The sequence below is a fragment of the Pseudophaeobacter leonis genome (assembly GCF_002087335.1).
Classification (GTDB): Bacteria; Pseudomonadota; Alphaproteobacteria; order Rhodobacterales; family Rhodobacteraceae; genus Pseudophaeobacter; species Pseudophaeobacter leonis.
On sequence record NZ_MWVJ01000096.1, the window covers coordinates 1 to 50,796 of the forward strand.

Here is a 50,796-nt window from a genome sequence, read left to right on the forward strand (position 1 = left end):
CCATCCCGAACGGGCCAGTAAATGGCTCACATCTTTACTGGAACGAAAACCAGCACGCGTCGCAACAGTCGCAATCCTTGCCTGGCAGGGCATTAAAAATGCCCGAGAGGGGCCAACAAAACCGCTCGGATCGTCTGGGCCGTTCTGACCCGTAACCAACCTTACAACCGGCACTCCGCATAAGAGGAACAGAAACATCGAGTTAGCAAGACCCGCGAGATGATGGTGCATAAGTCTGCCGCCAAGGTTCAGACATTCTCAACTCCGTCATGGCAACACCCTGTGGCAACACTAAGGGCGGCGTATGGCCCTGACACCAATGTCTCTTTTCAATATCAACAGGTTGGAATGGTGGGTGATGAGATGCTCGAACTCCCGACATCTTCGGTGTAAACGAAGCGCTCTACCAACTGAGCTAATCACCCGACACGCTGGGATTTAGCCAAAGACCGGGTCGGGCGCAAGAGGGGCACAGAAGAAATTTACTCTGCCGCGTCAGTTTCTTGCCGCGCGGCATTTCCCACATGGGGCTGGCGTAATCTGCACATATGCACAGTGCCGTTCGTCTTGGCTACGCTACGGTTAAGATGCAACTTCCCAAAGGGCCTGAGGTTGAGATCCCGCCCCGAAGCAACCGCTTCTCCGAGGATCGCCAAAAGCGCTTCGACAACGGGCTTGGCCTCCTTTTTCTGAATGCCCGACCGTAAAACAGCCTCATCAATCAGCTCTTTCTTATTCAACGCAGGCGCTTTGCTCTCGGGCTCTTGTGCGGCATCCAATGCGATCGGCGGAGAGACGGTTTTATCTGAAGGGGCTGACACGAGAGATCCTTTCGTGATCCGTTGATTGCATGCTGCGTCGGGCTGAAGGCAGAGCGCCAGCCTTGTTTGCTAAAAAATACTAACCTGTGGCTTTGTCCAAATGTCGCCTTTGGCTAAGGAGAAAGCAAAGCCAAACGGTGCAGACCCTCTGTTTGTTGATTTTAAAATCAGAATTGCGGCAAAGAATTGCGCGCGATCATTGTGCGCAGGGTAAAACTGGAACGCGTGTTGCGAATGCCGGGAACCCGCATCAGGCGCGCCTCCAGAAAGCGGTCGAAATCAGTGAGATCCTGCGCCACGACCCGCAGCACAATATCGCGGCTTCCGGTCATCAGATAGCATTCCATCACTTCTTCAAACTTGCTCACCGCGCGTTCAAAGGCCTGCAACGCATCTGTCGACTGATGTTCAAGCTCCACCGCGACAAAAATCGTCACCGGCAAGCCCAGTTTTGCCTGATCCACCCGCGCAGAGTAGCCCGTGATCACCCCGGCATCCTCCAGCATTGCAACCCGGCGCGCGCAGGGGGTTGGCGAAAGACCAACCCGCTCTGACAACTCAGCCATTTTGATCCGCCCCTCGGTTTGCAAAATGGCGACAATCTTGCGATCTATTGCATCCATAGGGGTACCCTCCAACTGATCCCTCCAAAATAGTGAAAAGCTCCACAAAAGAAAGGCCATCCCCGATATTTTGGTGAAAATCTGCTTTACCACTTCGCTAGATTGGCGCTCAGTGCCTTAGGAGCCGTAAAATGAACATCACAGCCGTCGCATCCAAAACTCATGAAGAAATTTACCGCGTAGAAGACGCAGGCCTTGGGCTGGTCGGCTTTATCGCGCTGCATTCGACCCAGCTGGGGCCTGCGGCAGGTGGGCTGCGGATGCGCCCCTACATCAGCGAAGACGAGGCGCTGGTGGATGTGACGCGGCTCAGCGAGGGGATGACCTATAAAAACGCGGCTGCAGGCCTTGCGCTTGGGGGGCGGTAAGGCGGTGATCATCGGCGAGCCTGCCACCGACAAGAGCCCTGCCCTGCTGCGCGCCTTTGCCCGTGCCATTCACAGCCTTGAAGGGCGCTATTATACCGCCGAAGACATGGGCATGAGCCCGGCTGACATGGCCATTTTGGCCGAAGAGACCCCCTATGTTGCAGGCCTTGCAGAGGGAGAGTTTGCCAGTGGTGACCCCTCACCGATCACCGCCCAGGGCATTTTCAATGCAATCCAAACCGCCAAGGCACACAAGACGGGCAGCAGAGACCTCAGCACTGTCACGGTCTCGGTGCAGGGGCTCGGTCATGTGGGCTGGTGTCTCTGCGCATTGCTGACACAGGCCGGCGCGACCCTGGTGGTCACAGATGTGAACCCTGCACAGCTGCAAAAGGCTATCACGGTATTTGGCGCCACAGCAGTCTCGCCAGATGAGATCTACGGCGTCGCGGCTGATATTTTTGCTCCCTGCGCCATTGGCGGCATCCTCAATGCCAGGACCATCCCACAGCTGAAGGTGTCCATCGTCGCGGGCGGCGCCAATAACCAGCTGGCCACAGCAGAAGATGGCGCAGCCTTGCACAAAGCGGGGATCCTGTATGCGCCCGATTTCGTCGCCAACGGCGGCGGCATCATCAATGTCGCGACCGAAATCGAACAAATTGCAAACCGCACCGCTTATGTGGCAGAAAAGCTGGCAGCGCTGGATCGCAGCATGGAATTGATCCTCAATCAGGCCAAATTTGAGGATCAAAGCCCCGATGCAGTGGCTGTCTCAACAGTGCTGGCAAAAATGGCAAGGCAAACTGCCGCCTAAACCAGCGAGTTCTCAAACGAGAACCCGGATCAAGCGGGCCAGAACGGTCAGGACGGAAAGAGTGCACTATAGAAAAGGGGGCGGCCCATATGAGCCGCCCCCTTTTGTTTACGTATTTTACTGCACGACGCAGGGGCTCCTTTTTGGGAGGCCTCCAGGCATTTTAGTGAGTAGGAGCACCAGAGCTGCGCGCCTGGCTTTCAAGCGCGGCCTTGGCGGCTGCAGCTTCTTCTGCGGCCTCATCCCACTCAATCGCATCGGGCTGGCGCACGAGCGCAAGCTTCAGCACTTCCGACACGTGGCTCACGGGGATGATTGTCAGCCCTTCCTTCACATTGTCAGGAATTTCCGGCAGATCCTTTGCGTTTTCCTCGGGGATCAAAACCGTCTTGATCCCACCGCGCAGAGCCGCCAGCAGCTTTTCTTTCAGGCCACCAATCGCCAGCGCATTACCCCGCAGCGTGACTTCGCCGGTCATGGCGATGTCCTTGCGGACAGGGATCTGCGTCAACACCGACACAATCGACGTCACCATCGCCAGACCAGCCGAGGGGCCGTCCTTGGGCGTGGCGCCTTCGGGCACATGGACGTGGATATCCAGCTTGTCGAACTTTGTGGGCTTCACCCCGATTTGGGGGGAAATCGATCGCACATAGCTCGATGCCGCCTCGATGGACTCCTTCATCACATCGCCCAGCTTGCCGGTGGTCTTCATCCGACCCTTACCCGGCAGGCGCAGCGCCTCAATGGACAAAAGCTCACCGCCGACCGAGGTATAGGCAAGCCCGGTCACAACACCGACCTGATCCTCTTGTTCTGCCAAACCATAGCGGTATTTAGCAACACCAAGGAACTCATCGAGATTGTCGGACGTCACCGAAACGGTTTTGGCTTCCTTCTTGACGATCTTGGTCAGCGATTTACGCGCCACTTTGGCGATTTCACGCTCCAGATTCCGCACGCCCGCCTCGCGGGTGTAGAGCCGAATGATATCATTCAGCGCATCGTCGCCCAGTTCAAACTCCTTGGCTTTCAAGCCGTGGTTTTTCACCTGCTTGGAAATCAGGTGCTGCTTGGCGATCTCGCGTTTTTCGTCCTCGGTGTAGCCCGAGAGCGGAATGATTTCCATCCGGTCCAGCAGCGGACCTGGCATGTTGTAGCTGTTCGAGGTGGTCAGGAACATCACATTGGAGAGATCATATTCGACCTCCATATAGTGATCCACAAAGGTGGAGTTCTGTTCCGGATCAAGCACTTCCAGCATGGCCGAGGCCGGGTCACCCCGGAAATCCTGCCCCATCTTGTCGATCTCGTCGAGCAGGATCAGCGGATTTGTCGTCTTGGCCTTTTTCAGCGCCTGGATGATCTTGCCGGGCATCGAGCCGATATAGGTCCGGCGGTGACCACGGATCTCGCTCTCGTCGCGCACACCGCCCAGCGAGATGCGACTAAATTCGCGGCCCGTGGCCTTGGCGACGGATTTACCAAGCGAGGTTTTACCCACACCGGGAGGGCCAACCAGACACAGGATCGGGCCTTTCAGCTTGGCTGAGCGCTGCTGTACCGCAAGGTATTCAACGATGCGTTCCTTGACCTTCTCGAGGCCATAGTGGTCGGCATCGAGAATTTCCTCGGCCTTGCCCAGATCCTTTTTCACGCGCGACTTTACGCCCCACGGAATCGCCGGGATCCAGTCGAGATAGTTGCGCACAACGGTGGCCTCGGCCGACATTGGCGACATGTTCTTGAGCTTTTTCAGCTCGGCATCCGCCTTTTCACGGGCTTCTTTCGACAGTTTGATAGCGGCGATTTTTTCTTCCAGTTCGGCGATTTCGCCAGCCCCTTCTTCGCCATCGCCCAGCTCCTTCTGAATGGCCTTCATCTGCTCATGCAGATAGTATTCGCGCTGGGTCTTCTCCATCTGCGATTTCACCCGGGTCTTGATCTTTTTCTCGACCTGCAGCACGGACATCTCCCCCTCCATCAGCCCGTAGACCTTCTCCAGCCGCTCGCTGACCGACAGCGTCTCCAGCAGTTCCTGCTTGCGGTCGACCTCAATGCCAAGGTGGCCAGCAACAAGATCCGCCAGTTTGGCAGGCTCTGTGGTTTCACCAACCGCCGAAAGCGCTTCTTCGGGGATGTTTTTGCGCACTTTGGCATAGCGCTCGAACTCCTCGCCCACGGTGCGCACCAGGGCCTCGATGGTGGTCGCATCACCGGGGATCTCGCTGAGATACTCGGCGCTGGCCTCAAAATAGCTGTCGTTTTCAAGAAACTTGGTGATCTTGACCCGCGCGTGTCCCTCGACAAGCACCTTTACGGTGCCATCGGGCAGCTTCAGCAGCTGCAACACATTCGCCAGAACGCCTGTGGGATAGATCCCATCGGTCTGCGGTTCGTCCTCAGCAGGATCAATCTGGCTGGACAGCAGGATCTGCTTGTCATCAGCCATCACCTCTTCGAGGGCGCGCACAGATTTTTCCCGGCCAACAAACAGCGGCACGATCATATGCGGGAAGACCACAATATCGCGCAGCGGTAGTACAGGATAGGAAGAATTAAGCGGCTCTTTCATACTCGGTCCTTTACTTGGCAAGAGGGCCCGGTCCCGATGTTCGGCAACCTGTGGCTCTCTCCTCTTTGGAAATCATTATCTGGTGCAGCGGTTAACATTTTTCAACCGCCGTGCCTGAAAGTTGGGGGACACATTGCCCGCAGCACCTCCGAACCACAAGAGCGCTTTTGGCAAAAGAAGCGCAAAACGCCAAACGCACCACAGCGGACATTTTGCCCCTCTCTCAAGGCCTATATGGCTGCCTCGCGACCTTACCCCCTTGATTTATGGCCCGTTTGAGCTGGCAACGCATCCTGACAACGAGAAAGACTGCAGCCCGCGCTGGCGCAGATCGGTCTGCGCCAGCGCAAATCCACTAAAATGAGACCTAAATCATCTGGCGAACAAGGGCGTGCCGCGCGCTCTAAAGCGGCGCGATATCGCCCTCGGCCCGCATCGCGTGGAAACTCAACTGCCAGCTGTTAAAACTGCCAGCCGCAATCGCGTCGCGCATACCCGCCATAATATCCTGAAAATAGTGCAGGTTGTGCCAGGTGAGCAGCATGCCGGAAATCATCTCGTTCGAGCGAAACACATGGTGCAGATAGGCGCGACTGTATTTCGAGCAGGCCGGGCAGCTGCAGGCCTCGTCCAGTGGGCGTGGATCATCAGCGTGGCGGGCATTCTTGATATTGACCACCCCGTGGCGGGGAAAGGCCTGCCCGGTCCGCCCTGACCTTGAGGGCAGCACGCAGTCCATCATGTCGATGCCACGGGCAACGGCGCCGACGATGTCATCCGGTTTGCCAACCCCCATCAGATAGCGCGGCTTATCCTCTGGAAGCATGTCCGGCGCATAGTCCAGACAGTCAAACATCGCCTGCTGCCCTTCGCCCACCGCAAGGCCGCCAACGGCATAGCCATCAAATCCGATGTTTTTCAGCGCCTCGGCGCTCTCTTCGCGCAGGTCCTGCTCCAGCCCGCCCTGCATAATGCCAAACAGCGCGTGGCCAGGCCGGTCGCCAAAGGCTTCTTTCGAGCGATCCGCCCAGCGCATCGACAGGCGCATGCTCTCGGCAATACGGTCACGGGTGGCAGGCAAGGCGGGGCATTCGTCGAAACACATCACAATGTCAGAGCCCAGAAGCTTTTGGATCTCCATCGAACGTTCCGGCGTCAGCTCATGTTTGGAGCCGTCAATATGGCTTTTGAAGGTGACGCCCTGCTCGGTCAGTTTGCGCAAACCCGCCAGCGACATCACCTGAAAGCCGCCGGAGTCGGTCAGGATGGGGCGCTCCCAGTTCATAAACTTGTGCAAGCCCCCCAAACGGTCGATCCGCTCCGCCGTGGGGCGCAGCATAAGGTGATAGGTATTGCCCAGCAGGACGTCCGCGCCGGTCTCGCGCACGCTTTCGGGCATCATCGCTTTTACCGTGGCAGCCGTGCCGACCGGCATAAAGGCCGGGGTGCGGATATCGCCGCGCGGGGTCGAGATGACCCCGGTGCGGGCCTTGCCATCGCGGGCTTTCAGATCAAAGGTGATTTTGGGCGCCATTTTTTCTATCCTTTGCCTGCAGAACCCGGCGCGTTTGCCTGATCCCAACCACTTTGACAAGTCTCAAGCCATCTTGTCAGCCCCCAACAGTCGCCCCATACAGGAAACAGCCCGAGATCTTGACGACAGGGTTTCTGGATCACACATGTATGCCATAGTACACTTGAATTTTGGAGCCCCCGATGAATGAAGATTTCCTCATTGCACTGATTTCACAAAACGCCCTCTACCTGCTTGGCGCGATTTTCCTGATCCTGATCGTTGTCAAAGGCGTCCACATTGTGCCGCAGTCCGAAAAATTTGTGATTGAACGCTTTGGCCGCCTGCACGCGGTGCTGGGGCCTGGCATGAACTTTATCGTCCCCCTGCTGGACGTGGTGGCACACCGCATTTCAATTCTTGAGCGTCAGCTGCCCAGTGCCAGCCAAGACGCCATCACCAAAGACAACGTGCTGGTGCAGATCGACACCTCGGTCTTTTACCGCATCACCGAGCCGGAAAAGACGGTCTACCGGATCCGCGATGTCGACGCTGCCATCGCCACCACCGTGGCAGGGATCGTGCGCGCCGAGATCGGCAAAATGGACCTTGATGAAGTGCAGTCCAACCGCACCCAGCTGATTGGCCAGATCCAGTCTAGTGTTGAGGACGCCGTGGATGACTGGGGCATTCAGGTGACCCGGGCCGAGATTCTGGACGTGAACCTTGATCAGGCCACCCGCGACGCCATGCTGCAGCAGCTCAATGCAGAACGCGCCCGGCGCGCCCAGGTGACAGAGGCCGAAGGCACCAAACGCGCCGTTGAACTGGCCGCCGAGGGTGAGCTTTATGCCGCGGAACAAATCGCCAAGGCCCGCCGCATTCAGGCCGATGCCGAGGCCTATGCCACCGGTGTGGTTGCCAAGGCGATCAAGGAAAACGGCATTGAAGCCGCCCAGTATCAGGTCGCCCTGAAACAGGTCGACGCGCTCAATGCCTTGGGCAATGGCGAGGGCAAACAGACCATTATCCTGCCGGCCCACGCGGTTGAGGCCTTTGGCGATGCCTTCAAACTGCTGAAAGGTGGCAAGTAATGGAGCAGGTTGCTGCCTATTGGGAGCTGTGGTGGGTTTGGTGCGCTGCCGCACTGATCCTCGCCATCCTTGAGGTCCTGGCCCCCGGCTTTGTCTTTCTGGGCTTTGCGTTTGGCGCTTTGGCCTGCGGCATCTTGTTGGCCCTGCTTGGGAGCGGCACTTTGGGCCTGCCTGTGCTGGTCTTCCTGTTTGCCGCTCTCTCGCTGATCTGCTGGCTTTTGATGCGGCGCTTTTTTGCCCTGCCCACAGGCCAGGTGAAGACCTTCGAGACAGATATCAACGACGACTAAACCTGCAGCAAAGCGCGGCAGATCAAAGCCAGGCCCATCGTCGGGTTTAGATCTCCTCTACATCCGGGTGCCCGCAAGCCCCGGACGTGGTAACAGGGGTAACGACTGTTTCGAGCCATCCTGCAATGGGGAGATTGCATTCTGTCGCCTGAGATGGCTGGACCTTACCCTGCGCGTTCCCTATATAAACAGTCGGATTAATAGTCAGGGATCGACATGAACAACGCTTCCGAACCGCTTGAAGGCACGCCCCTCATTGCTCCCTCTTCAGTTTCGCACCCGCTCTATGAGCAGGTCGCAGATGCTTGCAAATCGGTCTACGACCCTGAAATTCCAGTTAATATTTATGAGTTGGGCCTGATCTACACCATCGATATCAACGAGGCCAACGAGGTTAAAATCATCATGACCCTCACGGCGCCCGGCTGCCCCGTTGCAGGTGAGATGCCCGGCTGGATTGTCGATGCCGTCTCGCCGGTTGCCGGTGTCAAAGATGTCGATGTGGAAATCACCTGGGAGCCACCTTGGGGGATGGAAATGATGTCTGACGAGGCGCGTCTTGAGCTGGGGTTCATGTAGGGCGCCCTGGCGCCGACCCTCCTCCCACCCTCCTCCCAGAGATCATAAAAGCTTCATTAAATCGTGGCAAAGGGTTTACCTTTTGCCGCGATTTTTCGTTTGCAAATCAACTTATTCGGAGCATTCCATTGCGCACCGCCCTTTCCCTTTCGCTGCCCCTTATTTCGGCACTCACCCTTGGATCTGCGGCGCTGGCCCAAGATGCCAGCCTCTCTGAGGACGGCCTCAGCTACGGGCCACGCCCCGCCTATCTGATTTCAAAACTGCCCGAGGGTGCCCTGAAATCAAAACTGCAGTCCTGCGCCGCACAAAAGCCAAGCCGTAGCACCTTCTCCATTGGCCACCGTGGCGCGCCGCTGATGTTCCCTGAACATACGGTGCAGTCCAACGTGGCCGCAGCACAGATGGGTGCTGGCATTCTGGAATGCGACGTCACCTTTACCAAGGATCTGGAACTGATCTGCCGCCACGCCCAGAACGATCTGCACACCACCACCAATATCCTGACCTCCGATCTGGCCGAGACCTGCATCACGCCCTTCACTGCCGCCTCGGGTGATACACCCGCCTCGGCTGAATGCCGCAGCTCGGACATCACGCTGGCGCAGTTCCGTACCCTTGAGCGCCCAAAATGGACAGCTTTGACAAGACAGCACTGACAGCAGCTGCCTCGCAGGGCGGCAACCCCGGCTGGCGCAGCACGCAATATACCGATGGGGCCACCGCCATGACCCATGCGGAATCCATCGCCCTGTTCAAATCACTGGGGGCAAAATTCACCCCCGAGCTAAAATCCCCTGCGGTTGAGATGCCCTTTAACGGCTTTAGCCTGCACGACTATGCCCAGAAGATGATCGACGAGTACAAAGCCGCCGGCATTCCTGCCGCCGATGTCTGGGCCCAGAGCTTTGACCTTGAGGTGGTGAAATACTGGATCGAGCATGAACCAGAGTTCGGCAAGCAAGCCGTCTATCTGGATGGGCGCTACAGCGGTGATGCCGCCTTGAACCCGATGGATCCTGCCAGCTTTTCGCCTACGATGCAGGAATTGGCCGACATGGGCGTCAACTACATCGCGCCGCCAATGTGGTTCCTGGTCACCATGGAAGATGGCAAAATGGTCCCCTCGGCCTATGCCACTGCGGCCAAGGCAGCCGGCCTCAAGCTGATCACCTGGACACTGGAACGCTCTGGCCCGCTGACCGATGGTGGCGGCTGGTATTTCAACTCGGTAAAGCCCGCTGTGCACAACGCCTCGAGCTATTATGAGATCCTGGATGTGCTGGCACAGGACGTTGAGATCGAAGGCATGTTCTCGGACTGGCCCGCGACAGTGACCTACTATGCCAACTGCATGGGGCTTTAATCCCCTTTAACCCCTTCCCGATAAGGTTTTTGGCGGGCCACATTTCCCTTGTGGCCCGTTTTGCGTTGCACTGCCTCTTGAGCCTGAGCCCCAGCGGGCCTAGATAGGGTGTAACGCGCGCATTGGAGACAGGTATGTTCGGCATTCCCGGCAAACAGGCAGTGACAATCACACCGAAGGCTGCGGCCCAGATCACCAAGCTGATGACCAGCGGTGGTCACGCAGGTCTGCGCATTGGCGTCAAAAAGGGCGGCTGTGCCGGTATGGAATATACCATGGAATATGTCGACGACCCGGACAAGAACGACGAGGTGGTCGAACAGGACGGTGCACGGGTGCTGATCGCTCCCATGGCGCAGATGTTTTTGTTTGGCACCGAAATCGACTATGAGACCTCGCTGCTGGAAAGCGGCTTTAAGTTCAACAACCCCAATGTGTCAGACGCCTGCGGCTGTGGCGAATCCATCAGTTTCAAGGAAATGCCCGCCCCTTGAGCCAACACATCCCGCAGCACCATCAGTGAGGCGGGCCTGACCGTAAGGCGGATCTGGCAGTAAGCCGGGCCCGCCTTTTTCTTTGCCTGATTGCCCCAAACCTGCGCCGGTGATACCACAAGCGCAGGTTTGAATTGGGAGCAGCAGATGCGGCAGAAACTGGCAGCGGGCAATTGGAAGATGAACGGCACGGGTGCAGCCCTGGCAGAGCTCACGGCTTTGGCAGAGGCCTTTCCGGCGCAGGCGACTGCAGCGGGCAAATCCTGCGCACAGATCCTGATCTGCCCCCCCGCAACGCTGTTGTCCCGCGCCGCAGATAGCATAAAAGGCAGCGCCGTCACCCTTGGTGGCCAGGATTGCCACGCGGTACCTTCGGGCGCCCATACCGGCGACACCTCAGCCGAGATGCTGCAAGATAGCGGCGCCAGCGCCGTCATTCTGGGCCATTCAGAGCGCCGCGCGGATCACAGCGAGACCAGCGAAAGCGTTGCAGCCAAAGCAAAAGCCGCCTGGGCTGCGGATCTGGTTGCGGTCATTTGCCTGGGCGAAACCCTGGCCGAACGCGAGACCGACGACACCCTAAAGGTGGTTGGGGCACAGCTCGCCGCTTCTGTTCCTGCCGCCGCCACCGGCGCCAATACCGTCATCGCCTATGAGCCGGTCTGGGCCATCGGCACCGGCAAGGTGCCAACGCTGGCGCAGATCGCCGACGTGCATGATTTCCTGCGCGCAGAGCTCACCGCGCGATTTGGCGCCGAGATGGCCCAGGCCACCCGGCTGCTCTATGGCGGCTCGGTCAAGGCAAGCAACGCAGCCGAGATCTTTGCCACGTCGAATGTGGACGGCGCCCTTGTTGGCGGCGCCAGCCTCAAGGCGGCGGATTTCGAACCAATCGTTGCAGCGCTCAATGCCAGCACCTGATTGCTAGACCACGGCCCTGCCCGTCGACGCCCTGCGCGACAATACCCTGCGCGACAATACCCTGCTCTACAAAAAACGCCCCAGACACACGTCCGGGGCGTTCTTTTTTTCACAGGTTTCGTTTTAGACAAAGCTTTCGCTAGTTGGTTATGATCTCAGGCCCCATCAGCGCGTTCGGGATCATCGTGCTGAGCCATGGAATATAGGTCACCATGATCAGGAAGACGAAGAGCACTGCCAGGAAGGGCAAAGCCGCCCGCACCACGGCCATCATCGGCATTCCCGCCACGCCCGAGGTCACAAAGAGGTTGAGCCCCACCGGCGGCGTGATCATGCCAATCTCCATATTGACCACCATGATGATGCCCAGATGGATCGGGTCAATGCCCAGCTCAATTGCAATCGGAAACACCAGCGGCGCGACGATTACCAACAGGCCCGAGGGCTCCATGAACTGACCACCGATCAGCAGGATCACATTGACCACCACCAGGAACATCACCGGACCAAAGCCCGCAGAGAGCATCGCATTGGCGATATGCTGTGGCACCTGCTCATCCGTCAGCACATGTTTCAGGATCAGCGCATTGGCGATCACGAACATCAGCGTTACCGTCAGCTTACCCGCATCAAACAGCGCCTTTTTGGTATCCGCATGCACCCAGACAGATAGCAAGGCCTGCGGTGCCTGCAGCACAGAGCGGCGCGGCCGCGTCTCGCTTTCGGCCAGCGGCCCCATGTCACGATAGACAAAGGTCGCGACAAAGAAGGCATAGACAGAGGCGACAGCGGCCGCCTCAGTCGGGGTAAAGATCGCCGCTTCTTTATAGAGCCCCAGCTCGGCAGAGTACCACGGGTAGCCATAGATACCGACCATGATGATCACGATCACGAACAGCCCCCAAAAGGCGTCACGGAAGGAGGAGAACACCTCGCCCCAGCCCGCCCAGTTTCCTTTGGGCATGTTCTTGATCCGGGCAATCACATAGATCGTCACCATTAGCATGACACCCGCCAACAGACCCGGAATGATACCCGCCAGGAACATGCGCCCAACCGAGACGTCAACCGAGGCGGCATAGACCACCATGACAATCGACGGCGGGATCAGGATGCCTAGGGTGCCTGCGTTACAGATCACGCCTGCGGCAAACTCTTTGGTATATCCAGCCTGACGCATGGCCGCGATCACGATAGAGCCAATGGCCACCACGGTTGCAGGGGACGACCCAGACAGCGCCGCAAACATCATGCAGGCAAAAACGCCCGCGATGGCCAGACCACCCTGAAAATGGCCGACACAGGCGATGGAAAAGCGAATGATCCGCTGCGCCACGCCCCCCGTCGACATAAACGTCGAGGCCAAGATAAAGAACGGGATGGCCAGCAGGGTAAAGTGCCCCTCAAAGGCCTCAAACAGGGTGCCGGCAACAGAGGCCAGCGAGCTGTCAGAATAAATCAGCAAAAACAGGGTTGAGCTCAACCCCAGCGACACCGCGATGGGCACGCCGATCAGCATCAGGCCAACAACCATGGCAAAAAGCAGAATGACTTCCATCAGTTTTCTCCCTCAGTCGCACGGGCCCCGGGCCTCGTCCAACTCGTCTTCGACCTCATGGCTGGCAACCAGCCGGTCGGCCTCACCGCGCAGCACCTGTACCGTGGCCTGAGCGAACCGGTAAACCAACAGCAGCATCGACAGGGGCAGCACCAGATAGGGCACCACTTTTGGCAGCTTTTCGTAGGATTCACCGTAGTTTATCAGATCTTCAAGAAAGCGCAGCGCACCAAGCATGGGCACATCCTGCACCTCGTAAAAGCTTTGCGAGCGCGCCTTGAGGTCAAAGCCCGTCGGGAACCAACGGCCCGAGGTTGGCGGCAGATCCGCAAAGACCGCCCAGTAGTCATAAGCGCCTGTGAGCAACAACAAGGAAAACGCCAGACAGCACAGCGCGGCAATCAGAGCCACCACCTTGCGCGGACCAGGTGCAAGGATATTGACGATGGCATCGACACCCAGATGCGCATGGGCCTTCACCGCGTAGGCAGCCCCCAAAAGCACCAGCCAGGCAAAGAGGAATACCGTGAGTTCAAGCGCCCACAGTATATTGGAATTAAATATAAAACGCGCGATCACGTTGGCGAAGGTAATCACTGTCATCAGGCCCAAAAGCAGGGCGATCAGCGTCTCTTCAAGCGTGTTTATAAACCCGGACGGGCCGGTTTTTGCCCCCGACATGATAGTCACCCCGATGATGTTGAAAAGGAAAAATGTCAGGCGGCGGATCCCCACGCCGCCTGAAAAACCAGGGCGCCATCAGTTGATAACTGGCGCCCCGGTTGCGGCCTGCCTTTGGCTGGCCGGCTTTAGCTCTGGTTACTGGTTCAGAAACCGGCGTTGATCGCCTGTGCCGCGTCGATCTTGTCCTGACCGACGTCGCCCGAGAACTGCTCCCAAACTGGCATCATGGTATCAACCCAGGCCTGACGCTGTGTCGCGTCAAGGCTGCGGACAACACCGCCAGCGGCAATGATTGCCTCTTTGGCCGCCTGGTTCACTTCGGTGGACTTGGCGTTGCGGGCCTCGGTGACTTCGCCGAGAATGGTTAGGAACTGGTCCCGCACGGCAGGCTCAAGGCTTTCCAGCCAATCCACATTGGCCACCACAAGATAGTCGATGATGCCGTGGTTGGTTTCGGTGACACCGTCCTGCACTTCAAAGAACTTCTTGCCGTAGATGTTGGACCAGGTGTTTTCCTGACCATCCACAACGCTCTGCAGCAGGGCGCCGTAGACTTCTGAGAAGGCCATCTTCTGCGGGCTGCCACCGATGGCTTCCATCTGGGCTACAAGAACATCCGACGACTGAACCCGGAACTTCAGACCATTGGCGTCTGTTGGCGCAACAAGCGCTTTGTTCGCCGACATCTGCTTCATGCCATTGTGCCAATAGGCCAGGCCCTGAAGGCCGCGGCGCTGCATCGAGTCCAGCAATGCCTGACCATCGTCAGAGGCTTGAAAGGCATCCACCGCGTCGATGTTTTTGAACATGAAGGGCAGATCAAACAGGCGGAACTGTTTGGTGAATTTCTCAAATTTCGACAGCGAAGGTGCCGCCAGCTGCACATCGCCCTGCAACATGGCTTCGAGAACCTTGTTGTCATTGTACAGTGTCGAGTTCGGATAAACCTCAAGGCACATTGTGCCGTTCATCTCGTCATTGATCCGCTGTTCCAGCAGTGAGGCCGCAATCCCTTTTGGGTGCTTGTCAGTGTTGGTTACATGGCTGAATTTGACGACAATTTCGCCCTCATCACAGGCTGCCTGTGCAGCGCCAGCAGTTACGGTCAGTGCCATCGCAGTGGCAGCAGCAGTCACGAACTTCATATCAGTCCTCCCAAAATCTCTCCGTTTCCCCCACCAGCGGCAGGAGCCTCGCGCATAGAATTGCGAGTTGCGCCCTCTTGCTCAAGAATTGTTTCAAATGCGCTGAAATTTGTGGCGTTCTCAATATTTTCCAATTGGTTACTTGAAAAAACTGCAGGCACCTACACCGATACCCTTCGGTTTTGTGCGAAATCCCGCACAGGGTTTTGAAACCTTGTGCGGAAATCCGCACAGCTCAGCCGAAAACCCCGTATCGCATGGAATCGCTGTTCTCCTCGCCACAGGGGGTCACGAGCGCCGGTAGTCCTCCGGGCGAATGCCGTAGCGCGCCAATTTGTCGTAAAAGGTCTTGCGCGGCAGCTTTAACGCCTCTGCCGCCGCCGCCGCCCGGCCGTTTTGCCTCCCCAACGCGGCAATCAGCAGCGACCGCTCCACCTGCGCCATCTGCTCTGCCAGTCCCAGATCACCAGCGGCACTGACCTCATCCGGCATCCCCAGAACAAAGCGCATGGCAGCCGACATCAGCGATCGCGCATTCCCCGGCCAATCCTGCGCCATCAGCCCCGCCAGATGCTCCTGACTGATCTCGGGGGCGTCAATGCCGGCCTGCTCGGCGGCCTGTGCCACATAGTGGCGGAACAAGATCGGGATATCACCGGGACGTTCAGACAACGACGGGATGCGCACCCGCATACCTTCCAGCCGGTAATAGAGACCGGCCCCAAAACGGCCCGCCGCCACCAGCGCCGTCAGATCCGCAGTACTGCCTGCAATCAGCCGCGGCCCTCCGCCCTGCTCCAGCCACTCCAACACCGCGTATTGCAGCGCTTCCGAGAGCCCCGAGATCTCGTCCAGAAACAATGAGCCCCCTGCCGCCTGCTGACACAGATCCGCAAAATCAGCGGCGCTGAGCCCGGCAGAGGCAGATTTCACAAAAGGGGCCTGGGCGCGCGGCGACATCAGATGGATCACTTCTGCCACCTTGGGGATGCCGCTGCCTGCCGAGGTCCTGCCACCAGAACCTCGGCCATGGTGGCAGCCACAGCCCGCACCCGCGCCCGCAGCTCGTGCGATTGCTCTGAGGTGCCAAACAACAGACGGGCCGCCGGGTCGCCCTCTTCCAGCTGCGGTTTAAAGTCGCGATTTTCCAGCACCAGATGCCGCGTCTTCAGGGCCCGTTCCAGTGCCGCCAGCAGATCGGCCGTCACACAGGGCTTTTCCAGAAAACCAAAGGCGCCCTGTGACATCGCCCTGACGGCCATCGGAATGTCGCCCTCACCGGTCCGCAGGATCACCGGCAGATCTTCGTCCGTGCCGCGCACATAGTCCAGCAGGTGAAACCCGTCCCGCCCCGGCATGCGAATATCCGACAGGATCACCCCATCAAACTCTGCGGTAATCAGATCCTTGGCCGCCACAAAGGAGCCCGCCGTGACCGGTTCCAGATCGTTCAGCTCCAGGGTCTGCGCCAAAGCCTCTCTCAGGGCCGCATCATCGTCAACGACCAGAACCTTGCGTGTCATGTCGCAGCCTCCTTGTGCCACCGGTCCAGCTCAACCGTAAAAACCGCGCCCTGTTCCGCGTTCATGCCCCGGATATTGCCCCCAAAGCTTTGCAACAGGCCATAGGAAATCGACAGTCCCAGCCCCATGCCCTCGGAGCTGCTGACCACCTTGGTCGAGTAAAACGGCTCAAACATCTTTTCCGGTTCTTTTTATGCCAGGGCCGATATCCTTGACCGCCACCGACAGCCGCGCGCCCGCCTCCAGCGTGATGGTGATAGAGCGGTCTGGCTGGCCCAGCATCGCATCGGCTGCATTGTTGATCAGATTGACAAAGACCTGGGTCAAACGGACTTCGCCGCCCCAGGCATAGATTGGGTCGTCACTCTCTGGTGGCTTCCAGATCAGCGTCACGGCGTCGGCCGCAAGCCGTGAGCCCGTCAGCTCGACCGCCGTGGTGATCACCTGCACAAGGTCCACCCGGGCCATCGGCTCGCTCTCATTGCGCGAAAAGGCCCGCAGGTTTTTGATGATCCGCGCCATACGCGCCGACATGCTGGCAATCCGGGTCAGGTTTTCGCCGACCCGCTCTGCCTGACCGCGTTGCAAAAACGCCTCACCGTTTTCGGCATATTGCTGAATGGCCATCAACGGCTGGTTCAGCTCGTGACTGATCCCCGCTGACATCTGGCCCAGCGCCGAGATTTTCCCCGCCTGCACCAGCTCTTCCTGTGCCTTTTTCAGGGCCGCCTCAGCCTCTTCGCGCTCATTCACTTCGCGGCGCAACTGGCTGTTGGTGGACTGCAGGGCCCGGGTACGTGTCGCAACCCGGCTTTCCAGGACCGCATTCGCCGCGGCTAGGGTGCGACGGCGTTCCATTGCCAAAAACAGCAAGGTGCCAAAGGCCAGACAGAGGGCGGCCAGTGCCGCGGCCTGCAAGGATGCAAGACGGCGGGCGGGAGCCACATCCACCAGGATTTGCCCCTGCAGCCCAATCACTGGCAGGTCCACCGTCAGATGCAGCGCCCGCCGTGGCAAATAGGGGCTCCACGACAGCTCCCAGATCTCGTGCTCTGCCGCAAAAGACACCCGATAGCTTAGTTGTGTCTCTCCCCGCAGCGCGATGGCCGTCTCGTCAACAGCAGGACGCCAGAACAACAGCTCAGGCCGGTTTGAGATAAAGACCTCTCCCTGTGCATCTGTGAAGACCCCCGCAGGCAAGGAACCCCGCCAGGTCTGCTCCACGTCTTCAACATCTGCGACGATCACCAGCGCACCCAGGATTTCCGTTTGCGCATCTGTCTGTAGATCGCCCTGAACATCCGCCACTACATCGGCCTGAACATCGGCCTGAACATCGGCCTGTGCAGGCCGTCTGAACATCAACCGGGATATCGGCCTCTACATCAACCTGTACATCTATCTGCGATGAGAAGTTTGGCGCCGCATAGAAATAGGCCCGCCGCCCGTTTCCCGCCAGCACGCCAGAGCCGGTGCCTAGCGCGCCTTGCATCGCCCGGCGAAAATAGTCTTGCCCGGAAACATCTGATGCCGTCACCCCCTCGGCTGCGGCCAGGACTTGCCCCAGGAAATCGGCAAAAAAAAGGTCGAGGGCCGCCTTTTTATCCGCAACGACACGTAACAGGCGCTGTGCCAAAGCGCGGTCTTTCGGGGTTTGCAGTTGCGCAAGAGCGGGGTGACCCGCCAGCAGCACCGCCATTTCCTGATAGATCTGCAGCTGCGTGCTGACCCGGTCGGACGCCAGGGCTAGATCCGCAACACTGCGCTCCGCCAGCGAATCCAGAGCCTGTCGATAGCCATAGATCCACGTGGCACCGCCTATCCCAATGACCGCCAGGGCGAACCCCAGCAACAAAGCCCATCTTTGCAATTTGTACCGGCTCTCTGTTGACCCCTCGTCTTTTGTCAGTCTAGCAAGACTGGGCTTGCAAAGACCAGTCATGAAGGCCCCCCCCCGCATGAAGACAGTGATCCAATCCCCGACTGATGCCTCTTTTGTGCAGAACCCCTACCCGTTTTATGCCGAGGGGCGCGCGCAGGCCGGTCTGAACTATTGGCAGGACTACGGCATGCCGGCGGCCTTTCGCCGTGCTGCGGGGCATGCGATTTTACGCGACCGCCGGTTTGGCCGCGAAATCCCACCCGAGCTCGCAAGCGACGCACCTCCGCATCTCGCGCCTTTTCTGGCAGTGGAAGCGCATTCCATGCTGGAGGCTGAGCCGCCGCGTCACACCCGATTGCGCAAGCTGGTGATGCGCGCCTTCACCTCGCGCGAGGTCAAAGCGCAGGAAGCCGAGCTGATCGCGCTGTGTCACAGCTTGATAGACGACTTCCCCGAGGCGCCCTTTGATCTGCTAGAGGCCTATTGCACCCAGGTCCCGGTGATCACCATCTGTCGCCTGCTGGGGGTGCCCAGGGAGATGGCGCCGCAACTGCTGCGCTGGTCGCACGACATGGTCGCAATCTACCAAGCAAGCAAAACCTATGACACCGAACTGGCCGCTGCCCGGGCGGCGCAGGATTTTAGCGCCTTCCTGGTCGGCTATGTGCAACAGCGCCGCTCTGAGCCACGCGACGATCTCATCACCCGCCTGATTGCCGCCGAAGAACAGGGCGACCGCCTCAGCACGGATGAGCTGATCGGCACCTGTATTTTGCTGCTCAATGCCGGCCATGAGGCCACGGTGCACGCGCTGGGGAATGGCGTGAAAACCCTGCTGCAACAGGGCTGGGATCCGGCCTGGCTGGCGCCCGGGGGTATCGACGCTCTGGTGGAAGAGATCCTGCGGTTTGACCCGCCACTGCATATGTTCACCCGCTACGCCTATGAGGAGGCAGAAGTGATGGGGCATACCTTCAGGCGTGGCGATCAGGTGGCCCTTTTGCTGGCTTCAGCCAACCGCGATCCGGCAGCAGAAGACGACCCCGACCTGTTTGACCCGACCCGCCCCATGCGCACCAACACCTCGTTTGGCGGCGGGCTGCATTTTTGCGTTGGTGCCTCGCTGGCCCGGCTCGAAATGCAGATCGCGCTTCCCATCCTGTTTGAGCGCTGCCCCGACCTGAAACTGGTGGCTGAACCACAGTTCAGTAACAGCTACCACTTCCACGGCCTGACAAAACTGCTGGTCCAGCACGGCACATAACGCCGGTTGCCAAAATCACATGGCCGCCAACGGGGCAGTTCCCTGTTTCAGACATCACGGCTCTCAGGTGTCGCCGTTTCTGTTCTGCGTCACCTTGCCCGAAACTGAATAAGAGCGCGCGGTAGCGCTCCGCATGGCTACGCCCGGATCACGCATTCAACGGCAGCATGGTGGTGGACTTGATCTCCTCCATCGACAACAACGCCGTGACATTGTGCACCCGCACTTCGGAAATCAGCGCCTGATAGAATTTGTCATAGGCCCGGGCGTTTTGCACCGGCACCTTCAGGATATAGTCGATATCGCCCGCGAGACGATGCGCCTCCTGTACCTCGGGGCGATCTTTCAGCGCCTTCAGGAAGGCCTGCTGCCAGTCGGCCTCATGCTCGGAGGTGCGGATCAGCACAAAGAAGCAGGCCTCAAACCCCAGGGCCTCAGCATCCAGTACCACGGTCTGCTGGCCGATGACGCCTGCCTCGCGCAATTTACGGATCCGATTCCACACCGGCGTCTTGGAACTGCCCACCTGACGGGCAATTTCATCCAGGGATTGCCCGGCATCGCGCTGCAGCTCTGCCAGAATTTTCCGGTCCGTCGCATCGATCCGCACTGTCATTCTCTTTTCCTCGTGATTTCAGGACCATCATATTCAGCTGAGCCAGCCACTGGAACAAAACTCCTTATTTGATCCAGCATATGGCGCAATACCGGGAATATTTCCTATATCTTACAGCAAGTCAAACAACTCAACAAAGAGGTCCGAGATGTCCGGTCCCATGACACATACTGCAAATAGCCCCGCTTCTGACCGCAGCGGCATGTGTTGCCTTGTCAAAGGTCAGGTGGCCTTTGCCGGCTCTGGACCGGGCGATCCGGACCTTTTGACCCTAAAGGTCGCCCGCGACCTGCAGGAGGCTGATGTCATTCTCTTTGATCGCCTGGTCAGCTCCGAGATTCTGGCCCTTGCTGGCGCGCAGACACTGCTTGAGGACGTTGGCAAAGAGGGCTTTGGCCCCTCCATGAGCCAGGCCGAGATCTGTGCCCGCATGACGGCCCATGCGCTGGCAGGCAAAAAGGTTGTGCGCCTGAAGTCCGGCGACCCCACTATATTTGGCCGCCTTGATGAAGAGCTCACCGCCTGCGAAGAGGCCGGTGTCGCCTATCAGATCATGCCCGGTATCACCGCCGCCTCGGCTGCGGTGGCCGCGATTGGTCAAAGCCTCACCCAGCGGGGGCGCAACTCTTCGGTGCGGTTTCTGACCGGTCACGACATGCGCGGCTTTGCCGATCAGGACTGGGCCGCACTGGCCCGTCCCGGTGAAGTTGCCGCCATTTATATGGGCAAAAAATCCGCCCGTTTCGTGCAGGGTCGCCTGATCATGCATGGGGCAAACCGGGCCACGCCCGTCACCATCGTCGAGAACGCCTCGCGCGCGGATCAGCGCGTTTTGGAAACCACGCTGGACCATTTGCCAATGGATCTTGCCGAGGCTGGCTTTGATGGCCCTGCCCTTACCTTCTTTGGGCTGGCGCCGCGCCAAAGCGCCGCTGCCCTTTACGACCTGAACATGGAGCTCGCATAATGGCCCGTCCTTTCACCCCAAAAGTCATCACCGCCAACGACCTGCTCGAGGGCGACGTGATCTACTTTATGTCCGACGACAGCTGGACCCGCGATCTGTCCCAGGCTGAACTCATTGTCGACGAGGCCGAGGCACAGCTGCGCCTGCTGGACGCCGAACGGCAGAACATCCGCATTGTCGGCGCCTATCTGGCTGATGCAACGGCCGGAGAGCAGGGGCCGGAGCCGGTGCATTTCCGCGAAGATTTCCGCCGCAAAGGCCCATCTAACTACAGCCACGGCAAACAGGAGGCCGAAGCCCATGTATAAGTACAACGCTTTTGACGCAGCCTTTCTGGCTGAACGCAACGCGCAGTTCCGCGCCCAGGTCGAGCGCCGCATTGACGGCTCGCTTACCGAGGATGAGTTCAAACCGCTGCGCCTGATGAATGGCGTCTATCTGCAGCTGCACGCCTATATGCTGCGGGTGGCCATCCCCTATGGCACGCTCAACTCTGCCCAGATGCGCGTGCCCTGGCGCTGCTGGCCGAGAAGTGGGACAAGGGCTACGGCCATTTCACCACCCGGCAGAACATCCAGTACAACTGGCCCAAACTGAACGACATCCCCGATATGCTGGACGCGCTGGGTGAGGCCGGCCTGCATGCTATTCAGACCTCGGGCACCACCACCCGCAACACCACCGCCGATCACTTTGCCGGCGCGGCCGCGGATGAGCTGACAGATCCGCGCCCCTACGCGGAGCTGATCCGCCAGTGGTCCACCGACCACCCCGAGTTCCAGTTTCTGGGCCGCAAGTTCAAGATCGCCGTCACCGGCAGCCCCAATGATCGTGCCGTCACCAAAGCCCATGATGTCGGCCTGCGGATGGTCGAACAAAATGGCGAAATCGGCTTTGAGGTCATTGTCGGCGGTGGCCTGGGCCGCACCCCGATGGTGGGCAAAATCATCCGTGACTTCCTGCCTCAGGCGGATCTGCTGCCCTATCTGGAATCCGTGCTCAGCGTCTATAACGTGCTGGGACGTCGCGACAACAAATACAAAGCCCGCATCAAGATCACCGTGCAGGAAAACGGCATCGACAAGATCCGTGAGCTGGTCGAGGCCCGCTTTGAAGAACGCCGCCGCGAATTTGACGGCACCGATCAGGCGCTGTTGGCCGAGATCAAGACGCATTTCACCCCGCCTGCTCTGCGTAGCGGCGCGACTGATGCCTATCAGGCGGCATATAACGCCGACCCGGTGTTTCGCGCCTGGGCTGACACCAATCTGGCTGCGCACCGCGACGCGGATCATGCCATTGTCACCATCTCGATCAAATCCCACGGCGCCACGCCTGGTGATGCCAGTGCCGAACAGATACGCGTCATGGCGGATCTGGCCGAAGAGTTCGGCTATGACGAGCTGCGCATCAGCCACCAGCAAAACGTGATCATTCCGCATGTGCATAAATCCGACCTGCCCGCGATCCACGCGCGGCTGAAAGAGCACGCGCTGGCCACCGCCAATATTGGCCTGATCTCGGATATCATCGCCTGCCCCGGCATGGATTACTGCGCTCTGGCCACGGCACGCTCGATCCCGGTCGCGCAGCAGATCGCCAGCCGCTTTGACGAGCTGAAGCTAGAGCATGACATCGGCCATCTGCAGATCAAGATTTCCGGCTGTATCAATGCCTGTGGCCACCACCATGTGGCCCATATCGGCATCCTAGGTCTGGATCGCGCCGGGGTGGAGAACTACCAGATCACTCTGGGCGGTGACGCCACTGAAACGGCTGAGATCGGCAAGCGCACCGGCCCCGGTTTCGCCTATGACGAGATCGTGCCCGCCGTTGAGCGTCTGGTTGAGGCCTATCTCGCCATCCGGTCAAGTGACGAGGAGACTTTCCTCGAAACCTATCGCCGTCTCGGCATGGAGCCCTTCAAGAGCGCGCTCTACCCTGAGGCTCAGAAAAAGGTGGCATAGCCCCATGGAGAACCTTGCAACGGATAGCGCGGCCTCCCAGCCCCTCTCTGAGACGCAGAGTGCGCTCGCATCAAAGGTAGCCGGGCTCAATGCCCGCTACCGGCATCACTCGGGCCACGGCCGTGATGCAGGGTGCGCTGCAGGACGCGGGTCATATCGCGCTGGTCTCCAGCTTTGGCGCGGAATCGGTTGTGCTGCTGCATATGGCGGCTGTGATCGACCCGATGGTGCCTGTGCTGTTTGTCGACACTGAACTCTTGTTCACCGAAACGCTGGTCTATCAGCAGGAGGTGAGCGAGCGTCTGGGCCTGCGCAATGTGCAGATCATCAAATCGGCAGAGATTGCCGCCAAAGACCCCTATGGCGCGCTGCGCTTTTCCGACACCGATGCCTGCTGTGCGCTGCGCAAGACCGCGCCGCTGCAACAAGCGCTTGCGGGTTTTGATGGCTGGATCACCGGGCGCAAACGCTTTCAGGCCGGCAGTCGCGCCGCGCTGGATTTCTTTGAGGTAGAGACCGCTGGAAATGCCGACACCGGGCGCATCAAGATCAACCCGCTGGCCCATTGGGCTCCGCAGGATGTGCGCGCCTATATGGACGAGAACCGCCTGCCGCGTCACCCTGGTGGCCAAGGGCTATCCGTCGATCGGCTGTGCGCCCTGCACATCACCGGTTGCCGCAGGTGAAGATCCCCGCGCCGGACGCTGGCGTGATCAGAACAAGGAAGAATGTGGCATCCACGTTGTGAACGGCCAATTCATCCGCACAGGAGCATGAGTGATATGACTGTAATCGTAACCGACGCGGGCTTTGGCCCCGAGACCTGGACAGCAGGGTTCGACAGCGAGACCACATTGGATCTGCTGTCTGACAGCGACCCTGCCACCCTGGCCACGCAGATCGCCGGCAAAGAGATGATCCGCATTGATTTTCCCAGCTTTGCCGATGGCCGTGGCTTTACCCTGGCACGGCAGCTGCGTCTGATGGGCTATACTGGCCGCTTGCGCGCCAAGGGCCATGTGCTGGCCGACCAATACGCCATGGCGCGCCGCTGCGGTTTTGACGAGGTGGAAATCAGCGCTGAACTGGCCGCCCGTCAACCCCAGGAGCAATGGCTTGCCCGCGCGCAGTGGAGCGCGCATAACTATCAGGCCCGTCTGCGTGGCAGCTCTGCTGCCCGCTAAGCCATCCCCTCATCCCTTCAGGATGGCCCCGGATAGCCTGCCCGGCTGCGTCAGCGACGCCACGGCAGAGGTGAAACCGGGGCTATCCCTGACCTACATCAAAGATTAATCAGAGGTGCCGGTTATCAGAGACCGGTAGTGCAACCAATGAACGAGATTACGCCCGTGAGTGATGCTGCCACCAATGCCGCGCCCGTAAAGGCCGCCCCCGCCCTTCCCGATGCCCAGACTGTGACTGCGGTCAAACACTGGACTGACAAACTGTTCTCTTTCCGGGTGAGCCGCCCCGCCTCTTTACGCTTTCGCTCTGGCGAGTTTGTGATGATCGGACTGATGGGCGAGGTCAACGAGAAGACCGGCAAGCAAAAACCGCTGCTGCGCGCCTACTCCATCGCCTCGCCCAGCTGGGACGAAGAAATGGAGTTCTACTCGATCAAGGTCGAGGACGGCCCGCTCACCTCGCGCCTGCAGCACATCAAGGTCGGCGACGAGATCATCCTGCGCCCCAAACCGGTGGGCACCCTGGTGCATGACGCGCTGATCCCCGGCAAACGGATCTGGTTCTTTGCCACTGGCACCGGCTTTGCGCCCTTTGCCTCGCTGCTGCGTGAGCCGCAGACCTTATGAAGACTACGACGAAGTCATCATCACCCATACCTGCCGCACCGCCGGTGAGCTGACCTATGGCGCCGAGCTGATCGAAGGCCTCAAGACGGATGAGCTGCTCAACGAGGTGATTGGCGAGGGCTTTTGGAAGAAGATCAAATACTACCCCACCACCACCCGCGAGGAGAGCCCAAAGATGGGCCGGATCACCGACCTGATCCGCTCGGGAGAGGCCTATAAAGATCTCGATGTGGCGCCGCTGTGCCCTGACAATGATCGCGCCATGATCTGTGGCAACATGGCCTTCAATCTTGAGCTGAAAGAAATGTTGGAAGAGGCTGGCCTAGAAGAAGGCGCCAATTCCAAGCCGGCGCAATACGTGGTGGAAAAGGCCTTTTTGGACTGATCCGGGCGAACCCAGGCCAAACACAATCAGACGACCTGACTGTAAAAGGCGGATGGATTACACAGCAAAGGGGCAGCAACCTGATAGGTGCCGCCCCTTTTTCGTGTCAGATCACTCTGCCATGAACACTATCTAACAAACTGGCCTTTGAGCGGCTTACAGACCCATTGCGGCCTTTACCTGATCCAGCACACCGGACAGCACTTCTGGATTGTCTTTGGCACTGGTTACCGCGCCGCTGAGCATGGTTTTTTGAACCGCGCCGAGGTCGGATTCGTTGATCATCTCGACCACCTTGTCCAGATCAAAGCCATCAAGGCTGAGGTACTGCGCCATCCCGGAAAGCGCATCGCCCGTGCCGGCCGCCGCATCACTTGCTGTGTCTGTCACCGCATCAGCCGTTGCCTTTGCAGCGTCGCTGGCAGCCTCTGTTGCAGTTTCAGCAACCGAAGTGGCTGTCTCAACTGCAGTCTCAGTGGCTGTGGTTGCCGCCGTGCTGGCCGCCTCTACTGCTGTATCAGTCACGCTCTGCGCCACAGAGGCCGCACCACTGGCCAGATCAGACGCGCTGCTGGTGGCTTCATTTGCGGCCTCAACAGCATCGTTCACCGCGTCTGTGGCGGCGTCACTCACCTCTGCAGCCGCATTGGCAGCGGCTTCGTTCACATCGTCAACGGCAGCCTCAACTGCCTCTGTGGCTGTCTCAACCACAGAATCAACCGCTGTCTCTGTCTGGGCGGCGGCCTGGGTGGCGGCCTCTTCGACAGCCTCCTCCACGGGGGTTGCTTCGACGACAGGCTCTGGCGCGACTGGTGCGGGATCCACCACCACGGCAGGCGTTATTTCCTGCTGGCTCTGGACGTAAAAATAGCCTCCTGCGGCAACAATACCCAATCCCAAAATGACAATAATCGGCTTCATAACCCGTCTCCTTCGTTTGACCTGCTTCTGCGCGGCCTTGATGGCCCGGAGGTGCGCCCAGAACGACAACTTAACAAGGGGGAATATCGGGTTGCGAACCTCATCAGCCAAACCCCGCCTGTAGACTCAGCGCCCATTGGCAAGAGACGGCTTACAGCTCTATAGAACTGTGGCCACTGTCTAGCCTGGTCCTTGCTGATGACAAATTTAGCGCTCATTGGGGGAAAACTTGGTTTCTTGCTCGCGAAAAGTGACAAAGGCGTCGGAAATCGACCCTGTTGGCCTCAGTTGCATCTTGAAACATTCCGTCCTTGCGTTTAAGTTCCGGGATCGAAATTCGGCAATAATCAAAGGATCAAAGCCATAGCCCGCAGACCTCATAATGCGCCGCCACAACGTGACACCGGCCCGCGCACGAACGAAAAAATTCGCTCCTCCGAAATCCGCCTGATTGGCGCTGATGGCGAAAATGTCGGGGTCGTGCACCCTGCAAAGGCTATGGACATGGCAAATGAGGCCGGTCTTGATCTGGTTGAAATTTCGCCCAACGCGACCCCGCCTGTGTGCAAGATCATGGACTTCGGCAAGTTCAAGTACGAGCAGCAGAAGCGTGAAAGCGAAGCGCGCAAAAAGCAGAAGATCATTGAAGTCAAAGAGGTCAAATTCCGGCCCAACACTGACACCAATGACTATGACGTCAAAATGCGCAATGTGTTCAAGTTCCTGGAAACCGGCGACAAGGTAAAGATCACCCTGCGCTTCCGGGGCCGCGAGATGGCACACCAGAACCTGGGCCGTCAATTGCTGGAGCGCGTTGCCGAGGACGTCAAAGAGCTGGGTAAAGTAGAGAACATGCCCAAGATGGAAGGCCGCCAAATGGTCATGATGATCGGCCCGCTTCCCCAGAAATAACGCCAAACCCTGTTTGGATGAAAGACGCTCTGCCCTTCACCGGGCGGGGCGTTTTTTGTTGCATGATGCCTTGCGGCTCGGCGCCTGCTGTCCGCCCGAATTTGCCAGTGCAGGATGGCCTTTGGCAGGGTGACTTGGCCGGGGGAAATGGCGGACTTGCTTGATCTTTGTGAAAGGGCGCATAAGGTTCCTGCGTCAGGCACACAAGGGAGACAGCCATGTGGGAAGAACGTTTCGCCGCCACCAACGCCTATGTTTTTGGCACAGAGCCCGCGCGTTTTCTGCGAGAGCACTGCGCCTATCTGGAGGCAGGTCAAAAGGCTCTATCGATCGCTGACGGCGAGGGCCGCAACTCGGTCTATCTGGCTGAACAAGGCCTTGAGGTCACAGCGCTTGAGTTTGCCCCATCGGCCATTGCCAAAGCGCGGGATCTGGCCCGGCGACGCGGTGCACGGTAGAGTACCGCGCCTGCAATCTTCTGACCGAGGACTGGGCTGAACCAGACGAATACGATCTGATTGCGGCGATTTTTGTGCAGTTTACCGGGCCCGAGGGACGGGCGCGACTATTCGACGGCATGCGGCGTAGCTGCAAGCGTGGAGGCCTAGTCTGCATCCACGGCTATACCCCAAAACAGCTGGAATTTGGCACCGGTGGCCCTCCGTTTGCCGAAAATATGTATACCGAGTCGCAGATACGCGCTGATTTTGCCGGTTGGGACACTCTGGAGTGCCGTACCTATGAACGCGAGGTGCAGGAAGGGCGCGGACACTCCGGCATGTCGGCACTGATAGATTTTGTTGCCCGCAAACCCACCTGACCCACCTGCCCCCCTACGACACTTCCGGCAACATCCGGCACCACAACTTCCATCAATTACAAATAAAAGGCACGGCAGCTTTGGGCTTGCTTTAACTTCTTCTTGCTATTGCTTCAGGCGGAAACAAAAGGGACGGTTAAATGCAAAGTCTGACTGATATTCAAAGCGCGGCCTTCCTGGCTATTGGTCCTTCGCGGATCGCGGCACTCTCCCTGATTGTTCTCAGAAGCCGGGAAGACAGCGACGAGGCCCGGACAGCGCGGCAACTCTCGGCGGATCGCATAACAGCTGCGCATGAAATGCTTCGCAGCAAACTGCCCGAGATGCTCGAGGCCAGCGATCACAGCTTTCCCAAGACCCTTGAAGATCAGCGTCTGGCCTGCCTAAAGGCGATTACCCCCCTGGTCGCCTCGCTGGAAGATCCCAGTAAAGCACAGGAAACTAGCTTTGCGGATCACAGCCTCTACCAGTTGGAGCCGCTGGTCTCACGGTTTCTGGAAGACATGACCGCAGATCTTCTCGACAATCAAAACAAGCTGGAAATTCAACGGCAGGAAGACATTCTGAAAGCCATCGCAAATGCAGAAGGCGTCGGCAAAAACATCCAGCTCATCGCCTTCAATGCCTCGATCGAAGCGGCGCGCATCGGTGATCTCGGTAAGGGGTTTACGGTCATTGCCAATGAAATCCGCGAGCTTTCTGGCAAAACGCAGCTGATGCTCAACAATATTTCAGACCTGTTGCGCACTTAACAGCTCTGCCTCAAAAACCTGTCGTAAAAAACAGGCAGGGAATCGCCCCGCCTGTTTTTGCATTTCACCCCCGCCTGCCCGCCTGTATTTGCTGTTTCAAACAGGGAGGCCTCAGGGGTCTCTGTAGGGGCCGTTCAGGCTGCGGCGGCAACCGCCCGCTTTGTCAGCACCCCGATCAGATGGGCACGGTAGGCTTTGGAGCCGTGGATATCCGCCATCATGCCATCGGCATCAACCGACAGCCCCTCCAGCGCATCCCCACTGAAATTGGCGCTCAGCGCCGCTTCGGCCTCGCTCCAGCGGAACACCCCATCTTCGGAGGCCCCGGTGACGGCAACCCGCACGCCATCGGCGTATTTGGCGACAAAGACCCCCACCAGCGCAAAGCGCGAGGCGGGCTGCACGAACTTTTGATAGTTCGCAACCTCTGGCACCGGCAGGCGCACCTGGGTGACGATCTCGCCCTCTTCCAGCGCCGTGGTGAACAGACCATCGAAATAGTCATCCGCTTTGATCTCGCGGGCATTGGTGACAATGGTTGCCCCACTGGCCAGCGCCGCTGCCGGATAGCAGGCCGCCGGGTCGTTATTGGCCAGAGAGCCGCCAATAGTGCCACGATTGCGCACTGCCGGATCGCCAATATTGCCTGCCAGGGCCGCCAGCGAGGGTACGAGCCAGCCGCCTCAGCCGCCACGGTGCCATGCGGGGTGCCACCGCCAATGGCAAGCACGCCAGCCTCCAGGCTGATGCCCCGCATCTCGGCAATGTCGCTCAGCGAGACCAGCTTGGAGGGGCTTGCCAGACGCTGCTTCAGCGTCGGGATCAGGGTTTGACCACCGCCCAGCGCCTGGGCCTCGTCATCCCCCAGAGCTGCCACCGCATCGGCGATGCTGGTGGGTTTTTCGACATCGAAATTATACATTCCGCTTTTCCTTCCCAAAGATCTGTACAGGCTGTGCCGCCAGACCCCTTGATAGAGTTGAGCAATGCACCGGGGGCAGTTGCCCCCAGGCCAAGTTATTCATTCATCGCCGACCAGACGCGCGACGGGCTCAGAGGCATGTCCACATGGGTGATGTCCTTGCCCATGGAGCGCAGGGCATCAACAACCGCATTGACCACCGCAGGCGGTGAGCCAATTGCACCTGCCTCACCGCAGCCCTTTACCCCCAGGGGGTTGTGGGTGCAGGGCGTCTGACAAGAATGATCCACGTCATAGAACGGCACATCATCGGCCCGCGGCATGGCGTAGTCCATATACGAGGCCGACAGAAGCTGCCCCTCCTCGTTATAGACGGCCGCCTCAAGCAGCGCCTGACCAATGCCCTGGCCAATGCCACCATGCACCTGACCATCAACGATCATCGGGTTCACCACATTGCCAAAGTCATCTGCTGCGGCAAACCGCTCAATGCTGACCTTGGCAATGTCCGGGTCCAGTTCCACCTCGCAGGCATAGGCGCCCGAAGGATAGGTAACGTTGGCCGGATCATAGAACGCGGTTTCTTCCAGGCCCGGCTCGATATCCTCAAGCGGGTAGTTGTGCGGCACATAGGCGGCGAGAGTTACATCTCCCCAGGCCACGGATTTATCCGTGCCCGCAACACTGAAGGCGCCATCCTTCAGCTCGATATCAGCCTCGGCGGCCTCCATCAGGTGGGCTGCGATCTTCTTGGCCTTGGCGATGATTTTCTCGGTCGCACGCACCATGGCAGGGCCCCCAACCGCCAGCGACCGTGAGCCATAGGTGCCCATACCCATTGGGGTGTTGGCCGTGTCACCATGCACGATCTCAACCATGCTCTCGTCGATGCCGATCATATCTGCGATCACCTGCGGAAACGAGGTCTCATGGCCCTGACCATGGCTGTGAGAGCCCGTCATCACCACCAGACCACCGGTGGCATTGACCCGCACAGTGGCGCTTTCATAAAGGCCCGCACGCGCGCCCAGCTGCCCCACGAGGTTACTGGGAGCAATGCCGCGGGCCTCGATATAGCAGTTCACACCGAGACCACGCACCTTGCCTTTGGCCTCGCTGGCCGCGCGACGGGCAGCAAAGCCCTTGAGATCCGCAATCTCTTCCAGCTTGTCCATGGTGGCGTTGTAATCACCAGTGTCATATTCCACCGCCACGGGCGTGGCATAGGGGAATTCGGTGATAAAATTCTGCCGCCGCAGCGCAATCGGATCAACACCCAGCTCTCGCGCGGCTTTGTCCACGACGCGCTCCAGCTGATAGGTGGCCTCGGGGCGTCCGGCACCACGATAGGCATCCACCGGTACGGTGTTGGTAAAGACCGCTTTGACGTTCACATAGATCAGCGGTGTTTTGTAATTCCCCGCCATCAATGTGCCATGCAGCCAGGTCGGAACCGAAGGCGCAAAGGTCGAAAGATACGCCCCCATATTGGCATAGGTATCGGTGCGCAGCGCGGTAAAGTTGTTACCCGCATCCAGCGCCAGCTGAATGGTCGAGACATGGTCACGACCATGGGCATCGGTGATAAAGGCCTCGGAACGGCTGGAGGTCCATTTCACCGCCCGGTTCAGCGCCTTGGCTGCAAAGGTACAAAAGGCTTCTTCCGCGTAGTGAAAGATCTTGGTGCCAAAACCGCCACCCACATCGGGGGCAATCACGCGCAGCTTGTGCTCTGGGATACCCAGCACAAAGGCCCCCATCAAAAGCCGGATCACATGCGGGTTCTGCGAGGTGGTATAAAGCGTGCTGTCACCGGTGGAGCGGTTAAAATCGCCAACGGCCACACGTGGCTCCATCGGGTTGGCGATGAGACGGTTGTTCACCAGTTCCAGCGTGGTCACATGCGCCGCATTGGCAAAGGCCTCTTCGACAGCGGGTTTGTTTTCCTCAACAAATCCCCAGTCGATGAAAAGGTTTGACGTCAGATCGTCATGGACCTTGGTTGCGCCCTCTTTGACGGCCTCTTTCATATCGATGACGGCTGGCAGCTCTTCAATATCCAGCTCAATCGCCTCGGCCGCATCGCGCGCCTGTTCCGGCGTGTCCGCAACAACTGCCGCGATGGCATCGCCAACATAGCGCACCTTGCCCTGCGCCAGAACCGGATGGGCCGGCTCCTGCATGACTTCGCCGTGTTTGTCGGTAATCTGCCAGCCACAGGGGATGCCACCTACGCCTTCAAAATCGGCGCCGGTGAAAATCCGGACCACGCCGGGCATGGCGGATGCTGCTGTGGTGTCGACGGAACTGAGCCTGCCATGGGCCATATCCGAGCGCAGGAAATGCACATAGGCCTGTCCGCGCAGATTGATATCATCGGTGTAATTACCGTTTCCTGACAGGAAACGTACGTCCTCGCGCCGTTTCGGGCTGGCGCCGATGCCACTTTCAATTGGGCCACTATCTTTTGGCATATTTCAAATCTCCTCCCTGGAGGGTGCGGATTTGGGCGCACCTCTTGGTTATGCAGTTTGATCTTTGCTTTTTGATTTCTACATGGGCCGCGCCTCCCTGCGGCGGCCCAGGAGACGCGCCTTATTCGGCCGCGATAGCCGAGACGTCCTGACCGGACGCCGCCAAGATTGACTTGACGATATTATGGTAGCCGGTGCAGCGGCAGATATTGCCTTCGAGATACTCGCGGATCTCTTGCTCGCTTGGCTTGGGGTTGTCTTTCAGCAAAGCTGTCGCTGACATCACCATGCCTGGCGTGCAAAAGCCGCACTGCAAACCGTGATGGTCCTGAAACGCCTGCTGCACCGTGTGAGGGTTCCATCCGCAGAGGCCTGGCCCTCGATGGTTGCAACCTCAGCACCTTCGGCCTCGACGGCCAGCATGGTGCAGGATTTCACGGCAACGCCGTTGACATGCACAACACAGGCACCGCACTGGCTGGTATCGCAGCCCACATGTGTCCCGGTGAGTTCAAGCTCTTCGCGCAGGAATGACGAGAGCAGCGTACGGCCCTCCGCCTCACCGCTCGCGGTCTTGCCGTTCACGGTCATTGTGACCTTGGTCATGAATTCCTCCCATTTGCTACTTTTTATTGGCTGAGGGAAGTTAAGCACGGGATTGCGCTGTCGCGAACCCCTAGAAACGCTCCGTTACAAACATTTTTACGACTTGGCAAAATTCTGCCCTCTCAGTGGCCACTGCATGCCACCTGCCCGCGCCCTGAATTCGCCCTGAACGCCTGCGACTAAAGTCTAAGCCCCTCTTATGTCCTGAATTCCCCCTGACGGGGTCGCAAGAAAACAGGACCTGACCTTTTACGGGCCACTTGCGGGCCTATTGCGGGCGCGGTGGCATCGGGCGGGTTGGAATTTCCTTGAGCAAGCCGCCAATCCCCATGGCCGCAATGTCTTCGCTTGTCACGGTGCGACCGCAGAGCAGCCGCTCGAGCACCCAATCGGCGCCATTCAACGCCGGGGAGCGGGCACAACCCGGCAGGCCCACCACCGGCTTGCCGTGAAGCTCTCCCAGAAACAGCAGATTGCCGGGATCCACCGGCATGCAAAATCGCGTCACATGACCACCGGCCTGGCGCAGCGCCTGAGGGGCCACATCACAAGGGTCAGAGGTGGCTGACCCGGTCAGGATCAGCAAAACCTCTCCCGGGCCCCCCTCTAAGGCCGCCGCGAGTTCTGCTTCGCGGTGCCGCCCCACAACGCGGTCGCTCAACTGCATCCCCATGCGATGAAGCCGCCCGGCCATGGCGCGCCGCCCCTTGTCCGGGGGCGTTGCCGCAGAAACCCGCGTCTCGATAAGACTGGCGGTGGCAAACACCGGCGGCAAAACGCGCAGGGCCCCGGCAACACCGGAGGCCGCGCGCGCCAGGGCCTCGGCTGGCACGCCATAGGCAATGATCTTGATGGTCGCGATCATCCCATCGGCATCCACCCGATGATTATCCGCTACGGTGGCAATGGTGATCATGGGATCCACCGCATTCAGCGCCTCAAGGGCTGCGCGATCCAGTGTAACCAGTCCCGCGCCCAGCGCATAGAGATTGACCCGCCCGGCGCCGGCGCCGGAAATCCGCAGGCCCTGCCCGGCCTCATCCGGCACAATCGCGCGCGCCAGCTGCAGTGCCGCTGCGTCCTCATGCAGATCGCCCGCCTCAAGGCGTGCCACGGTGATCTGCTGGTGGCCTTCGGCCGCCAGATCCGTCAGCTGCGCCGGCGTCAGCCAGGTTCCCTTGGCAATACGATAGGTGTTTTGCGCCTCAGAGCCGGAGCGTCGGGCCTGCATCGAATGGGCCAGAATGGCGCCCTCAGCCGCAAGGACCGGAACCAAACCAAACTTCATGCAGCCTTCCCGCGCAAAACCGCTGTCATCTCTGCCAGAATGGCAATTGCGATCTCAGAGGGGCCTGCAGCGCCGATATCCAGCCCGACGGGGCCGTGAATCTGGGAAATCTCTGCCTGGCTGAAGCCCGCCGCCAGCATCCGCTCAACCCGCTTGGCATGGGTCCGCTTTGAGCCCAGCGCGCCGATGTAAAAGCAATTCTTGCGCAGCGCCGCCTCAAGCGCCGGGTCGTCCAGCTTTGGGTCGTGGGTCAAAAGCACCAGGGCTGTGCGCGTGTCCAGCCCCAGGCCTGCGACAGCCTCATCGGGCCAGTCATCCAGCAGGGTCACACCGGGAAAGCGTTCGACTGATGCAAATGCGGCGCGGGGATCAATGATCACCGGATCATAGCCTGCGATCTCGGCCATGGGCACCAGCGCCTGCGCGATATGCACCGCACCCACCACCACCAGCCGCAAAGGAGGGTTGTGCACTGCCACAAAGGTGTCGCCGTCCTCCTCAACGCCAGAGCGGTCCAGCCGCATCCGGTCCGGATAGCCCTCGCGCACCAGCCTGCCGCTCCCTCCGGTCAGGCTCACCTCATAGGCCAGTGGCACGCGCGCCTGCTGCGCTGCCACCAAATCCTCCAGCAAAGACAGGGGCATGGCGCTGCCGACAGGCTCCACCAGAATACGGATGGTGCCGCCACAGGCCAGCCCAACCGCAAAGGCATCGCCATCGCTGACGCCAAATTCCAGCACCCGGGGCTTGCCCTCTGCCAGCGCCTCTTGCGCCTCCATGACCACGGCGCCCTCGACGCAGCCGCCCGAAACAGACCCCACAAGGCGGCCATCGCCACTGACCACCAGCTGCGCGCCAACGCGACGTGGCGCAGAGCCCCAGGTTTGCACCACGGTCGCCAAAACAGCGCCTAGCCCGGCCTGATGCCATTGCAATGCAGTCTGCGCCGCACTGGGCAATGCAGTCTGCGCCGCACTGGCGGGTGCGGGTGAAAGGCTGTTGTCGCCTAGGGTCTGGGTCATGCGTCCTCCGGTCAGGCGTGAGATCGCCTGCTTTGGACGCAAGCTTGCGCGCCACCCAGCCGGGTTTCAAGATGCAAAACCGTGCGGCGGGAAAAACAAGCGGCACCTGCACCAAAAGATGCGGGTGCCGCCAGACAGGAACGCCAGAGTTTTATGCCGGGCTGTGAGCGCAGATGCACGAACGCCGGGCTATAGGCACTGGCCTAAAGTGCCACCTGCGCCTCAGACCCGGCGCCAAGGATCCGCTCTGGCAGCGCAAAAGCCACCACAATAAAGGCAACCCCAAGCAGTATGCCCAGGATATCGCCGGGAAAGGCCACAAGCCCCTCATAGCCCGCGCCCGGCACCGCGCCCAAAGTCACCTTGCCTCCGGCGACACTGTCCAAAAGCCCGCTGGCCTTCCAGGCAGGGTAGGTCACCATATAGGCAGCAGCGCCCAGCAGACCGCCCGCGAAAAAAAACAGCGCGTCCTTGCGACCAGAGGCGGCGGCAACAACGCCGGTCCCAGGGCAAAACCCCGCCAGAGCCCAGCCGGCCCCCAGCATCAGCCCGCCAATAAAGACGCCAGCATAGGCCGCTTTCACCGACATATGACCAACATCCACCAGACCAAGCATCTGCCCGCCAAACATCAGTACCGATCCGGTTCCGATCGCCAACAGGATGGTTTTGGCCAGGTTCAGGTTTGTCAGGTTGAGCATTTTACCGATATAGTTGGGGTTCGAGGCCCCAACCCGGTCAAGAACGGCGCCAAATGCCATGCCAATCACCACAGCAAGTACAATCGTCATCATGGCTCAGGCCTCCTTTTTGAACAGTATCAGGGACACGGGAATGGCCGCAGCAAAGGCGCCAGCCGCAAAGATATAGCCCGACAAGGCAGTCTGCATCATACCCGACATCATATGCCGGAGGTGCAGCCCCCCGCAAGGCGCGCGCCATACAGCACGATAAACCCCCCAAAAAGTCGACGCCATAGCGTTTGACCTGCCCGTCGCCGAAATTGGCCCGCCACAGGGCTGGCATGCTGCGCTCAGCCCTGTCGAGACCTCCGCGCAGGCGCACCGACACAAAGCCGCCGAGCGCCATGGCCAGCACAAATACAAAACTGTAGTTGAGCGGATTGGCCACGGATTTGGCATATTTCCCATTAGATTTAGCAAGATAGGCATTGGTCGAGGTATAGCCCTCATCCGTCTGCGTCACCAGCTCACTGCTCACAACATCGCCAAGGATGCCGTCCAGGATCACAAATTGCGTCGAGACCCCGATCGGCTTTACCAAGAGTACCGCCAGGAAGAACACCAGCCCAAGCAAGAGCCCTCCAGCTTTCCAGTTCATCGGCATTTTCCAGCCCTCCATCACATTCAATAAGTGACATATAACAGAGGTGTCGTGGCTATGACTTGATTGAGATCAACTAAATCCAACAACTGACAGTCATCAAAAAAGGCGATGCCGCTACAGCCCGCGCAATAGCCGGGCCTTCTCACCGCTGTCAGCAGGACGTGAGATCACCTCGGCTAGGTCTTCAAGCGAGGCAATGGAGTGGCCGGCGCGAAAGCTGTCCACATAGGGCAACATGGCGCGAATGCCCTGCGCCTTGGCAGCAAAGCCCTCCCAGCGCAGCAAGGGGTTCAGCCAGACCAGCCGCCGCGCTGACAACTGCAGACGTTGCATTTCATGCGCCAGCGCCGCCGGGTCGTCCCGGTCGAGCCCGTCTGTGATCAGCAAGACCACAGCCCCCTGCCCCATGACCCGGCGTGACCAGTCGCGATTGAAATCATGCAGACAGGCACCAATGCGGGTGCCGCCTTCCCAGTCCTGCGCCTCGGCACCGGCGGCAGCCAGAGCGGCATCAACATCCCGTGTTGCCAGATGGCGGGTGATATTTGTCAGCCGGGTACCAAAAGTGAACCCATGCACCTTTGCCCAACCGGCGCCTTTGGCATTGGCGACGGCGTGCAGGAAATGCAGCACAATACGACTGTACTGGCTCATCGAGCCGGAAATATCACAAATCACCACCAGATTGGGCCAGCGGGTCCGTCTCTTGGCGCGGGCAAGGCCCTGAATATCGCCGCCCCGGCGGGCTGCGTTCAGAAGGGTCCGGCGCCAGTCTGCCCTGTCGCCCCGGCTTGCTGCCATCAGGCGGCGCGACTGCAAAGGCTGCACCGGCAGTTTGATTTGCGCCAAAATGCGCTTGGCGCGCGCCACCTCATCGGTGCTCATCTGTTCAAAATCCAGCGCGCGCAGCCGCTCTTCGGAAGAGATGGTCAGTGTTGCATCCACCTCGATCTCGGTGCCCTCTTCCTCATTGCTCTCAGGCGGATCCACCTCATGGTTGGCCCCCTCCAGCAGGGCTTCAGCCGCGCGTTTTTCCCCCGGCTTGGCGGCATGTTCCTCTTGCACGCCCTTAATGGCCGGCAGCAGCGCCGCCATCATGCGTTCTAAAAATCGCGGATCGCGCCAGTAAAGCCGAAAGATCTGGGCAAAGACCACGCGGTGCTCGGGTTTGGAGAAAAACAGGCGTGCAGCGTCCAGTAGAAATCCTGCCGCGAGGTAAACCCCGCAGCCGCCACCGCCTCAACCGCGTCGATCACCCGGCCCGGCCCGATGGGCAGCCCGGCCTTGCGCAGGGCCCGGGCGAAATGGGTGATGTTTTGCGCCAGTTTCGGATCATCCGGCAGGCTCAGCGCGGGCAGCTCGACCATTCAGACCTCGTCCAGGCGGGCACGGGCCTTGTCCAGGATGCGCTTGGACTTCAGAGCATTGCAGCTGGGAAATATCATCCTGATATTTCAGGATCGCACCCAATGTGTCAGCGATCACTTCGGGCGACAGATCAATCACGTCCAGCGCCAGCAGACAATTGGCCCAGTCAATGGTCTCGGCAACCCCCGGTTTTTTGAACAGATCCTCGGTGCGCAATTCCTGCACAAAAGCCACCACCTCGCGGCTGAGCTTCTCTGAGGTCGCAGGCGCGCGCGCCTTCAGGATCTCGACCTCGCGGGCGAAATCAGGGTAGTCGACCCAATGATACAGGCAGCGCCGTTTCAGCGCATCATGCACCTCGCGGGTGCGGTTGGAGGTGAGCACGACGATGGGTGGTTCCGGGGCTTTGATGGTGCCAAGCTCTGGAATGGTCACCTGAAAATCCGACAGGGCCTCGAGCAGGAAAGCCTCAAATGGCTCGTCGGTACGGTCCAGCTCATCGATCAACAACACGGGAGGGCCGTTTTCATCCGGGCGCATAGCCTCCAGCAGCGGGCGCTCAATCAGAAACGCATCCGAGAACATCTCCGCCTGCAAAGTGCCGCGATCCGCCCCACCCGCCGCCTCGGCGGTGCGAATGGCCACCATCTGAGCGGCAAAATTCCATTCATAAACCGCAGAGGAGGCATCAAGCCCCTCGTAGCACTGCAACCGGATCAGACGGCGCCCAAAGGCCGCCGCCAGCGCCTTGGCGATTTCGGTTTTGCCAACCCCGGCCTCGCCTTCCAGAAACAGAGGGCGGCCCAGTTTCAGGGAGAGAAACACCACCGTGGCCAGAGCCCGGCCGCACACATAGCCCTGGTCTGTCAGCATCTTCTGGACCTGATCAATCGACTGTGCCTCGATCATCCTTGCGCCTGCATCATCTTTGACCTTTCCGCTTTTGCGCGCTCTTGCAGCGCCCACTTCGCACCTAGAAGGCCATGCGCCAGACCTCGGGTCAAGATGCTGCGGCCTGCCGTTGCGTCCTCCGGGACAGCGCAAAGGCAACACGCAGGCAACAACCAGACAGCACCCAGGCAGTACTCTGGCAGCACTCTGGCTGCACTCTGGCCACGCCATTGCCGCTGCAGCGGCCAAAGATTGACGCAAAGGCGCGGCAATGTAAAACTGCCAGCAACAAGAATGAGCACCCGACAAAGCGGCGCTATAGAGGCAGACAGGTCTATGACCCCACAACCCGATGCAGCTGGCAGAAATTGCCGGAGATTGAGCATATTGAGAGGGGATGCGACATGCGCATCACCGCAGTAACCTGCGTCAAGAACGAAGGCCCCTTCCTGCTGGAATGGATCGCCTATAACCGTTTGATTGGCGTCACTGATTTCCTATTCTATTCAAATGACTGCACCGATGGCACGGCTGAACTACTGGACGCGCTGGCGGCGCGGGATCTGCTGGTGCACCTGCCCAATCCGGCGCAGGGGCGCAACTACCAGATGGAAGCACTGAAAGACGCCGCCCACCAGCCGGTGGTGCAGCAGGCCGACTGGATCTGGGTGGCGGATGTGGATGAGTTTCTCAACATCCATACTGGCGATCACACCATCCCGGCGCTCATTGCCGCCTGCAAAGACCCAAAGGCGATCTCGCTCAGCTTTCAGTTCTTTGCCAATAATGGCGTTGAAGATTTTGTCGACCAACCGGTGATCGGGCAATTCAGTCACTCTCACAATCCTGACATCTGGTGCGCCGAAACCGCAATCGAGGTCAAAACCTTGGTGCGCAAGGATTTTCCGCTGAAATACTATGGCGCGCATCGGCCCTTTTTCAGGAAAAACCTTGATCCGCGCAAATTCCCGCGCTGGAGCGATGGCTCGGGGCGGGATGTGCCGCATAAATTTTTGGTGGCCGACAATCCCCGGCGCATTCGCAAATTCCCCGCCAAAGGCAGCCGTGATCTGGCCACGCTCAACCACTATGCGCTGCGCTCGCTCGACAGCTATCTGGTCAAAAACGACCGAGGGGATGTGAACCGCGAGCACCGCGCCTTTGACGACAGCTACTGGCGCGAGCGCAATGACCCGGCCTATGAGGACCGCTCGATCGCGCGCTACCTGCCCGATTTAAACAGGGCGTTGGACGCGCTGAAATCAGACCCTGAAATCGCCGAATTGCACGCGAGATGCGTCCGGCTGCACCGCGAAAAACGTGACTCGCTGATGGCACAGGCCAGCTATCAGGAGATGCGCCGCCAGCTCCTGGCCACCTCAACCCTGCCGCCGCAGGAAGAGGCCCTGCTGCAAGAGCTGGGCCTTTTGCCCGCCCTGTCAGAGTGAGACTGGGCGCATGGTTTTAAAAGTCATCAATCTTGGCCTGCCCAAATCGGGCACCACCACCCTGAACAAGGCCCTGTCACAGGCCGGCTACACCGTGGCCGACCACCGGCTGAAAGAGCGCGAAGAAGACAAGCCCGGCAAGCGCCGCGTCTTTGTCGGCTCGATGCTGTATAAGGGGCTCTATGAGCAGGGCGACCCCATGGCCTATATGCGTGACTATGATGCGGTCTCGGAGATCAGCTTTATCCATGGCAAATTTTCGGTCTGGCCGCAGTTCGATTTTGCCCTGCTAAAAGTACTGAAAGATCTCTATCCAGAGCTGCGCTTTATCGCCACCCGGCGCGATGCCGAAAGTCATTCAAAATCCATCATGGCCTGGAACAATCTGGGCACCACCCGGCTGCCGGGCAGCACGGTGCCGGGTCTGCCGATCGGCTATGGTAAAACCGCTGAGCAGCAAATGATCTGGATTGATGGCCATTATGAAGCGCTGAAACACTGGTTCCGCGATGATCCCAGCTATCTGGAGATCAATGTGGCCGACCCGGAGGCGCAGACCAAAATCAGCAGCCACCTTGGTCGCGCCCTGCCCTGGTGGGGCAAGGCCAATGTAAACCGGAAAGCACATAACGACTGATGCGGATCTTTCTACATATCGGGCTGGAGCACGTCGGCGCTGAACGGCTGCAAAAGATCATGGCGGACAAGCGTGATCAGCTGCGCGCCAAAGGCATTTTGTTCCCGCGCGCGCCGGGCGGCGGCAATCACACCCGCCTGTTCATGGCGGTGACAGACCCCGACCACATTGACCCGCTGCGCTACAACCGGGGTTTTATCACCGCGGAAAAGCAAGCCCGCCTACGACAGAAGCTAAGCCAGGATCTGCGCCGTGAGATCGACCAGATCCAGCCCGACACTCTGATCCTTTCAGCCGCGCAGCTGGGCACCAAACTGCACCGCAAAAGCGAGCTTGAGCGCCTGCACGCCCTGCTTGCGCCGCTGTCGGATGACATCGAGATTGTCGCCCATATTGACGCACCAGCGCGCGCCCTTGCCCGCCACTATGGCGCCCAGATCCTTGAGGGCCGCGACCGGCCGCTTACACAGGAGCTGTCTTTGACGCAAAGCGACAACTGGTGGCAGGCAGCCCTGCAGACCCTGCCACCAGTGGACCCGCAGGCCGGCCAGTTTGAGGAAACGCAGACCGCGCCGTTCTGGCTCGACTACCATGCGTTGCAACAGCACTGGGAGGGCGTCTTTGGCGCAGGGCGTTTCACCTTTCGCCCCTATGACGAGACCGCGTTTTACAGCGCTGACGCCCCAAATGAGATCTGTGCGGCCTTTGGCCTCTCGTCACAAATCGGCCACAGCCCGCTGGAAAAACTGCCGCGCCAGCCCTCCGCGGCCTGGCTCGCGCGTAGTCGCCAGCTGAATAGCCTCTTGTTGCACCTGCTGGCCCAGCGCAGCAAAATCCTGCCGCGGCAGCTGTGGCGCAGCTTCATAAATGAAATTGCGCTTGCGGGCGCCCCGATTGACCCCGCTGAGCTGAGCGCGATTTCACAGTATTTTGCCAGTGCCAATCAGGCCCTTGCTACCCGCCACCCCGCTCTGGCTGCGGCTGGATTTGGCACGCGTCCCGACCCTTTGCCGGATATCTTGCCAGAAACCTCACCAGAGGTAGCCCCCTGGCAGGAAGCCGAGACCCAGCGCGGCTTTCGCGCCTCGCAGTATCTGCTGACCTTCATGAGCCGGATCAACAAAGCCACCAAGGACGAGATGCAGACCAAGGGCGCTGACATGCAGGGGCTCACGAAAGAGACGCCAAGTGCTGCTGCCCTTGCCGTGCTGACGCCGCTGGCGCTGGAAAACTTTGAGATGCTGCAGGGGTCTGCCTTTAAGCCGCACAACAATCTTGGGCTAAAGGGCGAGGAGCTGTTGCAGCCGCCCTATACCGAGATAGCACCGCGTAAATTGACCGGCAAAAGCAGCGGCAATGTCATCGTGGGCTGCATGAAGAATGAAGCACCCTATATTCTGGAATGGGTCGCCTATCACCGCGCCATGGGGGTGGACAATTTCCTGATCTACACCAATGGCTGCGAGGATGGCACCAGCGAGATTTTGGACCGTCTGCAGGAACTTGGTATCGCGCAGCACCGCAATAACGACAACTGGAAGGGCAACTCACCGCAGCAGCACGCCCTGAACCAGGCGCTGAAAGAGCCGCTGATCCGCAATGCCGACTGGATTATCCATATCGATGTGGATGAGTTCATCAACGTGCGCTGCGGCAATGGTACGCTGCAGGACTTTTTTGAACGCGTCCCCGATGCCAGCAATGTCGCCATGCCCTGGCGAATGTTTGGCTCGAATGACGTCCGCACGCTAAAGGACGAATTTGTCACCACACAGTTTGAGGCCTGCGCGCCAAAACATTGCCCAAAACCGCATACGGTCTGGGGCTTTAAGACCATGTTCAAAAACTCCGGCGCCTATCAAAAGATTAGCGTCACCGCCCCAACAAGCTGCAAGAGCACCTGCGCGACACTGTCAAATGGGTCAATGGCTCGGGCAAGGATATGACACGTGAGGCCGCCGACAATGGCTGGCGCAACTCACGCAAATCCATTGGCTATGATCTGATCCAGCTCAACCATTACGCCCTGCGCTCGGCCGAGAGCTATTTGGTGAAACGTCAGCGCGGCCGCGCGCTGCATGTGGACCGCTCTATCGGGATAAACTACTGGATCCGCATGGACTGGAACGACCACCGCGATGTCACCATTCAGCGCAATCTGCCAAGGCTGCAGGCCGAATATGACCGCCTGCTGCAGGATCTGAGCCTGCGCAGCTGGCACCAAAAAGGGTTGGACTGGCACCGTGCCAAGGCTAAAGAGCTGCATGGCATGGATGAATTTGAAGAACTTTACCAACAGACTCTCACCCTTAAGTTGACCGCAACCGAACGCGTCGCCTATGCGCTGGCGCTTGATGTAGAGAGCTAAGCCATGACCGAGGCCACCGCCCCCCAGAAGTCCCTGAAATGCCGCGGCATGCGCTTCCCGCTGGACCGCGCGATCCTGCCGCCACGGGTGCGCACCCTGCTGCGCCAGGAGGCCTATGAGGCGAAAGAGGCCACCGCCGTGCAAAAGCTGATCAAGGCGCAGGATGTGGTGATGGAGCTGGGGGCCGGCATCGGATTCATGTCAACGCTTGTGGCCACAAAGACGCCGGCAAAATCCGTGCACTCGTTCGAGGCCAACCCGCAACTGATGCCCTATATCGCCCAGGTGCATGCCCTGAACAAAGTGAAGAACGCCCATGTGACCAATGCGGTGCTGGATGATAAAGACGGCAGCGCGCCCTTCTACATCCGCAAAAACTTTCTCGCGTCGTCCCTGGACCCAATGGAAGACAGCGAGGAGTGCACCAGGGTCGAGGTGCCAACCCGCGACGTCAATGCGGTGATCAAAGAGCTGCACCCGACCGTGCTGATCTGCGACATTGAGGGCGCCGAGGTGGATCTGATCCCCAAGATGGACCTTTCCAGCCTGCGCGCCGTGGTGATCGAGACCCATCCGCAGTGGATCGGCAAAGACGGCATTCAAAAGATCTTTCGCTGCATGGATGCGGCAGGGCTGGTGTTCTTTCCACGCTGGTCACATGGCAAGGTCGCGGTGTTCCGCTCGGACTGGTAACGGATGCGCTTTCTCGCCATCCTCACGGTGCGCAACGAGGGCGCGTTTCTGCTGGAATGGCTGGCGCATCACCGGGCTGTGGGCTTTACCGACTTTCTTGTGTTTTCAAATGATTGCCAGGATGGTACCGTGGCCATTCTCGACCGGCTAGAGGCGCTGGGACAGATCACCCATCTGCGCAACGAGGGCCCCTACGGCAAAGGCGGCATCCAGTTCACCGCGCTGAAACTGGCGGATAAGCATCCGCTGGTGCAGCAGGCAGACTGGATCCTTGCGCTGGATGTTGATGAGTTCGTCAATATCAAAACCGGTGACGGCACCCTCGCTGACCTGCTCGCTGCCCTGCCTCAGGCCGATGCCATCACCCTGACCTGGCGGCTGTTTGGCAACGCAGATATTTTGCGGTTCAAAGACGACCCCGTGACCAAACGGTTCCGCCGCTGCGCTCCCGAGGTGATCCACTGGCCTTGGCGCGCGTCGATGTTTAAAACCCTGTACCGCAATAACGGCACCTATCGCAAAATCGGCGTGCATCGACCGCGCGATGCCAGGGACGCGGATCGGCTTGACGCGTTTCGCTGGTTTGACTGCGAAGGGCGCGAGCTGGGCCCAGCCTTTAAAACCCGGCGGCTGTTTTCCAACTATGGCCGCCCGAACTATGGGCTGGCGCAGCTCAACCATTATCCGCTGGGCTGCATGGAAAGCTACATTCTGAAGGCCGCGCGCGGACGGGCGGTGCATTCAGAGCATATGCTGGGCACGGATTACTGGGTTGAGCGCAACTTCAATACCGACACCGACAGCTCGATCGACCGGTACGAGGCGGCGCGCACCGCGCTGGAACAAGAGCTGTTGCAGGACGCAGAACTGAAAGCGCTCCGCGACACATCCGTCGCCTGGCGGCATCAGACGTTCCGTGAGCTGATGCAGCAAGAACCCTTTCGCGCCCTGTTTTCCCGCTTGCTGATGACGCCGCAATCGCGGCTGATCAATGCCGTCACCGCCCAGACCCTGTCCACCTTTGCCAGCCTGGGACGTTCTGCCGAAAAAGCCGAGGCCGAGGCCGCTAAGCCCCCAGACACAAAAGAGAATAAGGCACCATAGCGGGCTGTGTCTGACAGACAAACTGCCTGTAGGGGAGCAGATGCGGAGGGCAAATGCGAAGCGCATGGCCTGCGCGCCAGAGGCGGCCAGTAAAGCGGTCAGTTTTTTTAAAGCGGCCAGAGTTTTTCCTAATTTGGCCGCATTCTTAGGCTAAATCTTAGACATATCGACCGCTGTGCCGGTCTGTGTAAGGAATGTAGGCGATGCAAGAGAACCTCGAGATCTTGAACGAGGACCTGTCCGGTCTGAAAGCGGCCCAATGGGAAAGCCGTCTTGCTGCCATCACCGAAGAACTGGGCATGTTTCAACCTCTTGGCCGGAAACACTGCGCGACCTTTCTGGATCAGGGCAACACGCTGCTGGTCACCTTTGAGACCGTGCAAGGCATTCACAACCTGTCAAAACTTGCCCAGCCGCTTGGCTTTGAAATGGTCAAGAGTGAGGGCTGGTCACATCTGGGGGTGCTGTCGAGCGGTGATACCTGGTTCCGCGACGCGCGGGTCTTTGGGTTTTTCGACCAGCTTATCGACGATGGCTTCTTTGACGAATTCGACAGCGTGATCTTTTACGGTGCCGGGCCTTGCGGCTATGCGGCAGCAGCCTTCTCCGTCGCCGCGCCCGGCGCTGCAGTTGTTGCAATCCAGCCGCAGGCGACGTTGGATCCCCGCATGACCGAATGGGACGACCGCTTTACCGAGATGCGCCGCGTCTCCTTTAGCGATCGCTACGGCTATGCCCCGGATATGCTGGATGCGGCCAAACAGGCGCATATCTTTTATGACCCCTATGAGCAGCTGGACGCCATGCATGCCGCCCTCTTTAGCCGCAAGAACGTTACAAGAGTGCGCCTTGCCAATCTGGGCGCCGAAATCCAGACCCGCATGATCGAGATGAAGATCCTGTTGCCGACCCTGAAGCTGGCTGCCGATGGCCAGCTCAGCGACACCGCGTTCGCGAAACTGTTCCGTGTTCGACGTGACAATGCCTCTTATCTGCGCTCACTGATGGCGCGACTGGATCATCTGGAGCGGCCATTTCTGCAAACACTGCTGTGCCGCAACGTGGTGTCCCGTATGCGTGCCCCGCGGTTTCGCCGCCGCCTGCAGAATCTGGAACAACGCGCAGCCGAGGGCGAATTTCAAATGCCATCCACGCTTTGATCTCCAAACGCCAGCGCACGATCTCCCCCGCGGGCGCAGAGGCAGACGCCAGATCCCCACAGTAAAAAATCTGCTGCCTAAAATCCGCTGTCAAAAATCCGCTTAGGATACACGGGCGCAGGCCCCAGCTTCTTTCCCTTTGGCATGAGCTGTGATAACGCGGCAGCATGACCCAGACGCTCACCCTGACCCGCCCCGATGACTGGCATCTGCACCTGCGCGATGGCGCAATGCTGGAAGCCGTGCTGCCCGAAACCGCCCGTGATTTTGGCCGCGCCATCATCATGCCCAATCTGGTGCCCCGGGTGGTAACCGGCGCCCAGGCTGCAGCCTACCGGGATCGCATTCTGGCAGCATTGCCAGCGGGCATGGATTTCACCCCGCTGATGACGCTCTACCTCACCGAAGAGACCGACCCGGAGGATGTCGCCGCCGCCTATGCCTCAGGTCTGATCAAGGCAGTAAAACTCTACCCTGCCGGGGCCACCACCAACTCCAGCAGCGGCGTCAGCAACTTTGACAATGTCCGCGCAGTGTTAGAGAAAATGGCAGAAATCGGCCTGCCGCTCTGTGTGCACGGCGAGGTCACCGACGCCGACATCGACATCTTTGACCGTGAGGCGGTCTTTATTGATCGCGTGCTGGATCCGATCCGCACGGCCACCCCCGGCCTGAAGGTGGTGATGGAACATATCACCACCAGCGATGGTGTTGACTATGTGAAGGCAAATCCGCGCGATCTTGGCGCCACCATCACCACGCATCGCCTGATCATAACCGCAACCACATCCTGGTCGGCGGGATCAAGCCGCACTACTACTGCCTGCCGGTGGCCAAACGCGAAGAACACCGCCTGGCGCTGCGCGCAGCTGCGACCTCGGGGGATGCTCGTTTTTTCCTCGGCACTGATACTGCGCCCCACACAGATCCAAACAAAGAAAGCGCCTGCGGCTGCGCCGGGTGTTTCACCGCCCCCAATACAATGGCCCTGCTCGCGCATGTGTTTGAAGAAGACGGCGCCCTGGACAAGCTGGAGAGTTTTGCCAGCAAAAACGGCCCTGCCTTTTATGGCCTGCCGGAAAATCAGACCAAAATGACCCTGGTAAAATCAGCCCATGCCACCGAATTTCCGGCCAAAATTGACAGCGCCGAAGGCCCGGTCAGTGTGTTTGACCCCGGCTTTCCGGTGTTCTGGTCTGTTGCCTGATTTCACCTTCCTTAAATACCTCCGCCGGAGGCTCCTGCCCGCGCCTCTGCGTCCCATACTCTCGCCCATACTCTCGCCCAGACCCTCAAAGGAGACACCATGATCCCAACCTCCTATCCCAGTGCCGAAGAAATCGCCCGCCTCTCGGCCCGGATGCTGCTGGAAATCGGTGCGGTGAATTTCAACACCGATGAGCCCTATATTCTGGCCTCTGGCCTGCCCTCCCCCAGCTATATCGACTGCCGCAAGCTGATCTCCTATCCCCGCATCCGCGCAACGCTGATGGATTTCATGACGGTCACGGTCATGCGCAATGCAGGCTTTGAAGCCTTTGACAATATCGCAGGCGGCGAGACAGCTGGCATTCCTTTTGCGGCCCTGGTCGCAGAACGCATGGCGCTGCCCATGACCTATGTGCGCAAAAAGCCCAAGGGCTACGGTCGCAACGCCCGGATTGAGGGCGTGATGAGCGAAGGCGAGCGGGTGCTGCTGGTGGAAGACATGACCACAGATGGCGGCTCCAAACTGTCTTTTGTCGACGCCATCCGCGAGACCGGCGCCGCTTGTGGCCACACAGCGGTGATCTTTTACTACGACATCTTCCCCGAAACCACCAAACGCCTGGGCGATCATGGCGTTGAGCTGCACTATCTGTGCACCTGGTGGGACGTGCTGGCCGAAGCCAAGGCGCAACAAGCCTTTGATGCGGCAACCCTGGATGAGGTCGAGACCTTCCTGCGCGACCCGCGCGCCTGGCAGGACGCCAATAAACCCGCCTAAACCTCTGTCTGGTTGCGTTTGACCAAAGGCCGCCCCGTCAAAACGGGCGGCCTTTGTGGCCTCTGACAATCTGGATTTTGTACATGGCTGTATCTTACCCACAGCTTATCGCGAGTTACTCACAGGATTTCCCGATACACAAATCGGGAAAAAGGCCCTATCACTGGCGCCTGAAGCGAAGAGAGCAGCAATGAACGACACCCCCTATGATGGCGGCCCGCCCAGCGCGCCCCTGCCAGACGAAATGCCTGATCACATCTCCAGCGAAATGCCGGACGAGATGGCAGACCCCATGCCTGACCATGCGGCGCCTGCCGCGACCGGACAGGCATTGGCACCTTTGGGAAACACCGGAATGGTGGTGGCTAAAGCCGAAGCCGCCCCCGTTGAGCTGCCCCATTCTGTTGAGGCAGAACAACAGCTTCTGGGGGCGATCCTGACAAACAACGATGTCTATGACCGGATTGCCTCGATCATCAATTCGACCCATTTCTATGACCCGGTCCTCCCCCGCATCTACGAGATCGCGGCGGCACGGATTTCAAAGAACGCGCTGGCCTCGCCGGTGACGCTCAAGGCGTTTATGGAAGAGGATGAAGGCCTCAAAGAGCTGGGCGGCCCCGCCTATCTCGCCAAACTGGCCGGCTCTTCCATCTCGGCTTTTGCGGTGCGCGTCTATGCGCAGATGATCTATGATCTGGCGATCCGGCGCGAGCTGATTGCCCTGGGTCACAGCATCGCCGACAAGGCGCGCCGCGTTGATGTGGCGTCCGAGCCCAACGCACAGATCGTCGAAGCCGAGCAGTCGCTCTATCAGCTGGCCGAGCAGGGCCAGACCGAAAGCGGTTTTAAATCCTTCCTGAAAGCGGTCACCGAAGCGGTCAATGTCACCAATGAGGCCTATCAGCGTGGCGGCGGCATGGCGGGCGTGTCAAACGGGCTGGCCGATCTCGACAAACAGTTGGGGGGCCTGCACCCGTCGGATCTCTTGATCCTCGCGGGTCGTCCCTCGATGGGCAAAACCTCGCTTGCCACCAACATCGCCTTTAACATCGCCAAGGCCTATAAAAAGGGCGCAAAACCCGACGGCAGCGAGGGCGCCATAGATGGCGGCGTGGTGGGCTTTTTCTCGCTCGAGATGTCGGCCGAACAGCTGGCGGGCCGGATTCTGGCCGAGGCCTCGGAAATCAGTTCTCACAAGATCCGTCAGGGTGACATGACCGAAGGCGAGTTCCGCCGCTTTGTGCAGGCCGCCAAGGATCTGGAAAGCTGCCCGCTGTTCATCGACGACACGCCTGCCCTGCCGATTTCGCAGCTGGCCGCCCGGGCTCGCCGCCTGAAGCGGACCCACGGGCTCGACGTGCTGATCATCGACTACCTGCAGCTCTGTCGCGGCATGGCGGAAAACCGGGTCAACGAAATCGCCGAGATCTCGATGGGGATGAAAGCGATTGCCAAAGAGCTGCAAATCCCGGTGATCGCCCTGTCACAGCTGTCGCGTCAGGTGGAAAACCGCGATGACAAACGGCCACAGCTGTCGGATCTACGCGAATCCGGCTCGATCGAACAGGATGCCGACGTGGTGATGTTCGTATTCCGCGAGGAATACTACAAGGAACGCGAAAAACCCGGCGACCACGAGCTGGACAAGATGGAAGAGTGGAAGACCGCGATGGAGCGGCTGCACGCCAAGGCCGAAGTCATCGTCGGCAAACAGCGTCACGGCCCCATCGGCACGGTTGAGCTGTCCTTCACCGCGGAATTCACCCGCTTTGGCAACCTTGCAAAGGAATGGCAGAACGGCCCGCGCGAAGACGAATACTAGACCCGGCAGCCCCCGCTACGCGGTTAAGCGGGGGCACATCAAGGTCACAAAAGCTGCGCAGCAAATGACAACTATGAGCCCACTTTGAGGGATGTTGCATCCGCAGAAATGGTGATAGTCAGGCGTATGGTTGCCGTACTTCATACCCAGACAAGCCTTCTCGATGATCTTATCTCGCTCGGCGTTCACGCGGGAGACGGACTTTTTGTGCATGGCTCGATGAGTGCCGTAGGCGCTACCGTGGGCGGTGCCCGAACAGTTGTGGAAAGCCTTCTGAAAACGGTGGGTGGAACAGGTCTTGTAGGAATGCCCGGTTTCTCTTCCGACGCCTACTTTCCTGCTGGCGTTGATCCGTCCCGCTTAACCCAAGACCAGATTGCCGAAATCGAAGACGCGGTTCCCGGTTTCGATGTAGCGAAATCCCCAACGTCTGGCATGGGTGTCATTGCGGAGACTTTCAGAACCTGGCCGGGAACCCAACGCAGCGACCACCCGGCTGTATCGATCTGCCTCAATGGCAAGAAAGCAAACGACTTTCTCAAGGAACACAGCCTCGCGTGGGCAACGGGCGAGAAAACGCCGCTTGGGAAGCTCCGTGATCGCCATGCCATGAAGATCTTGCTGATCGGGGTCGGCTGGAACCGATGCTCAGCCCTTCACACAGCCGAGACCTTTGCACAACACAAGCGGACCAAGACGCGGCGCTTCAAGAACGGTGGCCCCAACGGGTCATGGATCGAAACACCCGACGTAGCAGATGATATGAACCGACTGTTTCCGGCAATTGGTGAGGCGTTCGAAAAGGCCGGCGCTGTTTCTTTCGGAAAATTCGGAGGTGCCGAATGCAAGGTATGCGATTTTCGATCTTTAGTGGATTTCGCCTCTGACTGGATCGACTGCGCCAACAAACGAAGCGGTGATCTCAGCTAAAGGAACTGTGCTGCCCAATGGCAGGTTTGTCCTGCGGTTTCAACGGGTCGCTGCAACA

37 protein-coding genes, 1 tRNA gene and 13 pseudogenes are annotated in these 50,796 nt (G+C 59.3%); 30 read left to right on the top strand and 21 right to left on the bottom strand.

Annotated elements, in window-relative coordinates:
- Window positions 1–183 (top strand): annotated as a pseudogene (locus tag B4968_RS26410) (hypothetical protein); the annotation flags it as partial.
- 166 nt (window positions 184–349) lie between these two features.
- On the opposite strand, the gene B4968_RS18190 reads toward B4968_RS26410, so the two are convergent.
- From B4968_RS18190 to B4968_RS18200, 3 genes are all read right to left on the bottom strand, one after another.
- Window positions 350–425 (bottom strand) — tRNA-Val (locus B4968_RS18190).
- A gap of 57 nt (window positions 426–482) precedes the next feature.
- Window positions 483–821 carry an HU family DNA-binding protein gene (locus tag B4968_RS18195; RefSeq protein WP_241525836.1) on the bottom strand — a complete coding sequence of 113 codons (339 nt, stop codon included), beginning with the start codon at window positions 819–821 and terminating at the stop codon, window positions 483–485.
- Between the two features lie 167 nt (window positions 822–988).
- Window positions 989–1,444 carry an Lrp/AsnC family transcriptional regulator gene (locus B4968_RS18200; RefSeq protein ID WP_083100782.1) on the bottom strand — a complete coding sequence of 152 codons (456 nt, stop codon included), beginning with the start codon at window positions 1,442–1,444 and terminating at the stop codon, window positions 989–991.
- Between the two features lie 131 nt (window positions 1,445–1,575).
- Between B4968_RS18200 and B4968_RS18205 the strand changes: the two are divergent.
- Window positions 1,576–2,629 (top strand): annotated as a pseudogene (locus tag B4968_RS18205) (Leu/Phe/Val dehydrogenase).
- 163 nt (window positions 2,630–2,792) lie between these two features.
- Here the strand turns inward: B4968_RS18205 and lon are convergent.
- Both lon and tgt read right to left on the bottom strand, forming a co-directional pair.
- On the bottom strand, window positions 2,793–5,204 hold the full coding sequence (gene lon, locus B4968_RS18210) for an endopeptidase La (RefSeq protein ID WP_083100783.1): 2,412 nt from the start codon (window positions 5,202–5,204) through the stop codon (window positions 2,793–2,795).
- Between the two features lie 403 nt (window positions 5,205–5,607).
- Complete coding sequence (gene tgt / locus B4968_RS18215; RefSeq protein WP_083100784.1) at window positions 5,608–6,738, bottom strand: tRNA guanosine(34) transglycosylase Tgt; 1,131 nt, start codon at window positions 6,736–6,738, stop codon at window positions 5,608–5,610.
- Between the two features lie 182 nt (window positions 6,739–6,920).
- Between tgt and B4968_RS18220 the strand changes: the two genes are divergently transcribed.
- From B4968_RS18220 to tpiA, 6 genes and pseudogenes are all read left to right on the top strand, one after another.
- On the top strand, window positions 6,921–7,811 hold the full coding sequence (locus B4968_RS18220) for an SPFH domain-containing protein (RefSeq protein ID WP_083100785.1): 891 nt from the start codon (window positions 6,921–6,923) through the stop codon (window positions 7,809–7,811).
- Complete coding sequence (locus tag B4968_RS18225) at window positions 7,811–8,101, top strand: NfeD family protein (protein ID WP_083100786.1); 291 nt, start codon at window positions 7,811–7,813, stop codon at window positions 8,099–8,101. Before B4968_RS18220 ends, B4968_RS18225 begins: the two co-directional genes overlap by 1 nt.
- Window positions 8,102–8,317: 216 nt before the next feature.
- Window positions 8,318–8,680, top strand: a complete 363-nt coding sequence (locus tag B4968_RS18230; RefSeq protein ID WP_083100787.1) for an SUF system Fe-S cluster assembly protein — start codon at window positions 8,318–8,320, stop codon at window positions 8,678–8,680.
- Between the two features lie 152 nt (window positions 8,681–8,832).
- Window positions 8,833–10,046 (top strand): annotated as a pseudogene (locus B4968_RS18235) (glycerophosphodiester phosphodiesterase family protein).
- 134 nt (window positions 10,047–10,180) lie between these two features.
- The gene (locus B4968_RS18240) at window positions 10,181–10,540 is read left to right on the top strand and encodes a HesB/IscA family protein (protein WP_083100788.1); all 360 of its coding nucleotides are present in this window, start codon (window positions 10,181–10,183) and stop codon (window positions 10,538–10,540) included.
- Between the two features lie 147 nt (window positions 10,541–10,687).
- The gene (gene tpiA / locus B4968_RS18245; protein ID WP_083100807.1) at window positions 10,688–11,461 is read left to right on the top strand and encodes a triose-phosphate isomerase; all 774 of its coding nucleotides are present in this window, start codon (window positions 10,688–10,690) and stop codon (window positions 11,459–11,461) included.
- 139 nt (window positions 11,462–11,600) lie between these two features.
- Here the strand turns inward: tpiA and B4968_RS18250 are convergent, their stop codons facing one another.
- The 5 genes and pseudogenes from B4968_RS18250 to B4968_RS18270 form a co-directional block, all read right to left on the bottom strand.
- On the bottom strand, window positions 11,601–13,019 hold the full coding sequence (locus tag B4968_RS18250) for a TRAP transporter large permease (RefSeq protein ID WP_083100789.1): 1,419 nt from the start codon (window positions 13,017–13,019) through the stop codon (window positions 11,601–11,603).
- A gap of 12 nt (window positions 13,020–13,031) precedes the next feature.
- A complete protein-coding gene (locus tag B4968_RS18255; RefSeq protein WP_083100808.1) occupies window positions 13,032–13,700 on the bottom strand; it encodes a TRAP transporter small permease in 669 nt (222 codons plus the stop codon).
- Between the two features lie 146 nt (window positions 13,701–13,846).
- Entirely contained in the window at window positions 13,847–14,848 is a 1,002-nt protein-coding gene (locus B4968_RS18260; protein WP_083100790.1) for a DctP family TRAP transporter solute-binding subunit, read from the bottom strand.
- Window positions 14,849–15,136: 288 nt separating this feature from the next.
- Window positions 15,137–16,371: pseudogene (locus tag B4968_RS18265) on the bottom strand (sigma-54-dependent transcriptional regulator).
- Window positions 16,368–18,313: pseudogene (locus B4968_RS18270) on the bottom strand (ATP-binding protein). The pseudogenes B4968_RS18265 and B4968_RS18270 overlap by 4 nt, the downstream one beginning before the upstream one ends.
- A 16-nt stretch (window positions 18,314–18,329) precedes the next feature.
- On the opposite strand from B4968_RS18270, the gene B4968_RS18275 reads away from it, so the two are divergent.
- Window positions 18,330–19,517 carry a cytochrome P450 gene (locus B4968_RS18275; protein WP_083100809.1) on the top strand — a complete coding sequence of 396 codons (1,188 nt, stop codon included), beginning with the start codon at window positions 18,330–18,332 and terminating at the stop codon, window positions 19,515–19,517.
- Between the two features lie 148 nt (window positions 19,518–19,665).
- On the opposite strand, the gene B4968_RS18280 is transcribed toward B4968_RS18275, so the two are convergent.
- Window positions 19,666–20,133, bottom strand: coding sequence for an Lrp/AsnC family transcriptional regulator (locus B4968_RS18280; protein ID WP_083100791.1), 468 nt, complete (start codon window positions 20,131–20,133; stop codon window positions 19,666–19,668).
- A 160-nt stretch (window positions 20,134–20,293) separates the two neighbouring features.
- On the opposite strand from B4968_RS18280, the gene cobA reads away from it, so the two are divergent.
- The 6 genes and pseudogenes from cobA to B4968_RS18310 all read left to right on the top strand — a co-directional run bounded on the left by cobA (window position 20,294) and on the right by B4968_RS18310 (window position 25,263).
- Window positions 20,294–21,100 carry a uroporphyrinogen-III C-methyltransferase gene (gene cobA, locus B4968_RS18285; RefSeq protein WP_241525837.1) on the top strand — a complete coding sequence of 269 codons (807 nt, stop codon included), beginning with the start codon at window positions 20,294–20,296 and terminating at the stop codon, window positions 21,098–21,100.
- Window positions 21,100–21,408 (top strand): DUF2849 domain-containing protein, encoded by a 309-nt coding sequence (locus tag B4968_RS18290; RefSeq protein ID WP_083100793.1) that lies wholly within the window; start codon window positions 21,100–21,102, stop codon window positions 21,406–21,408. The genes cobA and B4968_RS18290 overlap by 1 nt, the downstream gene beginning before the upstream one ends.
- Window positions 21,401–23,067 (top strand): annotated as a pseudogene (locus tag B4968_RS18295) (nitrite/sulfite reductase). Before B4968_RS18290 ends, B4968_RS18295 begins: the two are co-directional and overlap by 8 nt.
- Before the next feature lie 4 nt (window positions 23,068–23,071).
- Window positions 23,072–23,844 (top strand): annotated as a pseudogene (locus B4968_RS18300) (phosphoadenylyl-sulfate reductase).
- Window positions 23,845–23,849: 5 nt separating this feature from the next.
- Window positions 23,850–24,251 (top strand): DUF934 domain-containing protein, encoded by a 402-nt coding sequence (locus tag B4968_RS18305; RefSeq protein WP_083100810.1) that lies wholly within the window; start codon window positions 23,850–23,852, stop codon window positions 24,249–24,251.
- A gap of 147 nt (window positions 24,252–24,398) precedes the next feature.
- Window positions 24,399–25,263 (top strand): annotated as a pseudogene (locus B4968_RS18310) (ferredoxin--NADP reductase).
- Between the two features lie 156 nt (window positions 25,264–25,419).
- Here B4968_RS18310 and B4968_RS18315 read toward each other — a convergent pair.
- Window positions 25,420–26,184 (bottom strand): hypothetical protein, encoded by a 765-nt coding sequence (locus B4968_RS18315; protein ID WP_083100794.1) that lies wholly within the window; start codon window positions 26,182–26,184, stop codon window positions 25,420–25,422.
- 450 nt (window positions 26,185–26,634) lie between these two features.
- Here B4968_RS18315 and infC point away from each other — a divergent pair, with 450 nt between their 5' ends.
- From infC to B4968_RS18330, 4 genes are all read left to right on the top strand, one after another.
- Window positions 26,635–27,096: a translation initiation factor IF-3 gene (gene infC, locus B4968_RS18320; protein ID WP_241525840.1), complete on the top strand. Its 462-nt coding sequence runs from the start codon at window positions 26,635–26,637 to the stop codon at window positions 27,094–27,096.
- A 218-nt stretch (window positions 27,097–27,314) separates the two neighbouring features.
- The gene (locus B4968_RS25910) at window positions 27,315–27,554 is read left to right on the top strand and encodes a class I SAM-dependent methyltransferase (RefSeq protein WP_338153312.1); all 240 of its coding nucleotides are present in this window, start codon (window positions 27,315–27,317) and stop codon (window positions 27,552–27,554) included.
- A gap of 74 nt (window positions 27,555–27,628) precedes the next feature.
- Window positions 27,629–27,916: a hypothetical protein gene (locus B4968_RS25915; RefSeq protein ID WP_338153313.1), complete on the top strand. Its 288-nt coding sequence runs from the start codon at window positions 27,629–27,631 to the stop codon at window positions 27,914–27,916.
- Between the two features lie 140 nt (window positions 27,917–28,056).
- A complete protein-coding gene (locus B4968_RS18330; protein ID WP_083100796.1) occupies window positions 28,057–28,668 on the top strand; it encodes a methyl-accepting chemotaxis protein in 612 nt (203 codons plus the stop codon).
- A 134-nt stretch (window positions 28,669–28,802) separates the two neighbouring features.
- Here B4968_RS18330 and B4968_RS18335 read toward each other — a convergent pair.
- From B4968_RS18335 to B4968_RS18375, 9 genes and pseudogenes are all read right to left on the bottom strand, one after another.
- Window positions 28,803–29,590, bottom strand: a pseudogene (locus B4968_RS18335) (FAD binding domain-containing protein).
- 95 nt (window positions 29,591–29,685) lie between these two features.
- A complete protein-coding gene (locus B4968_RS18340; protein ID WP_083100797.1) occupies window positions 29,686–32,064 on the bottom strand; it encodes a xanthine dehydrogenase family protein molybdopterin-binding subunit in 2,379 nt (792 codons plus the stop codon).
- A gap of 121 nt (window positions 32,065–32,185) precedes the next feature.
- Window positions 32,186–32,670: pseudogene (locus B4968_RS18345) on the bottom strand ((2Fe-2S)-binding protein).
- Window positions 32,671–32,938: 268 nt separating this feature from the next.
- Window positions 32,939–33,958, bottom strand: a complete 1,020-nt coding sequence (locus B4968_RS18350) for a molybdopterin-binding protein (RefSeq protein WP_083100798.1) — start codon at window positions 33,956–33,958, stop codon at window positions 32,939–32,941.
- The gene (locus B4968_RS18355) at window positions 33,955–34,980 is read right to left on the bottom strand and encodes an XdhC family protein (RefSeq protein WP_083100811.1); all 1,026 of its coding nucleotides are present in this window, start codon (window positions 34,978–34,980) and stop codon (window positions 33,955–33,957) included. The genes B4968_RS18350 and B4968_RS18355 overlap by 4 nt, the downstream gene beginning before the upstream one ends.
- Before the next feature lie 203 nt (window positions 34,981–35,183).
- Entirely contained in the window at window positions 35,184–35,774 is a 591-nt protein-coding gene (locus tag B4968_RS18360) for a DUF6691 family protein (RefSeq protein WP_083100799.1), read from the bottom strand.
- Complete coding sequence (locus B4968_RS24770; RefSeq protein WP_241525838.1) at window positions 35,719–36,321, bottom strand: hypothetical protein; 603 nt, start codon at window positions 36,319–36,321, stop codon at window positions 35,719–35,721. Before B4968_RS24770 ends, B4968_RS18360 begins: the two co-directional genes overlap by 56 nt.
- A 120-nt stretch (window positions 36,322–36,441) precedes the next feature.
- A pseudogene (locus B4968_RS18370) lies at window positions 36,442–37,694 on the bottom strand (vWA domain-containing protein).
- Window positions 37,695–38,604, bottom strand: a pseudogene (locus B4968_RS18375) (AAA family ATPase). It abuts the pseudogene before it with no gap.
- Between the two features lie 386 nt (window positions 38,605–38,990).
- On the opposite strand from B4968_RS18375, the gene B4968_RS18380 reads away from it, so the two are divergent.
- The 11 genes and pseudogenes from B4968_RS18380 to B4968_RS18425 all read left to right on the top strand — a co-directional run bounded on the left by B4968_RS18380 (window position 38,991) and on the right by B4968_RS18425 (window position 50,738).
- Window positions 38,991–40,034: a glycosyltransferase family 2 protein gene (locus tag B4968_RS18380; RefSeq protein ID WP_083100812.1), complete on the top strand. Its 1,044-nt coding sequence runs from the start codon at window positions 38,991–38,993 to the stop codon at window positions 40,032–40,034.
- 10 nt (window positions 40,035–40,044) lie between these two features.
- On the top strand, window positions 40,045–40,671 hold the full coding sequence (locus B4968_RS18385; protein ID WP_083100800.1) for a sulfotransferase: 627 nt from the start codon (window positions 40,045–40,047) through the stop codon (window positions 40,669–40,671).
- On the top strand, window positions 40,671–42,617 hold the full coding sequence (locus B4968_RS18390) for a glycosyltransferase family 2 protein (RefSeq protein WP_338153314.1): 1,947 nt from the start codon (window positions 40,671–40,673) through the stop codon (window positions 42,615–42,617). The genes B4968_RS18385 and B4968_RS18390 overlap by 1 nt, the downstream gene beginning before the upstream one ends.
- Window positions 42,614–43,039, top strand: coding sequence for a hypothetical protein (locus tag B4968_RS25920; protein WP_338153315.1), 426 nt, complete (start codon window positions 42,614–42,616; stop codon window positions 43,037–43,039). The genes B4968_RS18390 and B4968_RS25920 overlap by 4 nt, the downstream gene beginning before the upstream one ends.
- A gap of 3 nt (window positions 43,040–43,042) precedes the next feature.
- Entirely contained in the window at window positions 43,043–43,732 is a 690-nt protein-coding gene (locus B4968_RS18395) for an FkbM family methyltransferase (RefSeq protein WP_083100801.1), read from the top strand.
- Between the two features lie 3 nt (window positions 43,733–43,735).
- On the top strand, window positions 43,736–44,836 hold the full coding sequence (locus B4968_RS18400) for a glycosyltransferase family 2 protein (protein WP_083100802.1): 1,101 nt from the start codon (window positions 43,736–43,738) through the stop codon (window positions 44,834–44,836).
- 203 nt (window positions 44,837–45,039) lie between these two features.
- On the top strand, window positions 45,040–45,996 hold the full coding sequence (locus tag B4968_RS18405; protein WP_083100803.1) for a phosphoadenosine phosphosulfate reductase: 957 nt from the start codon (window positions 45,040–45,042) through the stop codon (window positions 45,994–45,996).
- A gap of 167 nt (window positions 45,997–46,163) precedes the next feature.
- Window positions 46,164–47,203, top strand: a pseudogene (gene pyrC, locus B4968_RS18410) (dihydroorotase).
- A 99-nt stretch (window positions 47,204–47,302) separates the two neighbouring features.
- Window positions 47,303–47,983, top strand: coding sequence for an orotate phosphoribosyltransferase (locus B4968_RS18415; protein ID WP_083100804.1), 681 nt, complete (start codon window positions 47,303–47,305; stop codon window positions 47,981–47,983).
- Window positions 47,984–48,227: 244 nt separating this feature from the next.
- Entirely contained in the window at window positions 48,228–49,808 is a 1,581-nt protein-coding gene (locus B4968_RS18420; protein WP_490362854.1) for a replicative DNA helicase, read from the top strand.
- Window positions 49,809–49,934: 126 nt separating this feature from the next.
- Window positions 49,935–50,738 carry an AAC(3) family N-acetyltransferase gene (locus B4968_RS18425; RefSeq protein WP_161492610.1) on the top strand — a complete coding sequence of 268 codons (804 nt, stop codon included), beginning with the start codon at window positions 49,935–49,937 and terminating at the stop codon, window positions 50,736–50,738.
- Window positions 50,739–50,796: the final 58 nt, after the last annotated feature.

Excerpts from the sequence above, each read along its gene's own strand:
- B4968_RS18230 (WP_083100787.1), top strand. The coding sequence starts at position 8,318 with ATGAACAACGCTTCCGAACCGCTTGAAGGCACGCCCCTCATTGCTCCC.
- B4968_RS18390 (WP_338153314.1), top strand. The coding sequence starts at position 40,671 with ATGCGGATCTTTCTACATATCGGGCTGGAGCACGTCGGCGCTGAACGG.
- B4968_RS18220 (WP_083100785.1), top strand. The coding sequence starts at position 6,921 with ATGAATGAAGATTTCCTCATTGCACTGATTTCACAAAACGCCCTCTAC.
- B4968_RS18305 (WP_083100810.1), top strand. The coding sequence starts at position 23,850 with ATGACTGTAATCGTAACCGACGCGGGCTTTGGCCCCGAGACCTGGACA.
- B4968_RS18260 (WP_083100790.1), bottom strand. The coding sequence starts at position 14,848 with ATGAAGTTCGTGACTGCTGCTGCCACTGCGATGGCACTGACCGTAACT.
- B4968_RS18400 (WP_083100802.1), top strand. The coding sequence starts at position 43,736 with ATGCGCTTTCTCGCCATCCTCACGGTGCGCAACGAGGGCGCGTTTCTG.
- lon (WP_083100783.1), bottom strand. The coding sequence starts at position 5,204 with ATGAAAGAGCCGCTTAATTCTTCCTATCCTGTACTACCGCTGCGCGAT.
- B4968_RS18425 (WP_161492610.1), top strand. The coding sequence starts at position 49,935 with ATGGTTGCCGTACTTCATACCCAGACAAGCCTTCTCGATGATCTTATC.
- B4968_RS18250 (WP_083100789.1), bottom strand. The coding sequence starts at position 13,019 with ATGGAAGTCATTCTGCTTTTTGCCATGGTTGTTGGCCTGATGCTGATC.
- B4968_RS18275 (WP_083100809.1), top strand. The coding sequence starts at position 18,330 with ATGAAGACAGTGATCCAATCCCCGACTGATGCCTCTTTTGTGCAGAAC.
- B4968_RS18330 (WP_083100796.1), top strand. The coding sequence starts at position 28,057 with ATGCAAAGTCTGACTGATATTCAAAGCGCGGCCTTCCTGGCTATTGGT.
- B4968_RS18405 (WP_083100803.1), top strand. The coding sequence starts at position 45,040 with ATGCAAGAGAACCTCGAGATCTTGAACGAGGACCTGTCCGGTCTGAAA.
- B4968_RS18415 (WP_083100804.1), top strand. The coding sequence starts at position 47,303 with ATGATCCCAACCTCCTATCCCAGTGCCGAAGAAATCGCCCGCCTCTCG.
- cobA (WP_241525837.1), top strand. The coding sequence starts at position 20,294 with ATGACACATACTGCAAATAGCCCCGCTTCTGACCGCAGCGGCATGTGT.
- B4968_RS18290 (WP_083100793.1), top strand. The coding sequence starts at position 21,100 with ATGGCCCGTCCTTTCACCCCAAAAGTCATCACCGCCAACGACCTGCTC.
- B4968_RS24770 (WP_241525838.1), bottom strand. The coding sequence starts at position 36,321 with ATGAACTGGAAAGCTGGAGGGCTCTTGCTTGGGCTGGTGTTCTTCCTG.
- B4968_RS25920 (WP_338153315.1), top strand. The coding sequence starts at position 42,614 with ATGACACGTGAGGCCGCCGACAATGGCTGGCGCAACTCACGCAAATCC.
- B4968_RS18225 (WP_083100786.1), top strand. The coding sequence starts at position 7,811 with ATGGAGCAGGTTGCTGCCTATTGGGAGCTGTGGTGGGTTTGGTGCGCT.
- B4968_RS18200 (WP_083100782.1), bottom strand. The coding sequence starts at position 1,444 with ATGGATGCAATAGATCGCAAGATTGTCGCCATTTTGCAAACCGAGGGG.
- B4968_RS18255 (WP_083100808.1), bottom strand. The coding sequence starts at position 13,700 with ATGTCGGGGGCAAAAACCGGCCCGTCCGGGTTTATAAACACGCTTGAA.
- B4968_RS18420 (WP_490362854.1), top strand. The coding sequence starts at position 48,228 with ATGCCTGATCACATCTCCAGCGAAATGCCGGACGAGATGGCAGACCCC.
- B4968_RS25910 (WP_338153312.1), top strand. The coding sequence starts at position 27,315 with ATGTGGGAAGAACGTTTCGCCGCCACCAACGCCTATGTTTTTGGCACA.
- B4968_RS18315 (WP_083100794.1), bottom strand. The coding sequence starts at position 26,184 with ATGAAGCCGATTATTGTCATTTTGGGATTGGGTATTGTTGCCGCAGGA.
- B4968_RS18240 (WP_083100788.1), top strand. The coding sequence starts at position 10,181 with ATGTTCGGCATTCCCGGCAAACAGGCAGTGACAATCACACCGAAGGCT.
- tgt (WP_083100784.1), bottom strand. The coding sequence starts at position 6,738 with ATGGCGCCCAAAATCACCTTTGATCTGAAAGCCCGCGATGGCAAGGCC.
- B4968_RS18355 (WP_083100811.1), bottom strand. The coding sequence starts at position 34,980 with ATGACCCAGACCCTAGGCGACAACAGCCTTTCACCCGCACCCGCCAGT.
- B4968_RS18395 (WP_083100801.1), top strand. The coding sequence starts at position 43,043 with ATGACCGAGGCCACCGCCCCCCAGAAGTCCCTGAAATGCCGCGGCATG.
- tpiA (WP_083100807.1), top strand. The coding sequence starts at position 10,688 with ATGCGGCAGAAACTGGCAGCGGGCAATTGGAAGATGAACGGCACGGGT.
- B4968_RS18380 (WP_083100812.1), top strand. The coding sequence starts at position 38,991 with ATGCGCATCACCGCAGTAACCTGCGTCAAGAACGAAGGCCCCTTCCTG.
- B4968_RS18340 (WP_083100797.1), bottom strand. The coding sequence starts at position 32,064 with ATGCCAAAAGATAGTGGCCCAATTGAAAGTGGCATCGGCGCCAGCCCG.
- B4968_RS18350 (WP_083100798.1), bottom strand. The coding sequence starts at position 33,958 with ATGAAGTTTGGTTTGGTTCCGGTCCTTGCGGCTGAGGGCGCCATTCTG.
- B4968_RS18385 (WP_083100800.1), top strand. The coding sequence starts at position 40,045 with ATGGTTTTAAAAGTCATCAATCTTGGCCTGCCCAAATCGGGCACCACC.
- B4968_RS18280 (WP_083100791.1), bottom strand. The coding sequence starts at position 20,133 with ATGACAGTGCGGATCGATGCGACGGACCGGAAAATTCTGGCAGAGCTG.
- B4968_RS18360 (WP_083100799.1), bottom strand. The coding sequence starts at position 35,774 with ATGATGACGATTGTACTTGCTGTGGTGATTGGCATGGCATTTGGCGCC.